Below are 57,671 nucleotides of genomic sequence, written 5' to 3' on the forward strand. Positions count from 1 at the left end.
AACTGGTAAATAGGCTTGCTTTAAAAGAAGTTATAGGAACTTTAGATATAAAATCCAGGCAAATAATAATGCTTAGATACTTTAAAGATAAAACTCAAGTAGAGGTAGCGAAGATGCTTGGAATAAGCCAAGTTCAAGTTTCAAGAATAGAAAAAAAGGTACTTAAAGTAATGAAAGAAAAATTGAAGTAATAGGATAAGAGAATTATCCTATTACTTCTTTTTTGAATTAAAAATCTTTTTATGCACAAAATAAGTATCGGAGGGGATTTTATGAAAAAAACTGAGAAAGAAGTTAAACAGAAATTTGATGAGATTTCTGTTCAAGCTGAACCAAAGCATAATTTAGTTAAAAATTGTGTGTATGCTTTTATAATAGGTGGACTTATATGTGATGTGGGACAGTTTTTTAATAATTTCTTTATAAATATGGGAGTACCCAGCGAAGAAGTAGGTACTTATGTAGCAATAGTTATGGTGTTTATAGGAGCTTTTCTGACTGGACTCGGAATATACGATAAAATAGCAAGCTATGCAGGAGCAGGTACAGTAGTACCTATAACTGGTTTTGCCAATTCTATTGTTTCTCCTGCTATGGAATTTAAAAGAGAAGGTTATGTATTTGGAGTAGGAGCTAAGATGTTTACTATTGCTGGACCAGTGCTTGTATATGGAATAAGTAGTTCAGTAGTTATAGGAATTATATATTACTTTTTTAAAATGTTATAGATAAAAGAGGGTGGTGTTAGCCTTGGATAAATTAAAGTTGATAGGAAAGCAGACATTGAAAATAGAAAGCAAACCTAGAATAATTTCAACTTTTAGTGTAGTTGGACCTAAAGAAGGAGATGGACCACTTAAAGATTATTTTGATTTAATTTTAGATGATGATCTAAATGGTGAAGATAGTTATGAAAAGGCAGAAAGTACTTTATTATATACATCTATAACAGAAAGTATAAAGAAAGCCAAATTAAAACCTCAGGACATCAACTTTTTATTTGCAGGAGATTTATTAAATCAGATTATATCATCCACTTTTGCGGCTAGAGATTTAGAAATTCCCTTTATAGGATTATATGGTGCTTGTTCTACAATGACAGAATCATTATGTATGGCATCTATTACAATGGACGGAGGATTTGCAAAGAATGTTATAGCAGCTACATCATCCCATTTCTCCGCAGCAGAAAGACAGTTTAGATATCCGTTAGAATTTGGAAATCAGAGGCCGCCTACAGCCCAATGGACAGTGACTGGGTCTGGATCAATGGTGCTTGCTAGAGAAGGTAATTATCCATATATTACTTACGTAACTATTGGCAAAGTCAAAGATTATGGTATAAAGGATGCAAATAATATGGGAGCAGCTATGGCACCAGCAGCAGTTTCAACTATATATCGGCATTTTAAGGACACAGGGAGAACTCCGCAAGACTATGATTTAATAGCTACAGGAGATTTAGGGAAAATAGGTAGAGAAATTACCCAAAAGCTTTTAAAAGAATATGGGTATGATATGTATTCTAATTATATAGATTGCGGAGAAGAGATATTTGATAATGAAAGACAAAAGACTGATTCTGGTGGAAGTGGATGTGGATGCTCAGCAGTAGTAGCTAGTGGATATATATATAAAAACATGCGTAAAGGAAAATTTAAGAGGGTGCTATTGGTTTCAACAGGAGCTCTGTTAAGCACGACGTCTTCACTTCAAGGTGAGAGTATACCAGGTATTGCTCATGCCGTATCTATAGAATATGGTACTGGAGGAGATAAAGCATGAATATGGATTATGTAAATGCATTTGTAGTTGGAGGGATAATATGCGTAATTGCACAAATACTTATGGATACTACAAAACTTACTCCAGCGAGAATACTTGTTAGCTTTGTAACTATAGGAGTAATACTTGGAGCTTTAAATGTTTATGATATTATAGTTAAATACGGCAAAGCAGGTGCAACAGTGCCTCTGCCTGGATTTGGGTATTCGTTAGCTAAGGCTACAATAAAAGAAGTTAATGAAAAAGGATTGATAGGGGCATTCACGGGAGGAATAAAAGGAGCAGCAGGAGGGATAAGTGCAGCTATAATATTTGGATATATAATGGCACTATTATTTAATCCAAAAACAAAGAAATAAAAGATTAAGATGCTATTTAGCATCTTAATCTTTTATTTCTTGCCCTTAGGTTTAATGAAGTTATTAATAATCTTATTAGAATCAGTGTTGTCTGATGGAGTACTATTATCATTGGTACTGCCTTCATTTGTATCAGTGTTAGTATCATCACCAGAATTATTATTTGAATCTGAAGAATTTTCATTTTTATCTATGTTATCTGTATCTGTGTTTTTATCTTTGTCATCTTTTGAATCCGTATCAGTTTCATCAGGTTTTTCGTCAGGAACTCTAATATGATAATCGCATATTTCAGTAGGTACAGTACCTTCTATAAATAGTTCATTACGAATAGTAGTAGAAGGACATGCATCTGTAGGAATTTTTCCTGTAACTGTGCATATAGGAACTTGAACAATTCCAGAAGGCATAGGTATTTCTTTATATGCTAAGTTTTTATGTGCATCTTGCATAATAATTCCCCAAAGCCTTGCAGCATCATTACTGCCTATATATTTTCCAAAAGTATAATTTTCATTAAAACTTCCATGATCATCCTTACCAATCCATACAGCAGCAGAGTAGTAAGGGGTTAAGCCTGTGAACCATAAATCTATGGACATATTAGTTGTACCTGTTTTACCATGTGCCATAGGACTAAAGTTTGCAGCAGTACCTGTACCGCCTACTCCAGAAACAGGGCCTCTTAAAAGATCATACATAATATAGGCTGCTTGTGGAGATAAAACTTTAGTAGAATTAAATTTGCTTTCTAATATAGATTTACCTGTTCTATCTAGCACTTTTGTATATATAATAGGATCTACTTTCATACCACCATTTCCAAACACTCCATAAGCTGCAGCCATAGCTAGGGTATTAGTACCACTAACTCCAGGATTACCCCCAAGCTGTCCAAGTGACATAGCTGCCATACTTGCTTCATCTGTATTTTTATCTATTTTAAGTCCAAATTTTCTAGCGTAATCAGCACCAGTACTAAGGCTTAATTCATGCTCAATTCGAACAGAAATAACATTCTTAGATTTAGTTAATGCTTCTCTTAATGTCATAGGTCCCTCATAAATAGCAGGACTATTACTAGGATTATAAGGCTTACCATTATCAGGATAAAATCTTCCTATTTCTGCAGGAACTGGAGCATCGTCATATATCTTAGCAGCGGTTGCAAGTTTTGAGTCTATAGCGGGGCCATATACACTTATTGGCTTTATACTTGATCCTGCAGCTCTATAAAATTGTGTAGCTCTATTAAAGGAAAGAGGAGGCTGATTGCCGCGACCGCCAATAATAGATTTAACTTCACCAGTACGATAATTCATAATAACTGCAGAAGCCTGAGGTTGAGCTATTTTATCTATATATTTAGACTTCATGCCAAGTATAGAATCCATATTATCTAGAGTGGTTTGGGTATGTTCTTGCATATCCTTATTCATGGTTGAATATATTTTAAGTCCACCATACATTATCATTCTATTTGCATCATCTTCATCTATATGATATTGAGCCATAAGATCTTGTTTTACTCTTCTTATTACTTCTCTAGAAAACCATTCATACTTAAGACTATTACTTTGTCTAGTAAAGTTAAAAGTTAGTTTTTTATTATTTAAATCTGATAATGCTGTACTATATTCAGTTTGAGATATATATCCATTTTCAAGAAGTTTACTTAAAACTGATTTAGTTCTATTTGTATATGAAGAAGTATTTTTTTGTGTTACAACTGCGTTATAAAATACAGATGGACTTTGAGTAAGACCTGCTACGAATGCACACTCTAATAAACTTAATTTGGAAACGCTTTTATTAAAATATTGGAGTGATGCAGCTTCTACACCATAAGCAGGGCCTCCTAGTGGAATAGTATTCATGTAAGCTTCCAAAATTTGATCTTTACTTAATTGCTTTTCTAGCTGTAAAGATAAATAAGCTTCTTGTACTTTTCTTTTTATCTTAACTTCATTACTAAGCATAGTATTTCTTACAAGCTGTTGAGTGATAGTCGAAGCACCATGAAGGCCTCGTTTTCCTGTAAGTTTATTACTTATATTAGTAAGGGTGGAGCCAAATATTCTTCTAATATCTATTCCGCTATGCGTCTTAAATCTCTCATCTTCAATAGCAATAAAGGCATCTTTTAAATCTTGGGGCATATCTTTAAAAGATACTACTTTTCTATTTATATCAGAAATAACAGTATCCATAAATTGTCCACTATCATTATATATTACTGATGGTTCATTTAAACTTAATACTTTATTTACATCAAGTGGCGGGGCTGTCTTTACCATGGCAAGTACTACACCCATAGTTGCTACAGCGCCAAATACAAAAAGTAAAATGAGAGTAACAATGGTAATTTTAAAAACTTTAAAACGGGTGTTCTTTGTTTTCTTCCCCATTTTTGTGTTGCTCATAATTTTCCTCCTGAAATTTTATATTATTAATTCTAACCAACTTTAAAATATTATAACACATAAAAGGATTTTAATAAAATATATATGTTTAGCCATGGTGATATATATACTTAGGATAAAAAATATAATAATAAGGATTATTTAGTAATAAAATTAAAAAACTCGTAATAAGTAAATATAAAGAATGTGTTAATAATACGAGGAAGTGAGAATTATTAAGAGAAGAAAAATTAGTTTTAAGATTAAAGTGTGGATAATTATAATGCTTATAGGTATTATAATAAATGTTTTTATATATGCTTTTGATAAGATAGTTGCTTCTAGGGTGTTAGATGTTGCAAATGTTGAAATGAAAAGAAAAGCAATAGAAACTTTAAACCAGTCTATCATGAATAAATATTTAGAAAGCTTTCAGTATGATGACATAATTAAGATAGAAAAAGATAATTCAGGAAATATAACATTAGTTAAGTCTGATACTTTAAAGTTAAATAAATTGGCTTGCGATGTAGCATTAGAATCTCAACAAAAGCTAAAGGATATGGGTGATGTTGGAATGAAAATTCCTATAGGATATATTACTCAAAATAATGTGATTGCTTATTTTGGGCCAAGTATTACAGTGAAAATGAATCCTATTGGATATATTGAAACTAAATATATATCTGACTTTGAATCTGTAGGGTTTAATCAAACAAGGCATAAAATTTATATCCAAGTAAAGAGTAATATAAGGGTTATAATACCTACCAAAAGTGAGGATGTACAAATTTTAAGTGAAATACCGGTTTGTGAAACCATAATAGTAGGAAAGATACCGGAAAATTTCCTAGGAGGAAGTCTAGAAAATTCAGGATTTAGAATCAGGGGGAATTAAAAAGTTTAATTTATAAATAAAGATATGAGAGTATGATAAAAGGTTCTTAATAAAAGATTGTATTACTAATATTTTTCGACCTATCGGTCTTCGGGCTTATCAACCCTTTGATAAATATTAATTTAAAGGAATTTCGTCAAAACGAAATTCCTTCCTTCAGCAGTGTGGATGAAGACGTTTTTAATGTTAAATTTAGTATAGGTTCTGCATTGTAGAAAGTATTGAACAAGCAATTAGAAGCTCTTTATCTATCAATTTAAAGCACCGTAAAGAACTTTCTAATGTCTGAGCTACAGCCAGTTTAGAAAGGTTAGGTGATTTTAATTAATAGATATTAGAGCTTCTTTGCGCAGTGAACGCTTTCTTAAATGCAGAACCCATACCCAAGATGGAACATTAAAAACGTCGTAATATTTGTATAATATGTATTAGTTCTCTTCCCAATTAAATATGTATGGAACATTTCTGTAGTAATCTCCATAATTAAGTCCATATCCTACAACAAATACGTCTGGGATTTGGAAACAACAATAATTAGGAGTAATATCTACTTTTCTTCTCTCTGGTTTATCTAAAAGTACGCAACAGTTAACAGAAGAGGCACCTAAGGATTTAACATGATTAACTACAAAATCCATAGTAATTCCTGTATCAACTATATCGTCTACAATTAAAACATCAAAGCCTTCGATATTGTCTGGAATATCGTTAACAATTCGTACACTTCCTGTAGAAACTTCAGAATGACCATAGCTTGAAGTAGTCATAAATCCTATTTTTGTAGGAACAGTAATATGTCTTACTAAATCCGCAGCAAAGATAAAGCTTCCTCTTAATAGAGATAAAACATATAAATTTTTGCCTTCATATTCTTTAGAAATTCTAGAACCTAATTCTGCAACTTTTTTTTCGATTTCTTCTTTAGATATTAATATATTTTCTTTTTTTCCTTCCATAAGTGCCCTCCAAATATACATAATTATATGTTATTTACAATATTGCTATTATAGTATAAAATAATATGAAAGTTGTCAAGGTATAGTAATTTTTATGGGAGTGATTTAAATGATAAATGGGAATATAGAAGGTATAAAAGACAGTACATTAAAAAGGTTAGAAGCTATATATGATTTGAAGATTCCGAAAGATGAAGTGTTTACGGAAGAATTAATTAATATAATTGTAGGTGTCACATTAGATGTTAATAGAGAGGTAAGTGTGGCTATAAGCAGGAAAGGAATGATTGAGGGAGTTGCAATTGGTGACAGTACTTCTGTAGAAATGCCTATGATAGATATAAAGGAAAGAAAACTATCAGGAGTAAGAATTATTCATACTCACCCAAATGGTAATTCTCATTTATCTGCTTTAGATATATCAGCCTTAATAAAGTTGAAATTAGACTGTATTGCAGCAGTTGGAGTGGATGAAAATGATATTACAGATATAACACTTGGATTTTGCAATGTAAAGGATAACATGCTTGTAGCAGAAACTACGAAGAAACTTATCTTAGAAGAAGCTATAAATTATCCTATATTGGATAAAGTTAGATATATTGAAGAGTTAATTAAAACCACTTCTGTAGAAGAAGAAACTGGTGAAAAGGCAATACTTGTAGGAGTAGAAAGTGAAGAAAGTTTAGATGAATTAGAGGAACTAGCAAGAGCTTGTGAGGTAGAAGTAGTAGATAAAATGCTTCAAAATAGATATAAAATAGATACGGCTTATTATGTCGGAAGTGGTAAGGTAGAAGAAATTGCTCTCTTAAGGCAAGCTAAAAGGGCGAATGTAGTTATATTTGATGATGAACTTACAGCATCTCAAGTAAGGAATTTAGAGGATATAATAGGAGTTAAAGTTATTGATAGAACTACATTAATACTTGAAATATTTGCAAAACGAGCTAAGAGTAGAGAAGGGAAAATACAAGTAGAGCTAGCTCAGCTTAAATACAGACTTCCAAGACTTTCAGGGCTTGGAACGGTGCTTTCAAGAACAGGCGGAGGAATAGGAACAAAAGGACCTGGGGAAAAGAAACTTGAAACAGATAAAAGGCATATAAAAGAAAGAATATATGACTTGAAAAGTGAATTAGAAAAGACAAAACAAACAAGAATGACTCAAAGAGAAAGTAGAAGTGAAATTCCTAAAGTATCCTTAGTTGGATATACAAATGCAGGAAAGTCAACTTTAAGGAATACTTTATGCACTATAGCTGCAAAGGAAACTATTAAAAAAGAAAGCGTTTTGGAAGCAGATATGCTTTTTGCTACATTGGATACTACAACTCGTGCAATAGTTCTCCCGGATAACAGAACTATCACACTAACAGATACAGTAGGCTTTATAAGAAAGCTGCCTCATGATTTGGTAGAGGCATTTAAGTCAACATTAGAAGAGGTTATATATTCAGATTTATTACTTCATGTAGTAGATGTATCTCAAGAAAATTATTTAGAGCAAATTGAAGCGGTAAATAAGGTTTTAGAAGAATTGGCAGCTATTGATAAGCCTTATGTTTATGTTTTAAATAAAATTGATAAACTTAGTGAAGAAAAGCTTGAGGAAATAAATGAATTATTTAAGGATAAAATGAATATTAAAATTTCAGCAAGGCATAATATAAATCTAGAGGAACTTTTAAATCTTATAGGCTCAAAACTTCCAAATAAGCTTAGAAAAGCAGAATATTTAATTCCTTATGATAAACAATCTATGGTAGCTTATTTGCATAGAAATTCTAATGTTATATCTGAGGAATATAGGGAAGATGGAACTTATATATGTGCAGAAGTAAGTGAAATGGTATATAACACTTGTGAAGAGTATATGACTAAATAACATATTATTTATTAAAAGTACGAAAATAAATAATTGGTGTTCGTAAAAGAAAATAAGTTATTAACAAATAATAAATATCATATGATAAATATTGATAATTAAAGTTTTGTGTAGTAAAATAAAGGAAAGAAAATTTTACATGAAGCCTTAAGGAGGATTTAATTATGGATAAATACGTTTGTGTGGTATGTGGATATGTTTATGACCCAGCAGAAGGAGACCCAGATAATGGGGTAGCTCCAGGAACATCATTTGCTCAAATCCCAGATAGTTGGGTATGCCCACTTTGTGGAGTAGGTAAAGATCAATTTGAAAAAGAAGCTTAATAAATAAAAATTAAAAGGTCACATCAAAATGAATTGATGTGACCTTTTAATTTTAATCAGCAGTAACTAATCTTTAATATAGATAATAATTATAATTTCATAAACTAGAGAATGGAAATTAGAGATTATAAAAGAAGTATGTTCTATCTTTTTTAGTATTGATTATTATGCAACTTTGAGATATTATATTTGCAAGAGGGTTTCATTATAAATTTCAATTTTGTAAAATAAAATAATGTAAATGTATTCATAAATCGGATTAAACATTAGCTTTTTTGATTTAAAGGTTAATTATAAGTGAAGTTTTTATATAATTATTAATTCATATACATAACAAAATGGGAAAAATATGAAGTTGATATTCACGAAAATTTATAATTATACATAAAGTATTAATGCAAAAGGAGTTGTTTAAGGGTGGTAAAAAAGTTTAAAAGAGTTTTAGTTGCTAACAGAGGAGAAATTGCCATAAGAATATTTAGAGCATGCCATGAATTAGGCATTAGAACAGTGGCTATATATTCAAATGAAGATAAATGTGCTTTGTTTAGAACAAAGGCAGATGAATCTTATTTAATAGGTAAAAATAAGGGACCAGTAGAAGCGTATTTGAATATAGATGAAATAGTTGAATTGGCGCTTAAAAAAGGTGTAGATGCAATTCATCCTGGATATGGATTTTTATCTGAAAATCCTGAATTTGCACGTAAATGTATTGAAGCGGGAATAGAATTTATAGGACCTACTCCAGATATAATGGAGAGATTAGGAGATAAAATAAATTCTAAGATAGTTGCAAAAGAGGTAAAAGTTCCTACAATTCCAGGAGTAGAGAGAGCTATCGCATCAGAAGAAGAAGCTTTAAATATAGCAGAGGAATGTGGCTATCCTGTCATGATTAAAGCTGCGGCTGGCGGCGGCGGCAGAGGTATGAGAATAGCTAAAAGCAAAGAAGAGCTTGTAAAAACTTTTAAAAATGCTAAGGATGAAGCAAAAAAAGCATTTGGAATTGATGATTTATTTATAGAAAAATATATAGAAGGACCTAAGCATATTGAAGTTCAAATACTTGGAGATAAATATGGAAATATAGTTCACTTATATGAAAGGGACTGCTCTGTTCAAAGAAGGCATCAAAAGGTAGTAGAGTTTGCACCAGCTTTCTCATTAAGTAAAGAAAAAAGAGAAGAAATATGTAATGATGCACTTAAAATTGCTAAGCATGTGGGTTATAGAAATGCAGGAACAGTAGAATTTTTGGTGGACATTCATGGAAATCATTATTTTATTGAGGTGAATCCTAGAGTACAGGTTGAGCATACAGTTACTGAAATGATCACAGGGATAGATATTGTGCAAAGTCAAATACTTGTGGCCCAAGGATATAAATTGGATTCTAAAGAAATTAATATAAAATCTCAAAGTGACGTAGAAGCAAGAGGATATGCTATACAATGTAGAATTACCACAGAAGATCCTGCTAACAATTTTGCTCCAGACACAGGAAGAATAGACATATATAGAAGTGGTTCTGGTTTCGGCATTAGACTAGATGGAGGAAATGGATTTACAGGTTCCGTAATAAGCCCTTATTATGACAGTTTACTTGTAAAAACAACTGCTTGGTCAAGGGATTTTAAAGATGCAGCAAGAAAAGCCATAAGATCTATAAGAGAGCTTACAGTTTCAGGAGTAAAAACTAACGTAGGATTTTTAATAAATGTGCTTAATCATGATACATTTCTTGATGGAAAATGTACTACTAGTTTTATAGCTGATAATCAGGAACTTTTAGAAATAAAACCTAAAGCAGATAAAGAATTAAGAGTGCTAACATATATAGGTGAAAAAGTAGTAAATGAAACTCATGGAAATAAACCAAGTTTTGATGTACCTCATGTACCTAAGTATAATCATGAAGATAAATTAAGAGGAACAAAACAAATACTAGATGAAAAGGGTGCTAAAGGAGTAGTTGATTTTATTAAGTCCCAGAAGAAGCTTCTTATAACAGATTCTACAATGAGAGATGCGCATCAATCTTTAATGGCTACAAGAATGAGAAGTAAGGACATGATAAAAATTGCTAAGGCGGAAGCAAATTTAGCAAGTGACCTTTTCTCTATAGAAATGTGGGGAGGAGCAACCTTCGATGTAGCGTATAGATATTTAAAGGAAAATCCTTGGGAAAGACTTGAAGAACTAAGAAAAAGAATTCCCAATGTATTGCTTCAAATGCTTATAAGAGGATCAAATGCAGTAGGATATAAAAACTATCCTGATAATGTAATAAGAAAATTTATAAAGGAATCTGCTGATAGAGGAATAGATGTATTTAGAATATTTGACTCATTAAATTGGCTTAAAGGCATGGAAGTTGCAATAGATGAAGTACTTAAAACTGGTAAAATAGCAGAAGCTTGTATATGCTATACAGGAGATATATTAGATGAAAAAAGAGATAAATATTCACTAAAATATTATGTTGATATGGCAAAGGAAATAGAAAAATCAGGAGCACATATCTTAGGAATTAAAGATATGTCAGCTTTATTAAAGCCTTATGCAGCATCAAAGCTTATAAAAGCATTAAAGAATGAAATTTCGATTCCTATACATCTTCATACTCATGATACGACAGGGAACGGAGTAGCTACAATACTTATGGCTGCTGAAGCAGGAGTTGATATTGTAGATAGTGCTTTTAGCAGTATGTCAGGACTTACTAGTCAACCTTCTATGAACTCTATAGTAGCTGCACTTAAGAATACAGAAAGAGATACACTACTTAATATAGACAATCTACAAAAGGTATCTGATTACTGGAGTGCTGTAAGACCTGTATACGCAGGATTTGAGACAGGATTAAAGGTGGCTTCTGCGGAAATTTATAAATATGAAATTCCAGGAGGACAATATTCAAATTTAAAGCCTCAAATTGAAAGTTTTGGATTAGGTCATAGATTTAATGAAGTAAAAGAGATGTATAAAAAGGTAAATGATATGGTAGGAGACATAGTTAAAGTAACTCCTTCATCTAAAATGGTAGGAGATTTGGCTATATTCATGGTTAAAAATGATTTGAATCCAGAAAACATATATGAAAAGGGTCATAATATGGCATTTCCAGATTCTACAGTTTCATATTTCAAAGGGATGATGGGGCAGCCTAGCGGCGGATTTCCTGAAAAATTACAAAAGCTTGTATTGAAGGGAGAAGAACCTATAACAGTTCGTCCAGGTGAATTACTTCCTCCAGAAGATTTTGATAGTATAAAAAATCACTTAGAAACTACGTACAATATAAAAGTTGATGATAAGGATGCTTTAAGTTATGCTCTTTATCCAGATGTATTTGATGAATATATTAAATATAAAAAGGAATATGGTGATTTAAGCCACATGGGAAGTGATGTGTTCTTCCATGGATTGTATGAAGGGGAAACTAGTGAAATAGAGATTGCAGAGGGTAAGACATTAATAGTAAAATTACTTCAAATCGGAAAACTTAACAAAGGAAAGAGAAGTTTAGTATTCGAAGTAAATGGAAATAGAAGAGAAATAGAAATAGTAGATAAAGCAAACCATATGAAAAATTTAACTGAAGATACAGAAATACTCATGGCAGACGCAGAGGATTTATATGAAATTGGAGCAAGTATACCTGGAAATATGTATAAGATATTAGTTAAAGAAGGAGATATAGTACAAGAAGGGGATAGTATAGCAATAATTGAAGCTATGAAGATGGAAACCAATGTAGTATCTTCTGTAGATGGAAAAGTAGAAAAGATATATGTAAAAGAAGGAGAGCAGGTCAAAACTGGCCAGCTGGTTGTTAAGTTAAACAATCAATAAGAAAGTATTAGGTAAAATAAAGGGAAGTTTGAGAAAACAAACTTCCTTTTTAATATACTAAAGATAGCTTTGGGTGAATTTTTATTTAAAATATAGAAGCAATTAACTAAAGTATAAATTTTACGTATAAATATAAGCTAAAAAAGGTAAAGTAATATATGGTAAAAAGTCTCAAGGAGGAATTTTAAATGAGTAAGGTTTGTCCAGTGTGCAATGAAATAAGAGATATAAGGACTATATGTGGTAACTGTGGGGGAAGCTGCGTAGATAAGGGGAGAGTACAGGACTATTTTGATGATTATAGTGCAGATATGCCAATACAAGATACAGAAAATTATTGCTTTCATGTATTCCAGTGTGAAAGTTGTAATGAATTAATGCGTAAAAGTGTATTAAAAGTTGATATATAGTATTTTAATTTACTTAATAATATTATATAATTAAGAATAATTTAATTTTTAGTTGTGGATATACCAAAAAGGGGGAAGACGGGTGGAAAAGACAATTTCTCAATACCAAAAGGCATTCAATTGTATGGTAGAAAGATTAAAAAGTAATGAACAAATTCTTGCAGCTATGGTTTTTGGGAGTATGGTTACAGGAGACTTATGGGATAAGTCTGACATAGACATGTTTGTTGTAACTAGCGAAAGAATTAGTGATATAAAAAATATATACATGGAAGAAATGGAAATACCAGTACATGTAAAATTCATGAGCAAAAGTAAATTCTTAAAGCTTCATACAATGGATCTAAAGGGAGGCTTTATGCATAGAATTTTTGCTTCGTCTAGATTAATATTTTCAAAAGATCAAGATATAACGGGCTATTATGACAAAGGTAGATTTTATCCGGATCTAGATAGAGAAAGATGGAATATGGTTTATTTTGGAAAGTTATTAAAATGCATTGATGTTTGTAGGAAGTATTTACATAATGATGGTGTATATACTGCGTATACATCAGCTATGAAATGCTCTGAAGAATTTGCAAAACTATATGTAAATTTATTAGGATATATGATAAGTAAAGATGCTACTATAATGGCTATGGATTTAAATGATGCTTTTAAAGAAAGAGTAGATGAGCTTTTCTTTAATAAGGGAGATACAATAAAAGCAATTGAAAATATGTTAGCTTTTATAGAAAAATATGTAGAGGCTAATCTGAAGGATATAAATTCAATATTATTAGAGTATATGCAAAGTAAGGATTCATTTTTAAGCGCAGAAGATATAAAAAAGGATGCCCTTTTTTCAGATTTTGATATAGCTATAGAGGCTGTTTTGGAGAAACTTTCAGAAAAGGAAGTTATAAAGAAAGAAACAAGACCATTTAAAACTAATAATGGCAAAGTGCTGTTTAATGAAATAGTATTCTTTGTATAACATTTAAATTAAAAGCGAACTTGATTTTAAAATTAAGTTCGCTTTTAAAATAAGTAATTGGGGTAAATCTATGAAAAAATATAAAATAAGTTTTAAAGATAATGATACTCCTAAGTATGTTCAAGTAGTTCAGCATATAAAAAAGTTAATAGAGGGAAATATTATAAGAGATGGTGAAAAACTTCCTCCCATTAGAGATATGGCAAGTATGCTTAATGTAAATAGAATTACTGTAGTAAATGCTTATAAGAAGCTAGAAGGTGAAGGATACGCCATTCAAAAAATAGGTAGCGGAACCTATGCCAAAAGGAAAGAAATTGTTTTGAATTTTAGAAGAAAATATGGCGAGGTAATAAGAAAAAGCTTGGATGATAAGTCGCTTAAGTATATAGATTTTACTGGAGAAAGCATATCAAGTGAATTATTTCATATAGATATTTTTAAAAATATAATAGATGAAGTTTTGGAAAGAGATGGAGTAAAAGCTTTAGTGAATCAAGAGGCGCTAGGATATGAAGGACTTAGAAAGATCATTGATGATTTTTTTTGGAATGGAAATGTGGGCAGTGATAATGTTTTAATAGTTTCAGGGGCCCAGCAAGGAATAGATATAGTTTCTAAAGCATTGATTAACGTAAATGATAATATAGTTGTTGAAAAGCCAACTTATGGAGGAGCACTTACGGTATTTAAGTGGCGTAGGGCAAATATATTTGAAGTGCCGATTGAAGAGGATGGAATGAACCTTGACCTGTTAGAAAAACTAGTAAAGAAAAATAAGATAAAATGTGTATATATTATGAGTTATTTTCAAAATCCAACGGGTATAAGCTACAGTTTAGAAAAGAAAAAGAGACTTCTAAATATGGCAGAAATATATGACTTTTATATTATAGAAGATGATTATTTATCAGAACTTATATATAATGATATGGAGTATAAAAGCTTTAAAAGTATGGATATAAATGATAGAGTTATATATATAAAAAGTTTTTCTAAGGTGTTTTTACCAGGTATAAGACTTGGGTATTTAATAAGCCCTAAAGTCTTTAGAGAGAATATACAAAATTCAAAGGTGAGCACAGACATAGCTACATCCAGTTTGATGCAGAGAGTATTGGAGTTATATGTGTGTAATGGCCTTTGGAAAGGATATATAAGTGATCTTAATAAATTTTATAAAGAAAAGTATGAGATTATTGCTAATCAATTAAAAATAAAGCTTTGTAACAAAGCAGAAATTATATATCCAAATGGAGGACTTTATTTTTATATTAAAATCTTAAATGATGATATAGATTGTATAAAGTTATTTTATAAATGTAGAGAAAATGCACTACTTATAACTCCTGGGGTATTATTTTATTTAAATCCTGAAGAAGGAAAAAAATATTTTCGAATGGGATTTTCTCAAGTTAAAGATGAAGATATAGAAAAGGGAATTGATATATTAAATACACTATTATAAAAAGAATAGGGGAATTTTAATTGAGTTTAGGATTTGTAAAGGTAAATTGGGATGATATAGACTCATATTCTAATGAAGAAATAACTTATTTTTTATTTCTAGAAGGAAAGTCTATAAATGCTATATGTAAAATAAGAAACTTAGATAAAAGCATAGTTCAAAAGCATATCGTAGAAGGCAAGATAAAATATAGGCTTCTTGCTAGAAGTAGTAACGAAAAAGAGCTTATCCATAACATAAGCAAGGCAGGAAAGATGGATAAATTGGATATTATAAATTCGTTAGATGAAGATACTAAAAATAGATTAATTCAATATATAAAAAATAATTATGTGGATATGTATTCAAGAGATAAAGAAACTGCTATATGGATTATAGGTGAGCTTAAAGAAACAGGATGCAATGAAATACTTACAAAAGCTTCTGTTCATAAATTTGTAAACGTAAGAAGAATGGCAATATCAGCCATGAGAAAAATAAATGATAAAAGCTTTGAAAGGGCTTTAATCAGGGCACTTGAAGATGAAAATCCCCAGGTACTATTATATGCTATAAAGGGACTTGCAGAAATTAAAAGTGATTTTGCAAAGGGAAAAATCTTAGATATTTTACAAAAGACTGACAAGGAATATTTAAAAAAGGCTTGTGAAGTTTTCTTAAGTGAAAAAGATAATTCTGAGCAAGAATAAAGAGCATAAGAGGTGATTATATGGGTTACTTTACCATAAAAAATGAAGTTAGTAGTGAATTTGAAGAAAAGAAATCTATATTTATAGGACATGCCAAAAGGGTGTATACTGATGAAGAAGCAAGAGCCTTTGTGGATAAAATAAAAGAAGAATATAAAGATGCAACTCACAATGTTTATGCCTATATTATAGGAGAAAATATGGGCATTCAAAGATACAGCGATGATGGGGAACCTCAAGGTACTGCAGGCGTACCTGTACTTGATGTTATAAAAAAGAATAATGTTACAGATGTAGCGGTAGTTGTTACAAGATACTTTGGAGGAATATTACTTGGCAAGGGAGGCTTAGTAAGAGCCTACAGTAAAGGTGCTGCAGAGGCTTTAAAAGAAGGAGAAATAGTAGAAAAGGTTATAGGGTGCGCTCTACATATAACAATAGAATATGAGCTTTCGGGGAAAGTTCAATATACCTGTGCACAAAACATGTGGCACATAGAAGATACTGAGTATACAGATAAGGTAAAGATCATTATTTTATGTACCTTAGAAGATGCAGAAGTTATAAAAAAAGAAATAACACAAATTACATCTGGAAAATGCGAATTTAGTGAAGTAAATAAAAAGTATTATTTTAGATTAAACAATAGACTTATTGAAGAAGTTTAAGTAAGTTATTAATGTGAGCTTTGAATCATAAAATTCATCTAAATTTGAGTTTATATTATAAAATATGATATAATATTTGAGGTGTTTTTATAAAGATTAGTGATGGTTTAGCAGAATATTGATTTATTATTATGTTGTCCTAAACTATTACTTAGGAATTTTTAAATTTTTTAATTTTATGAGGAGGAAGGTACTATGTCAGGACATTCTAAGTGGCATAATATACAAGCTAAAAAAGGTAAAACAGATGCAAAAAGAGGTAAAATATTTACAAAGATAGGAAAGGAACTTGCGATAGCTTCTAAAAATGGCGGTTCTAATCCTGACACTAACTCTAAATTAAGAGATGTTATAGCAAAAGCTAAGTCAAATAACATGCCTCAAGATACTATTACAAGAGCAATTAAAAAAGGTGCAGGGGAAATGGAAGGAGTAAACTATGAAGAAATAGTTTATGAAGGATATGGCCCTTCAGGAGTTGCTGTAATAGTAAAGGCTTTAACTGATAATAAAAATAGAACTGCAGGGAATGTAAGACCAGCATTTTCAAAATATGGCGGAAACCTTGGAGCAACTGGCTGTGTAGGTTGGATGTTCCAAAGTAAAGGACAGATAGTTATAGAGAAGAAAGAAGATATGGATGAAGATGAAATGATGATGGTAGCCCTAGAAGCTGGAGCTCAAGATGTAGAAATTTCAGATGAAGTATTTGAAGTTATCACAACTCCAGAAGACTTCTCAGCTGTAAGGGAAGAACTTGAAAGAGCAGGATTTGAATTCTTATCAGCAGATATAACTATGATTCCTGACACAACAGTTAGTCTTTCAATGGAAGACTCAGAACTGTTCCAAAAGCTTGTAGATAAACTTGAAGATGATGACGATGTTCAAGATGTTTACCACAATGCTGAGTTCCCTGAAGAATTTGAGGGGTAATTAAGTATTTGAGATGATATACATAAAATCACTCTTTGAGTTGTATGAAAACAACTAAAGGAGTGGTTTTTTATTTGCAAATTATTTTAATGACTTTAATAATTTATAAATATTATCTATATCTTCATTACTAAGATTATCAAAATCATCAAGACTTCTTTTTATACTTTCTATGGTATTTTCTTTTAAGGATTTACTATTAGCTTTTTTATTTATGAAAAATGTTGAAATTGTACCAGTTAACATACCAATGACGCTTATTCCAATTAACATAATTATAGAAGCAAGAACTTTTCCACTACCTGTTTTAGGGGACATATCTCCATATCCCACAGTTGTTACAGTAACGAAACTCCACCAAAGTCCATCTAAAAATGATTTATTCTCTATTATTGAAAAACCTAAAGCTCCAATTATCACTGTAAAAATAGAAATCCAAAGTACATAATTAAAGTTATTAGTTTGCAAAAACTTGTCTGTATTCTTTTTAAATTTTCTCATCAAAATAAGTATTCGGAGCAAACTTGTGAGCTTTGATAGTTTTGTAAGTTTAATCAATTTTATTATTTTAAAGGTTCTTGCAGTTTGAAACAAGTAATTAAAAGGAATTATTGAAATAAGATCTATTATATTGTTTTTAAAAAAATGAAGTTTATTTCTAGATAAAATAAGTCTTGTAAGGTAATCTAATGCAAATACTACTAATATAACAGTATCAATCATATTAAAAACATAAATTTCATAAGACGTTTGTTGTGTGAAGTAACTTAATGCAACAATAATAACTGCCATTATAGTTAAAATTGTCATAGTCACTTCGTAAAGTAAGATAGTGCTTTTATTTTTCAGTTTATTAATTATTTTCATAGAATAATTCATGTTCTTTCACCCTTTTAAGCATAAAATAAATTATAAGTTAAAATTGCTTGTTTTCATAATAATATTATATATTGTAGTAAAGAGTATAGAAATAAATTTTTTCTAATATTGAATAAAATATTAATGTATGGTCCATAATAATCCCTAGGAGGGATAATATGGAAAAAAAGTATTCGAAAAGTATGTATGTAATTTTAGCAATTATGCTGGGTATAGCAATTTTTAGTATAAGCTATTATATAACTTCAGAAAGATTTAAGAGTAATAAAGACAACTATGGTAATGGAACTGAGGTAAAAAATAATACCTATCAAGAAGATAAGATGGCTTTAAGTAGCGGAGAAAATTATGTGCTTGATTCTAAATGTGAAATTTTATTTTATACTAAGTATAAGAAAAGTGGAGATTTAATTCTTGTAAAAAAAGAAGCTGCAAGTACTTTAGGATTAAAGGATAAGAAGCAAGTTGAAGAAAAATATAAACCGGAAGGATACAAAATCCAAGATGGTTCTAAAACTCAAATTAAGCTTCAAAATGAAGTGGAGAAATATGTCCCTAATAAATATGTGTTAGGTATATATGGAGAATATCTTGCTATTTTTAAAACAGATAAAAATGGTGACATGCATATTGAAAATGAAAAGGAAGATATTACAGAAAAAAAAATAGAGAACTTGAAGGAACAGGATATATATTTACTTACTACAGGAAGTAAATATTTTCAATGTGACACTAGAGACGAAGTACTAGCACGCCTTGAGGATTATGAATAATCCTTAAGGTTTTTTTGTTGAATTAAACTTCTTTAAATGATAAAGTATTAAGAGGAAAACTTTGATAAATGAAAGGACGAATACTGTGTACGAGTATATAAAAGGTATTTATAAGGGATTTAATAAAGAATATATAGTAGTAGAAAATAACGGAATGGGATATAAAGTACATACATCTGGAAATACCCTAGCAGATATGCCTAAAGTAAATGAGGACGTAGAAGTTTATATTCAGCAAATTGTAAGAGAAGATTTTATAGGATTATATGGATTTTCAACTCAAGATGAAAGAGATATGTTTAATTTACTTTTAAGCATAAATGGAGTGGGTGCAAAGGCTTCATTATCTATATTATCTATAAGTAATATAAATAGTTTAAAGTATGCAATATTTACTGGAGACGAAAAGATTCTTATAAAGGCTCCAGGTGTTGGTAAAAAAACTGCTCAAAGAATTATATTAGAATTAAAGGATAAGATAAAGTTGAATGAGTTTATAGAAAATGAAGATGAAGAAAATATTCAAGGAATATCTAATAGCTTAGATGAAGCATTGGAAGCTTTAGTTTCATTAGGATATTCCGACAAGGAAGCAGCTAAGGCATTAAAAATGGTAAATGAGAAAGATTCCATAGAAAATATAATAAAGCAGTGTTTAAAGTTTTTAATGAATTAAAGGGGGTAATGGTTTATGGAAAACAGATTTGTTACCGCTGAAACTCTCAATGAAGATAATGATACAGAATATAGTTTAAGACCTCAAAGACTTAAAGAATATATAGGTCAACGTAAGGTAAAAGAGAAACTAGATATTTTTATAAAAGCTGCAAGGATGAGAGAAGAGGCATTGGACCATGTATTGTTATATGGGCCTCCTGGACTTGGTAAGACAACACTTGCTAATATAATAGCTAAAGAAATGACTGGAAATCTGAAGGTGACTTCAGGTCCGGCAATTGAAAGAGCAGGAGATTTAGCAGCAATTCTTACAAGTCTTAATGATTATGATGTGCTTTTTATAGATGAAATTCATAGGCTAAATAGGTCTGTAGAGGAGATACTTTATCCTGCTATGGAAGACTATGCTTTAGATATAGTAATAGGAAAGGGAGCGGCAGCTAAATCAATAAGACTGGACCTTCCTAAGTTCACATTAATAGGTGCTACAACTAGAATAGGACTTTTAACAGCTCCTTTAAGAGATAGGTTTGGAGTGTTATGTCCTATGGAATTTTATGAAGAAGAAGAATTGAAAGAAATAATAGTAAGATCTTCTAGTATATTAAATGCTGAAATAGAAGAGGATGCTGCTTGTGAATTAGCTCGCTCATCTAGGGGAACTCCGAGAATTGCAAATAGGATACTAAAAAGAGTAAGAGATTACTCAGAGGTAAAGGGAAATGGAATTATAAATGCTCAAATAGCAAGAGATGCTCTTGATTTATTAGAAATAGATAGAGAAGGATTTGATAGTGTAGATAAAAGAATACTTTTGTCTATAATTGATAATTTTGGCGGAGGACCTGTAGGAATAGAAACACTAGCGTACTTTATAGGAGAGGAATTGGGTACTATAGAAGATGTATATGAGCCATATTTATTGCAAAAAGGATTCATATTAAGGACTCCAAGAGGAAGAGTTGCAACTGATAAGGCATATGCACATTTAAAAAGAAGAAGAGGAAAAAGTAAGAAGATAGAGCAGGTTGGCATTGATTTAAAAGATTGATAATTTTACTAAAGGAGAGGTAACATGCAAGTAAAGGATTTTGATTATTATTTACCAGAGGAGCTTATTGCACAGCATCCTACAGCAAAAAGAGATGAAGCAAGGCTTATGATTTTAGATAAAGCTACAGGAGAATTGGAACATAAAGTTTTTAAAGATATAATAGATTACTTGAAACCAGGAGATTGTTTGGTTTTAAATGATACAAGAGTTTTACCTGCAAGACTTATAGGAGAAAAGGAAGAGACTCATGGAAAGATTGAGTTTTTACTTTTAAAAAGGACTGATAAGGATACTTGGGAAACTTTAGTTAAACCAGGTAAAAGAGCAAAAATAGGAAGTAAATTTGTGTTTGGTAATGGAGAACTTAACGCTGAAGTAATAGGGCTTGGAGAAGAGGGAAGTAGAATTGTAAGGTTTCAATATGAAGGTATTTTTGAAGAAGTTTTAGATAGACTAGGACAAATGCCACTTCCTCCATACATAACGGAAACATTAGAAGATAAGGAAATGTATCAAACAGTTTATTCAAAAGAGCAAGGCTCAGCGGCAGCGCCTACAGCAGGACTTCATTTTACAGAAGAGCTTTTAGAAGATATAAAAAATAAAGGGATAAAACTTGCTTTCTTAACTCTTCATGTAGGACTTGGAACTTTTAGACCTGTAAAGGTAGATGAGATCGAAAATCATACTATGCATTCAGAATACTATAGTATGACTAAAGAAACTGCAGAGATAATAAATTCTACAAAAGAAGCAGGTGGAAGAGTTATAGCAGTAGGTACAACATCTAATAGAACATTAGAAACCATAGCAGATGCATATGGCAGAGTTAAAGAACAATCAGGATGGACAGATATATTTATCTATCCAGGATATAAGTTTAAAGTGGTAGATGCATTAATAACTAATTTTCACTTACCGCAGTCGACTCTTTTAATGCTCATAAGTGCTTTAGCAGGAAGAGATAAGATTATGAATGCATATGAAACTGCAGTAAAGGAAAAATATAGATTTTTTAGCTTTGGAGATGCAATGTTTATCAAGTGATTCTTATAAAATAGTTAGTAGAAAGATTAGAAATTTTATATTTATTGTTTTAAAATTGATGACTAAGAAGGAGTGTACATATGTATAAACTTTTAAAAAAAGACGGCAATGCAAGAAGAGGAGAGTTTACGACACCTCATGGAGTGGTTCAAACTCCAGTATTTATGAATGTTGGAACCTTAGGGGTTATAAAGGGAGCAGTCTCTTCTATGGACTTGAAGGAAATAGGATGTCAAGTAGAGCTTTCAAATACTTATCATTTACATTTAAGACCAGGAGATAATGTTATAAAAAAATTAGGTGGTTTACATAAATTTATGAATTGGGATAGACCAATTCTTACAGATTCAGGTGGATTTCAAGTGTTTTCTCTTGCTGGTATAAGAAAAATACAAGAAGAAGGAGTTTACTTTAACTCTCATATAGATGGAAGAAGAATCTTTATGGGTCCTGAAGAGAGTATGCAAATACAGAGTAACATTGCATCAACTATTGCTATGGCTTTTGATGAGTGTATACCAAATCCTTCTACAAGGGAATATGTAGAGAACTCTGTAGCCAGAACAACAAGATGGTTAGAGAGATGTGTAAAGGAAATGGATAGATTAAATACACTTCCTGATACAATAAATAAAGAACAAATGCTCTTTGGTATAAATCAAGGAGGAACTTATGAGGATATTAGAATAGCACATGCTAAAGAAATTGTTAAGATGGATTTAGATGGGTATGCAATAGGAGGCCTTGCTGTAGGAGAAACACATGAGGAAATGTATAGAGTTATAGATGCTGTAGCGCCTCACCTTCCAGAGGATAAACCAATATATCTTATGGGAGTTGGGCTTCCAAGCAATATTTTAGAAGCTGTTGATAGAGGGGTAGATTTCTTTGACTGTGTACTTCCAGCTAGAAATGGAAGACACGGTCATGTATTTACTAAGGAAGGTAAAATAAATTTAATTAATGCTAAATTTGAATTAGATGATAGACCTATTGATGAGGGATGTCAGTGCCCAGCTTGCAGAGATTATTCAAGAGCTTATATAAGGCACTTATTTAAAGCTAAGGAAATGCTTGCTATGAGATTATGTGTACTCCATAATTTGCATTTTTATAATAATCTTATGCAAGAAATTAGAGATGCTATTGATGCAGGTAATTTTAAAGAGTATAAAGAAAGAAAATTAGCTGAGTGGGGCGGAAGAGCTTAAAATCAAAAGAAAACTACTTTACAAATTTTTCTAAAAATTATAAACTATACTTAGGGGGAGGTGAGTATATGGCAGCGGTACAACAAGGGGGAAGCTTAGTAGGATTATTACTACCTTTTATTTTAATGTTAGTATTCTTTTATATAATAGTATACATACCAGAAAATAAGAGGAAGAAAAAGTATAAGTCAATGCTTGATACTTTAAAAGTAAATGATGAAATCATCACTAAGGGCGGTATTTTAGGAAAAGTTATAAGCATACATGACACGTCAATAGTGTTAGAAACAGGACCTAGTAGAGCACGTATTAAGCTCGACAAAAATGGAATATTATCAGTTTTAAACAATTCAACTGTTTCTGACAAAGAAGCTAAAAAGGAAGATAAGAAAATAGAAGCTAGCAAAGAAGAAATAGCCAATGATTCAATAAATGAAAATACAGTTGAGTTTAAAGAAAATTAAAAATTAATCATAAAACACCTCCATTTAACATAGATAGTATTAAGTGGGAGGTGTTTTTATATGGGGAAAAGTACTTTTTTACCAATAGGGGATGGACTTCTTAGAAGTACAATACTTACAGTGGCTTTGATGGTTGTGTATGCTGTAATTATGACATTTTCAGAATTAAGCCCTCAGGCCAATTCATTGTTTTTTTTAGCAACAACTATTCTTAGCATAATGTATGGCACAATTTATTCTGTAAGAAAAATAAATAAAAAGGGATGGCTAATTGGAATTATAGTAGCTGCACTATATATGCTTATAATTTATGTATTATCCATTGTAGCAGGTAATTCACCTATCATAGAAGTTACCAGATTAATTAGATTTTTACTTGCTTTGGGCGTTGGGGCTTTATCTGGTATGCTTGGAATAAATCTATCCTAGTTACTTTATTTTCTTATTATTATATGATATAATCAAACAGAAATATTTTTGGAAATGGAGGATTACGTAATGAAACACATAAAAACTATAAACAAGACAAATATAAAAAATAGCTTGGCAAAGCCAGGTTGCAAAGAATGTGCAAATTCATGCCAATCAGCATGTAAAACTTCTTGTACAGTTGCAAATTTAGCATGCGAAAATTAATATAAAAGCAGTAACGTAAGGTTACTGCTTTAAGTTTAGTTAGGAGGAAAATAAATTGGCTGATATTCATAAGTTTATCCAAGATGGTGAGTATTATATTGTAGACGTTAATTCAGGTGCAGTACACATTGTAGACGAGCTTGTATATGATTTACTGGATGAAGATGGAATAAAAGAAAAAGAAGAACTTTTAGCAGAGTATGCAGAAAAGCACAATAAAGAAGATATAGAGGAAGCTTATGAAGAGTTAAAAGAATTAGTAGAAGAAGGAGTTCTTTACTCAAAGGACTTGTATGAAGATATAGGACTAAAGGCTTATGAAGGAACTTCTTATATAAAAGCTTTATGTTTAAATATAGTACATGATTGCAATTTAAGATGCAAATATTGTTTTGCAGATGAAGGAGAATATAGAGGACATAAGGGTATAATGACCCCAGAAGTTGGAAGAAAAGCAATAGACTTTGTTATTAAAAATGCAGGACCCAGAAAGCATATAGAAGTTGATTTGTTTGGTGGAGAACCTTTAATGGCCTTTGATGCTATAAAAGAAATTGTTGAGTACGCAAAAGCACAGGAAAAAATACATAATAAAACTATAAGATTCACTATGACTACAAATGCTACTTTACTTAATGATGAAATAATGAATTACTTAGATGAAAATATGGGTAACATTGTTTTAAGTATTGACGGAAGAAAAGAAATAAATGATAAAGTAAGAATGAGAGCAGATAAAAGCGGAAGCTATGATGCAATACTGCCAAAAATAAAAGAAATGGTAAATAGAAGATCAAAGGACAAGCAGTACTATGTAAGAGGTACTTTTACACATGAAAATCCAGACTTCTTTGAAGATGTTATGCATCTTGCAAAAGAAGGCTTTGATGAAATATCTATAGAACCTGTGGTACTGCCAGACGACCATGAACTTGCTCTAAAGGCCGAAGATTTGCCTAAAATATTTGAGCAATACGACAAGCTTTATGATGAAATGTTAAAAAGACATAGAGAAGGCAATGCTTTTAAGTTTTATCATTTTAACATAGATCTTCAAGGGGGACCTTGTGTATATAAGAGAATTTCAGGTTGTGGAGCAGGACATGAATATGTAGCTATTACTCCAACGGGAGATATATACCCTTGCCATCAATTTGTAGGAAATGAAGATTTTAAAATGGGAAATATTTTTGACAATACTTTAGACCCAAAAATATCAGATGACTTTAAAAAGGCAAACATTTACTACAAGCCAAAGTGTTTAGAGTGCTGGGCAAGATTTTATTGCAGTGGCGGATGCCAAGCTAATAACTACAACTTTAATAAAGATATGAATGTTCCTTATGAACTAGGCTGTGAAATGCAGAAGAAGAGAATAGAATGTGCAATTGCGTTGAAAGCTAAGATTATGGAACAACAATAGAAATGGTACGACACTTTTAATGCTGGGGGTCGTATAGAATTCTTATCTAGGAATGCGTTCATTTCGCTAAAAAGGGCTAATATTTATAAAATTAAAGTATCTAGGACTCTTAAACTCACTGTAGCTCACACATCAAGAGTCTCTTAACGGTATTTTAAATTCATAAATAAGGCCCTTTTAAAGCTTATTCAATGGCTTCTAGGATGAAAATTCTATACTCTCCAGCATTAAAAATGTCGTAATATCCTTTTTAGTTGACTATTATTTACATTAGCTATATAATTTTTGTATGTGTCGAACGTAAAAAAATAGTATTTAATATAAAATAAACTAAGATTTAGATGAAATTTTAATAACAAAATTAAGCCATAGCAAACTAATTAACAATTGATAAGGCAGTAAAGCAAAGGGGGAGAAAGATGAAAAAGAACAATACAGGAAAAAGTGCACTAATCTTTATTATTTTTGTTCTACTTATAGGTTTTATAGCATATGCAGGATCTTATGGAGTGGAAAATATATTTGGTTCAGGATATAGAATAAAACCTTTTTCACAAGCTATTAAAAGGGGTTTGGATCTTCAAGGTGGTGTATCCCTAGTAGAAGAAATACAGGATGAAAATGTTGATAATGATACTATTGAAAGAACCATAGAACTTTTATCTATGAGAATAAATAAACTTGGAGTAAGCGAAACTGTAGTAGCACGTGAAGGACAAAAGAGAATAAGAATTGAAATTCCAGGGGTATATAATGCTAAAGAAGTTATAGATACCGTTGGAAAAACTGGTGAACTTAAATTTGTAGGACCAGATAAAAAGGTAATACTTACAGGAAAAGATGTAAAAAATGCAGTAGCACAACTTAATCCAGATACTAATCAGCCTATAATTAGTTTTGAGTTAAATGATGAAGGAACTAAAAAGTTTGCAGAGGCTACAAAAAAGTTCATAGGTCAGCCTATAGCAATTTATATGGATGAAGAAATGCTTACCAATCCTACGGTAAATAGTATAATTCCAAATGGAAAAGGTATGATTGAAGGAAGTAAGTCTTTAGAAGAAGCAAAAAGACAGGCTAGTATTATTAAGTCAGGTGCTCTTCCTGTTGTAGTAAAACCTGTTGAGGTTAAAACTGTAGGTGCAACACTTGGAACTAATGCATTACCATTAAGTATTAAGGCTGGTGCAATAGGAATAGGGTTAATATTACTATTTATGCTTTTATATTATAGAATACCTGGACTTATCGCAGATATAGCATTAGTGTTTTATATAGTATTACTTTTAGGTACTTTTGTATCTATAAATGCTACTTTGACACTATCAGGTATAGCAGGCTTCTTATTAACTATAGGTATGGCAGTAGATGCAAATGTACTTATATTTGAGAGAATAAGAGAAGAATTAAGAAATGGTAAGTCAGTGAGATCTGCTGTGCAAGTGGGCTCACATAATGCCCTTTCTTCAATATTAGATTCAAATATAACAACTATTATATCAGGATTAGTTTTATATAATTTAGGTTCAGGTGCAGTAAAAGGCTTTGCTCTCACTTTAATGATAGGTGTAGTTCTTAGTATGTTTACAGCTATTATAGTAACTAACTATCTTTTAAAACTTGCTGTAGATATGGGACTCTTAAAGAATTTATCAGCTTTTGGTGTGAAAAGGAGGGTGGAATAGCATGAAATCTTTTAAAATTATGGAGAAAACTAAAATATGGTTTGCAATTTCTTTGGTGATAATTATAACAGGTTTAGTATTCTTTATAAAAGATGGACTAAATTATGGTATTGATTTCCGAGGTGGAACATTAGTTCAAATAAATATGAAGCAAGATTTTAATAAACAAGATGTAGAGAAAATAATTGCTAAGTATGCAAATGATTATACAACCAATACTGCTGTAAATGAAAAGAATGAGGTCCAATTAGAAATAAGAAGTAATTCTTTAGAAGAAGGCGAAATACAACCTTTATTTAAAGAAGTAAAGGATAAATATAAGTTAGCAGATAAAGACTTGATTTCTCAGCAGACAATAGGACCTGCTGTAGGGCAGGAGTTAAGACAAAAGGCAATACTTGCCTTTGTGTTAGCGAACGTAGCAATACTTATTTATGTAGCAATAAGATTTGAATTTAAATTTGGAGCAGCTGCAATACTTGCTATAATACATGATATATTAATAACAGTATCTGTTTATTCAATATTTCAGATTCCGATAAATTCAAGTTTTATAGCTGCAATACTTACTATAGCAGGGTATTCAATCAATGATACAATTGTTATTTTTGATAGAATAAGAGAAAATGTTAAGAAAATGAGAAGAATTGATAGTAAAGAAATTGCTAATATAAGCATAACTCAAACTATGTCAAGATCTGTAAATACAACATTGACAACATTAATTACTATAGTGGCAGTATATATATTCGTTCCATCGATAAGAGAATTTACATTCCCGTTAACAATAGGAATTGCTTGTGGAGCATATTCTTCGATATTTATTGCAAGTCCAATATGGGTTCTACTTAAGAATAGAAAGATAAAAGAAGCTTAAAATAGGTACTAAGGATTAGGTGCTAGGTAAGAGGTACTAGGATAAAAGAAATTTTGCGATAGTAGAGTTTTCTTTTACTCTAGTTTCTTAACCCTAGCACCTATTTTAATGGCTAATAAAAGTTATTTGTAAAAAATCCTCGAAAATGTTTGTAAAATCTCATATTTTAAATTATAATATATATTGCTTTTTACTTTTTTGGAGGATATTATTATGGAGAAAAAGATTTGCAATATTGGACTACAGAACCTTTCCTCCTTACATAACCCATTTTTATTAAAGGGCATGGGGGAGGCCTTAAGAAGAATAGTTAAAGCTGTTAACGAAAGAGAAAAAATAGTTATATATGGTTGTTATGATTTGGATGGTGTAACAGCTGTGTCTGTGCTTTTTTTGGTATTAAAATACCTAAATGCTGATGTAGAGTACTTTATATCAGAGGGTAGTGATGGAAGTTTTGATATAGATACAAATACCATTGGAAATCATATAAAATTTTTAGGAGCAAATCTTCTTATAACTGCTGGATGTGGTATAAACTCTTATAATCAAGTAGAGTTATGTAAAAGCCTGGGTATAGATGTAATAATTACTGATAGTCACCATGTTAGCAATATTATTCCTAAAACCATAGTAATAAATCCAAATCAGATAGATTGTAATTATCCTTTTAAGGAGCTTTCAAGTGCAGCAGTAGCATATAAATTGGTACAGGCAATTTCATCGTATTATCAAATGAAGAGTGTAAGTAAATATTTAGATTTAGTTATGCTTGGATCTATAGCTCGTAATGTTCCTTATGTAGGTGAAAATAAAATTATTATAGATGAGGGAATTTATCACATGAATTATACAAATAATTATGGATTAAAAGCTCTCATGAATTTGAATAAAATGAAATATGTAAATATAAATAATTCCTATAGTCTTGCAAATAGTCTTATGCCATTTTGGAATAGTTCAAGGGGACTTGACAATGCACGGATAGCAGTAGAATTATTTACTACAAGCAATAGTGATCGTGCTTTGCAAATTGCTAAGTACTTAAAAAATGAAACATCTCAGTAGCCCGAGATGTGCTGATTTATGACGAAATTATAAACTTCTATAAATTTGGAAGTTATGCGTAAAACGTTTTAGTAAAATATTTTTAAGATTATGTTATTATATTGAATATCTATCATAGTTTAATATATAATAATAAATGCTAAAAAGGATTATATATTTAAGTAGTAGGGGGAAGAAGTAAATGGAATTAAAGGAAAAGATTCGTATTATAGAAGGATTTCCAAAGGAAGGTATTAGTTTTAAGGATGTAACAACAATACTTGATGATAAAGAAGCTTTTAAATATACTGTAGATACTATTGCTGAACATCTTAAAAATAAAAATGTAGATGTGGTAGTAGGACCAGAAGCTAGAGGTTTTTTATTTGGAGCGCCTATAGCATATGCTTTAGGAGTTGGGTTTGTTCCTGTTAGAAAGAAGGGTAAGCTGCCTTGCGAAACTGTAAGTGTTAGTTATGATTTAGAATATGGAACAGATATATTAGAGGCTCATAAGGGTTCCATAAAGCCAGGTCAAAGAGTAGCTATTGTTGATGACTTACTTGCAACAGGAGGAACTATACAGTCTGTAGCAAAGCTTGTAGAAGCATTAGGTGGAGAAGTAGTAGCTATGGATTTTGTTATTGAACTTACTGAATTACATGGAAGAGATAAACTTGAAAAATATGATGTAATGTCTCTTGTGGAGTATGATATATAAAGAAATATACACCAAATAAATTTGCACATTTTAATTTATAATGAGTAAAAAATCTCTATAAATTATGCAAAAAATAAAAGTTTGAAAGTCTATACTAAATAGTATATAATGGTAAGTAAAATATGATGGCTGGTTAGTTAAACCAGCCTTTGATTTTAGGGGAGTAAAATATGCTTGAAAAACTGTTAAATAAAGTAGAAAAAAATTGTATAAATTATGATATAGAACTTATAAAAAAGGCATATAATTTTGCTTTCAATGCACATCAGGATCAAAAAAGAGAATCTGGAGAGCCTTATATTATTCATCCTATAGAAGTGGCAGGAATACTTGCTGAAATGGGCTTAGATACCAGTACTATTGTTGCAGGTCTTCTTCATGATGTAATTGAAGATACTGAGTATGGATATGCGTATTTGGAAAGAGAATTTAGTAAAGAAGTAGCAGATTTGGTAGAAGGCGTAACAAAACTTGGAAAAATTCAATATAAAACAAAAGAAGAGCAGCAGGCAGATAATGTAAGAAAGATGCTCTTAGCTATGGCTCGTGATGTAAGAGTTATACTTATAAAATTAGCAGATAGATTACATAATATGCGAACTCTAAGATATATGACCATAGAAAAGCAAAAGGAAAAGGCTAAAGAAACATTTGACATATACGCACCACTTGCACATCGACTAGGTATTTCCAAGATAAAATGGGAATTAGAAGACCTAGCTTTTAGATATATAAACCCTAATGAATATTATGACTTAGTGAAAAAAATTGCAGAAAAAAGAGCTGAAAGAGAAGCATACATAGAAATGATAACAAAATCGCTTAAGGAAAATCTCAAAAAAACAGGTATTGAATCTGATATAGAGGGACGCCCTAAGCATTTTTATAGTATTTATAGAAAAATGGTAAATAAAAATAAAACTTTGGAACAAATTTTTGATTTAACAGCAGTAAGAATATTAGTAGATAGTGTGAGGGATTGCTATGCAGCACTTGGAATCGTACATACTATGTATAAGCCAATTCCAGGTAGATTTAAAGATTATATTGCCATGCCAAAACCTAATCTTTATCAATCTTTACATTCCACAGTAATAGGTCCACAAGGAAAGCCATTTGAAATACAGATAAGAACTTTTGAAATGCATAAAACGGCTGAATATGGTATTGCTGCTCACTGGAAGTATAAGGAGAATAAGAACCCTAGTACTAATATGGATTTAAAGTTATCTTGGTTACGAGATATGCTAGAGTGGCAAAGAGAAACTTCTGATGCAGCAGAATTTATGGAAGGTTTTAAAATAGATTTGTTTTCCGATGAAGTGTTTGTATTTACTCCAAAGGGAGCAGTTATAGATTTGCCAAGTCATGCAACACCTATTGATTTTGCTTATAAGATACATACTGATATAGGAAACAAGTGCATAGGAGCTAAGGTTAATGGTAAGATGGTACCTTTGGATTATAAGCTTAAAACTGGTGAAATCATAGAAATCGTAACAGCATCAAATTCAAAAGGACCTAATATAGCTTGGCTTAATATTGTAAAAAGCAATCAAGCAAAGAGTAAAATAAGGGCTTGGTTTAAGAAGGCAAAAAGAGAAGAAAATATTAGTAAGGGAAAAGAACTATCAGAGAGAGAAGCTAAAAAGCACGGATATAATTTTGGGGAAATAGCTAAAGGAGAAATATTATCTGCCATTCTAAAAAGATATAATTTTAATAGCATAGATGATATATATGCAGGAGTAGGAGTAGGAGATATTAGTTCGTCTTCGTTGGTATCTAAGATAAAGGAACAATATGAAAAGGGTCATAAGGCATCTATTAGTAATGAAGAAGTGATAAATACTTCTTTAGGCAAAAACTTAAAGCAGTATGATGAAAGAATAATGAAGAAAAAGTCAGCAGATATGGGAATCATAGTAAAAGGAGTAAGCAATCTTTTAGTTAGGTTTTCTAAATGCTGCAACCCAGTACCTGGAGATGAAATAGTAGGTTATATTACCAAGGGAAGAGGAGTATCTATACATAGAAAAGATTGCAAAAACGTTGAAAATCTTATGAGTGATTTGGAAGGAAAGCTAGTAGATGTAAGTTGGGGGAATGCTAAGGCTTTATCATATATTGCAGAAATTCATGTAAAGGCTGAAGATAGGGATGGAGTTTTATCTGAGATAATGGATATAATTTCCCAATCAAAGGCACATTTATATGCTATAAATGCTAAAACCACCAAAGACAAATTAGCTTTTGTAAATATAAAACTTAAGATTTTTGATATAGAGCAATTGAAAGAATTAATAAAAAAGGTTAAAAAATTAAGTGGTGTGATGGAAGTTTACAGAACAAAAAACTAGAGGGTGATGATTTGAGAGCAGTAGTTCAAAGAGTTAATTTTTCCAAGGTGGAAGTGGATGGGAAAGTAATAGGAAGTATTAATAAAGGACTTAATGTTTTACTAGGTGTGTCAAAAGAAGATTCTATAGATGACATAAAATACTTAAAAGATAAGATATTAAATTTAAGAATATTCGAAGACAAAGAAGGTAAAATGAATAAATCTCTTATAGATGTAGCAGGAGAACTTTTAGTTATTTCTCAGTTTACGTTATATGGCGACTGCAGAAAGGGAAAAAGACCAAGTTTTATAGAAGCGCTAGGTGGAGAGGAAGCCAAAAAGTTTTATGAGGAATTTGTAAAAGAATGTAAAGAAGTGCTAGGAAATGTGGAAACAGGAGAATTTGGAGCCGATATGAAGGTTACAATTGAAAACGATGGACCTGTAACTATAATTTTAGATAGTAAAAAAACATTTTAATATGGGAGTGTATGGATATGAAGATTTCAAGAATACCAGTGGGTGCATATGCAGCTAACTCATACATTGTAATGGATGAAAACACAAAAGATGCCTTAATAATAGATCCTGGTGATGATTATTTAAGTATAAAGCATGCTATAAGCAAGCTTGAAGTAAATCCAAAGTACATATTTATCACCCATGGACATATTGATCATACGGGAGCAGTGGCAGAACTTAGAAATCTATATGAAATACCTGTATGTATTAATGAAAAGGATGAGTATTTAATTATGAATGGAGGATACATGTTTGGAAATCCTCAAAATTGTGGAGCAGCAGACATTAAAATAAAAGAAAATGATACTTTTGATATAGGAAACATGAAGCTTAAATGTATTGAGACACCAGGCCACTCTGAAGGAGGAATGTGTTTTCTTATAGACAATGTAGTATTTACAGGAGATACTCTGTTCCAAAGCTCTATAGGAAGAACAGATTTTACAGGTGGAGATTTTGAGACAATAATTGATAGCATAAAAACTAAGCTTTTAACCTTACCAGATGAAACGATAGTTTTACCAGGACATGGTCCTGAAACTACCGTAAAAAATGAAAAGGTGTATAATCCATTTTTATAGGAAGGAAGCATCTCAGTAAAATGAAAATAAATATAAATTTAAATGAATTAGCTTATAGGTATGAAATATATCAAATAGTAAATATATTTTATCCTTTTAGCGAGATAAATTTTAATACTAGTGATTCCTGTGATTTAAGCATAGATGTAAACGTTAGTGACGATTTGGCAATTATATGGGATGGACTTAATAAGGATGAATTTAACCTTAAAAGTGAGTTTACTAAAAAAGAAGTAATAAAAAATCATCTTTACCTGTTTTTAAGTTTAAAGACAGGTAAAAGTTTTCCATGGGGGACGCTCATTGGAATAAGACCAAGCAAAATAGCACTTGCACTTATGAATGAAGGTAAAGATTATAATGAAATAATTAAATATTATGAGAAGCGTTATTTAGCTAGTAAAGAAAAAGCAGAGCTATGTATAAAGATAGCTAAGCGAGAAAAAGACATAGTCAACAAATCAAGTAGAAATATATCAGTTTATATAGGAATGCCGTTTTGCCCTACAAGATGTTTATATTGCTCCTTTGCATCTAATCCAATTAAAGGGTGCAGTAAACTTGTAGAGCCATATTTACAGGCGTTAACATATGAAATTGAGAGAATAAGTGAATTTATAAATAAAAAGCGGTTAGTAATAGAAAATGTGTACTTTGGAGGGGGAACCCCCACATCTGTAAGTAATGATCAGTTTGAACAAATAATGAAAGATATATATAATAAGTTCATATACAAAAATAATATAAAAGAATTTACAGTAGAATGTGGAAGACCTGATAGTATAAGTTTTGAAAAGTTGGATACTATGAGAAGATATAAGGCTACGCGTATAAGTATCAATCCACAGACTATGAATGATGAAACTTTAAAGCTTATAGGTAGAAATCATAATTCCCAAGATGTCGTTGAAAAGTTCAACTTGGCGAGAAGCATGGGATTTGATAATATAAACATGGATTTAATAGTTGGGCTTCCAGGTGAGAGATTAGTACATATGAAAAAAACTTGTAGTGAGATACTGAAATTAAAGCCTGATAGCTTAACAGTGCATGGTATGTCTGTTAAAAAAGGATCAAAGCTTCTAGATAACCTAAAGCAAAATCTTAATCTTGTAGATTTGGATGAGCTAATTGGAATGCACGATGAAACCGTTAAATTAGCAGAAGCTCTAGAAATGGAACCATACTATATGTATAGGCAAAAGAACATGCTTGGCAATATGGAAAATGTAGGTTACTCATTGCCTGATAAAGAAAGTCCTTATAATATACAAATGATAGAAGAACGTCAAACTATAATTGCAATGGGTGCAGATGCCATTACGAAAATTGTATTTTTAGAAGAAAATAGAATTGAAAGAGCCCCAAATTTAAAGGATGTAAGAGAATACAATAATCGAATAGAAGAGCTAATTGAAAAAAAGATAACCATGCTAGAAGAATTATATTAATTTACAAACTATTTGATATAGGAGACATAATTGTCCCTGATATTTTAATATAAATTTTAATTACTAACTTCGGATTAATATGAGGAGGAAAACAAATGGGAGAAGCATTAAAAGGATTAAAAAGAACCATAATGTGTGGCGAATTGAGAGAATCCCATGTAGGTAATAAATTTACTGTAATGGGTTGGGTACAAAGAAAAAGAAACTTAGGAGGATTAATATTTGTTGATTTAAGAGACAGAACAGGAATCCTTCAAGTAGTTTTTGGAGAAGAAATAAATAAGGAAGCTTTTGAAAAGGCTGATACTGTTAGATCAGAGTATTGCATAGCAATAACTGGAAGCTTAGTAAAAAGAGAATCTGCAAATGAAACATTACCAACTGGTATGGTAGAGCTAAAGGGAGAGAGTATAAAGATCTTATCAGAATCAGAAACTCCGCCAATATACATAAAGGAAAATCTAGATGCAGGTGAAAATATAAGATTAAAACATAGATATTTAGACTTAAGAAGACCAGATATGCAGAAAATCTTAATGATCAGACATAAGGCATCTAAGGCAGTAAGAGATTTTATGGATGGAGAAGGTTTCCTTGAAATGGAGACACCAATACTTACTAAGAGCACACCAGAAGGTGCAAGAGATTACTTAGTGCCAAGTAGAAATTACCCAGGAATGTTTTATGCACTGCCACAGTCACCACAGATATTTAAGCAGCTTTTAATGGTGTCTGGTTATGATAAGTATTTCCAAATAGCAAAATGCTTTAGAGATGAAGATTTAAGAGCAAATAGACAGCCAGAATTTACTCAGGTTGACCTAGAAATGTCTTTTGTAGAAGCAGATGATGTTATGGGATTAACTGAAAGATTAATTCAACATGTATTTAAAACTGTAAAGGGAATAGATGTTAAGCTTCCAATGGAAAGAATACCTTATAAAGTGGCTATGGAAAAGTATGGTAGTGACAAACCGGATTTAAGATTTGGAATGGAAATTAATAATTTAACTGATGTTGTTAAAACGTCTGAATTTAAAGTGTTTAAGGATGCTATAGAAAATGGTGGTTCTGTTAGAGCTATTAGAGTGGAAAACTCAGCAGATATGGGTAGAAAGCAGTTAGATAAGTTAACTGAGTTTGTTAAAGGATTTAAAGCTAAGGGATTAGCTTGGGTTGCTTATAAACAAGATGAAATAAAATCTCCGATATCCAAGTTTTTATCTGAAGATGAATTAAAGGCTATTTTAGACACAATGAATGCTAAGGTAGGAGATCTTATATTAATAGTTTCAGATGCTAAAGATAAGGTGGTTTTCCAAAGTCTTGGACAATTAAGATTACATGTTGCCAAAGAGCTTGAGATTTTAAAGGATAATAAAGAATATAGATTTGCATGGGTTACAGAATTCCCACTAGTTTCATACAATGATGAAGAAGATAGATGGGAAGCAGAACATCATCCATTCACAGCACCAATGGATGAAGATATTCAGTATTTAGATACTGATCCGGGTAAAGTAAGGGCCAAGGCTTATGACATGGTGTTAAATGGAGAGGAACTAGGCGGAGGAAGTATAAGAATACATGACTCAAATCTGCAAGAAAGAATGTTTGGTGCTATTGGATTGACTAAAGAAAAAGCTTGGGAAAGATTTGGATTCTTACTTGAAGCATTTAAATATGGTCCACCACCACATGGCGGATTAGCATTTGGATTTGATAGAATGACAATGTTCCTTGCTGAGACTGAAAACATAAAGGATGTAATTGCATTCCCTAAGAATCAAAATGCATATTGCCCAATGTCAGAAGCTCCTAATGTAGTGGATGAAGATCAGATAAAGGAACTTGGAATAGAAATAATAAAAAATTCATAAAAAGTTTTTGATAAATTTTAATAAAAAACGTTTAAATTGAGTATAATAATATTATAAAAATAGATAACTAAATAAAGATCCTGCTGTGTGCGTGAAGTGAGTTAATATTGAGCCAACATATTTTTGAACGGGAATCTAACTCTTTTAGTGGAATGATGCTTAGGTTAAACTTAGTCATTAATAAATATATTAAGGTTAAGTTTATATACTTGAGAACAAGAAGCAAAAAGGTGATGCCCACCTGCTTAGTCAGGTTCAACAATAACTCACATAACGGCATGGCGGGATTTTTTAGTTTTTAAAAATCAAGTTTACGAAGATAGAAAATTTGTATATCAAAGAGTTTCAAAGAGTTCTAGCATTATCATAAATCACCCTAAATATAGTTATAAAAATAGAGTTTCGGTTTAATGTTAAACCGAAACTCTATTTTTTGTAACTAGGCTTGATATAGTAAATGCTATTAAAGCAGGGATAACCCAGCTAAATCCTTGTTTAGAAAGCGGAATATATGAAATGAAATTTACTATAGGAGATATAGTAAACCCTATGGTCTTAAGATTATCTAATATACTTATTAGCAAAGTAGTATAAACAGTAGCTTTTAATACAGAATTATTTTTTACTAGTTTGCCCATTAATGTAAGTATAACAAGTACCATTACTATAGGGTATAATATTTGTAAAATAGGTACAGCTAAAGCTACGATTGTATCAACTCCAAGCATTGCTATTAAAATACTTACAACAGATATAATTATAGCGTTAAAGGTATAAGAGATTTTATTATTAAAAAGATCACTAAAGTATTTTGCAGCAGATGAGGTTAAACCTATAGAAGTAGTTAAGCAAGCTAGAGCTACAACAATACTTAAAAATATAATTCCTGTATTACCGAGTACCTTTTGTACTATATCTGTAACTAATTGAGTTTTTGTAATATCTCCTGGAAATATAGAAGCAGTTTGACTTCCAAGATATAAAAGACCACCATAAATTACTCCCAGTCCTATTACCGCTATTATTCCGGATAGTGAGGTTATTTTTATTATATCAGAAACCTTAGAATATCCTTTAGCTCGTACAGAAGATAATATTATAGATGAAAATATAACTGAGGCTATAGCATCCATAGTTTGATAACCTTCTATTAATGAAGTTGAAAATACATTTTTTACGTTTGTGCTTACAATAGGTCCAATAGGTGATAATACTCCTTTGGCTATTATTATAAGTAAAATTAAAAGTAACAAAGGGGTAAGTAACTTTCCTATATTGTCTATTAGTGATGAAGGTCTTAAAACAAACACTAATGTTATTAAAAAATATATAATAATAACAGGAAGTATTTTTACATTTGGAAATAGTGGTAGAACACTTAACTCATAGGTAGTAGCTGCAGTTCTAGGAATAGCAAGCATAGGCCCTATGGCAAGTATTATACTTGTAGTCACTATAATAGAAAATGCTTTACCAATAGGATGAGACATTTCTTTAAACGTACCATTTATTTTAGCACAAGCAAGAATGCCTATTAACGGAAGTCCTACTCCTGTAATAACAAAGCCTAAAATGGCTGTAAAAAAATCACTACCAACAGTTTTGCCTAAATACGGAGGAAATATTAAGTTTCCAGAACCAAAAAACATAGCAAAAAGGGCAAGTCCGATTATTAATGAATCTTTAATAGATTTACTCATATAATTCTCCTTTTCTAAATGATATTAATTATCATAAATCATAAGCATAATTATAGCATATAAATAGTTTAACGAGCATTTTTAGTATTATATGAAAATTGAAGAAAATAAATCTGTAAATATAAACTAAGACGGCAAAAATGGATTTATAGTTACAAAAAACAACTATATGTACTTAAATTATACATTAAAAACATATATAAAGATACATGTAAATAATATCAGAAAACTTAAGAAAGGTAATTGAAGATACTTCTTAATATGTTATATGTAAAAAATGCCCAAATGGAAAATGAATTAAAATCAGGTGCGTAAACATATTTATAAAATAATAGGGATTTGATGAAAAATTGTGAAAAATCAAAAAAAACTGAGTATATGCTTCCATTTTTTTATAAAACTGACTTAGAAATATTTAACATTTCCATAAATTGTTGTATAATATATATACAACAATTTTAAGAAACGGGGAGATTATATGGAACGTACTTTAGCTTTAATTAAACCAGATGGATTTCAAAGAGGACTTATAGGGGAAATTATATCTTTATATGAAAAAAAAGGCTTAAAGGTTACTGCTTTAAAAATGACAAAACCTGAAATAAATATGGTAGAAGAACATTATATAGAACATAAAGGAAGGCCATATTATAAAAGTTTAATAAGATATATTACAGAAGATAATATTATCGCTATGATATTAGAAGGAGAAAATGCAGTAGAAGTTGTAAGAAAAATAAATGGGGTTACTAATCCTTTGGAAGCAGATCTTGGCAGCATAAGAGGAAGATTTGGATTAAGTAAAGAAAGAAATTTAGTACATGGTTCGGATTCTACAGAAAATGCTTTAAGAGAAATAAATATATGGTTTCCAGAAATAACATCAGAAAGCTATCAATAATTAAGATTTAACGCAAATTTTCGAATTATTTTGAAATATAAGTGGTGTATAAATCAGATTAAGAGAGCAAGGAAAGGCGTGTGGTTTATGTTTCGAGTTGAAGAGGAAGTAAAAAAGATAGCAGAAGAAATATTATGTATGCTTGTGGTTGATGGATATAATATAGATATAATGACCAAGGAGGAAGTGGGACAGCTTGTGGATAGATATCTTCAAGAAATATATGATGATTATTTGAATGATGATAATTATAATGAGGCTTGTGTTGAAGAAGAAGCCTACGATGGATTTGAAAGCTTTTATAAAAATTTTACAACAAAAGTAAAAGAAAAAAATATACATATGGAAGAATATTTAAATTAAAAATTACATATTTAGCTTAAAATTGATTGAACAAAAATATAAGGTAAACAAAATATGCTTATTTATAAAGAGGTTAAAACATATGAAGGCATTAATAAGTTACAAAACAAATGAACATATAATTTGTTTGAGAGAAGACGGAATAATAATAGAAATACTTAAAAAATTCTTGGACAAATTCTATGAAGGGGAAATTATAAATTTGCCAGATAACAAAACAACTAATATAAATTAAAATTAATTTAAGTACATGTTGACTTATTGAGATGTTTAATCTAAAACATGAATTAATAGCCAGGTATAAAACTCCTTTTTGTACAAAAAATATGGGTACAGAAAGGAGTTGTTTTTATGTCTAATAATAAAATGAGATATACTAAAAATAACAAAAAACAAGATGGTCATTTTAAGAAAAAGAATATAAAACATGATCCTCAAGCAGAAAGTGCTAGAGCAGTTTTTGAAGATCCTAAAGCATATCCAGAAAATGATTTTTAAAATATATACTTTGAAAATATTAGGATGAAATTCAATGTTAAATTTGCTGAAAAAATATGTTTATATTGAAATTTAAGGAGTGATTACAAATGAATGAAAATAAGGAACAATTAAAAGAAAGGGCAAGGCAAATGCTTATAGATGGAAAAACCCATAAAGAAATAAGGACAGAAACTCATTTAAGAGAAAAAGATATAGGAAGAATACAAAGAGAAATCACTAATAGATTCTAATAACTAAAGTTAGTAGCTGGTAACCAGTAGAGTAAATATACTCTACTGGTTGCCTTTATATTAATTATTAAAAAAGTCAGTGTATAACTTTTGTGAACACTTTTAATAAATGTTTCATACTTTATTAAGGTGAGATATTTTAAGAAAGGTGTTAATGTATGCTTTATTGTCCGTATGAAATGTGTGATCCTTATTTTTATAGACAAGAACAATTACAACCTAATTCTTTTGTAAGGGTGCTTCATGCTTCTCCTAATGCTCCAATGGTAGACATATATGCTAATGATAATTTAATTATAAAGAGAATTAGCTATCAACAGTTTACTCCCTATTTTCAATTACCAGTAGGTAGATATAACATTAAAATTTATCCAAGTGGTACAAAAACAAATCCTGTAGTAGATACCAATGTGAATATACCAGCAAATAAAATTTTAACAGTAGCAGCAATTGGGCAATTGCCTAATATAGAATTATATGCTGTATCGGATATGGCGACTATTAATCCTAGTAAAACTCTGATAAGATTTGTTCATTTGTCTCCTAATGCTCCTAATGTTGATATTATATTGCCAAATGGAACTAAGTTATTTGAAAATGTAGGATATAAGGATACAACAAATTATATTGCTATAAATCCAGGTATTTATACTGTACAGGTAAGACCAACAGGAACTGAAAGTATAGTTTTAACTGTTCCCAACATTAGATTAAAGCCTAATAGAGCATATACTATTTATGCAGTAGGCTTAGTAGGAGCGGAACCACCTCTTCAAGTGCTCATACCACTAGATGGATGCTCTTACATTGGAAGATAACTGCTGATTTAGTATCTAAATAGGCTAGTAAGGTTGCGAAGTAATTTACTTATAGTTAATAGATAAAGAATTCGCTATTAACTATAAATTAAAAGTTGCTTCGTAATTTTTTTTTTATATTAAATATTAATTACTTTTATTAATAGTGATAAAGTACCTCGATTTTTAAAAATGAAAAGTTAAGTATAGAACTAAAGATTAGGTATAAACAATAAAATTTAGAGAAAAATAAATTAGTAGTTTATGATAAATATATAAGAATTGAGGGAGTGAGATTATGCTAGGGCCAAGGGAAAAACTTCCATTGTTTGTTTATGGAAGTTTATCAGAAGGATTTTATAATCACGATATATATTTGAAGGGAAAGGTTTTAACAAAGCATGAAGCTAAAACAAAAGGAAAGTTATTTCATTTGGCGAATAAAGGATATCCAGCAATGATTGATGGTGATGAATGGGTTTATGGGGAATTAGTTACTATAGAAGATTATGAAAAAACAGTAGAAGAAATGGATGAAATGGAACATTATTATGGAGAGGATAATAATGAAAATGAGTATAATCGTGTTATACTAGAAGTAGAACTTATAGGTACAAGCGGAAAAGTTAAAGCATATACCTATAAGTATAATGAAGAAAGTGAATATGAACTTAAAAATCGACATGAAGAAGTACCACATGGAGATTGGAGAAAGTTTATGAAAGAGGAATGAAGATAAAAAGCAAACATATAGGTATTTATAATTAAATTAACAGTGTGTTAAGAAATTTATGTGATTTTTTGTTTAAGCATAGATATATGTTTGTTAATGAGAGGATAAATTTTTAGATTTATCCTCCTTAGCATTTGTGTCATAAATTAGTTTTTTTCAGGACGCGTAAATAAGATATAAACTATATAAGAAATGTTATTTTCTAAAAGTCATCTATACTTTGTAAATACAAAAGGATAGAGCTAGAAAGGGGTCTAGTCTATCCTTTATATATTATAGGGGGTCGGGGACAATTTATTTTATACCTTAATTATGTCCATATTTTGAAGCTTTAAACATTATGTATGAAGAAATATTATTGGAATATTTCTTCATACATCGAGAGCAAGAATTAAATCTTAACTCTAGGCAAAACTATTTTTAACAAGTATTTTTATATAAATTAAATTTGATTATAGAAGGGAGTAACTATAATGGTTAACAAACGCAGTTTTACTCAAAAGCAAATGGCTTCACTGGGAATTAGAAAAAATGAAAGGGGAGATTACGAATATATAAATCCTGAAGATAAGAATAAGTCAAAATATAAAGAAATAAGGAAAGAAAATAAATAATAAATATAAATAAATACGAAATATAAATAGCAAGAAAATATAATGAAATTGAATAATTAAGGAGGGCATAAATATGATTCCCGAAAAAATGAAAGAAGTATTAAAATATGAGGGGGTAGTTGCCATTGCAACACAAGGAGAGGGTAAGGTACATTTAGTAAATACTTGGAACAGTTACATACAAGTTATTATTTCCTGTTGGCTTTATGAATGAAACTGAAGCTAATATAGAAAAAAATAATAAAGTTGAAGTTACAATGGGAAGCAGAGAAGTTCAAGGATTTCAAGGCCAAGGCACAGGGGTTTTAATCAATGGAACCATGTGCTTTATAAAGGAAGGGAAAGTGTTTGATTTAATTAAACAAAAGTATCCATGGGCAAGGGCAGCTGGAGAAATAAAGATTAACTCTGTAAAACAAACATTATAGTATCCCTAATTAGTAATATAACAGAAAATATAGTTGTTAAAAATGATAAAAGTATTGCTTATGTAAAAGAAAAACGCACTTTAGATTAAATCTAAAGTGCGTTTTATGGTGCCGAAGGCGGGAATCGAACCCGCACGGTATTGCTACCTCCGGATTTTGAGTCCGGCGCGTCTGCCAGTTCCACCACTTCGGCATATCGTATATCAATAATACCATATATAGGGTTATAAGTCAACAATATTTAGAGATAAGTCTATATAAAGTTTTATTTATATAATTAGATAACTATTTTTTAGCTTTAGTTGTTTAATATATAGACGATAATATTTAGCAAATGGATAATTAGTTATATTTTTGTGCGGAGTTAGTCATTAAGATAATATTTAAAGTTTGGGGTGATATTGGATTGGGATATACAGCATTAGATTTATTAGATAAAATAATCTATGTAATAGAGAAAAAGAAAAATATATGTGATGTTGAATTAGAAAAGATGAAAAATAATGCAGGAATATATGTTCTTATAAAGGTATTCATGAAAAATTTAGATAAGAGTATAACATTTATTAATGCTTTAAAGAAAGAAATAAAGAAAACAGATATGGAGGAAATTGATTTTAACATATATGACAAAATATCTTTTTCAATACATGAATTTAGTAACAAAATGGGATCGCTAAATACTTTTAATACTAAAAGCATATCTAAATATTTTCTGGACTTTCAAAAGGATGTTTTATCACTATATATATATATTCAGGGTAAAATTGTTCAAAAACAAGAAGATATTAATACAAGTACATATATGGTATTAAATACAATGATTGTTCAAAAGAAGGAACAAATAAAGGGATTGGAACGACTTAATGAAAAATATTATCAATTTAAATGAGAAGGTGATACTCTCACTTTTTTACAAGGGAACCTGATTTAAGTATATTTTAATAAATTGCCTAAGGGCAATTTTTTTTGTGGGTGATTTTTTGGCTAAAAATGTGTAAACTATATATAGTTACCAAAGTAAATTTTAGGAGAGATAATTATGTTGAGATTTTTAGATGCTGGGGAATCCCACGGAAAGATGATTTTAGCTATAATAGATGGAATTCCATCTAATTTTGATGTTGATATAGATTTTATAAATAGTGAACTTAAAAGAAGGCAACAGGGATATGGACGTGGAGAAAGAATGGAGCTTGAGGATGATAAAATAGAAATTATCACAGGACTTAGGGGAGATAAAACTACGGGAAATCCAATAACTTTAGCAGTATACAATAAAGACTATGAAAATTGGAAACATATATTAGAGGTTAAAGCGGGGCCTGAGGATAGAATAACTGTGCCAAGGCCTGGGCATGGAGATATGGTTGGGTATTTTAAATATGGCACAGGAGATATAAGAGATGTTATTGAAAGAACCTCAGCTAGAGAAACCACTATAAGAACTGCTGTTGGAGCAATGTGTAAACTTATATTAAAGAGTATTGGCATAGAAGTTAGAAGTGTTGTACATAGCATAGGAAACTTTCATGAAGAAGAAATTGATTTGTTTGACGATAATATATATGAGAAAATAGAAAAAAGTCCAGTTAGATGTTACAATGAAGAAATGTCAAAAAACTTTATGAAAAAGATAGACATATGCAAAGAGCAAGGAGAAACTATAGGAGGAAGTGTGAAGATTTCTGTAAAAGGAGTACCGCTAGGGATAGGAAGCTATACTCAATGGGACAGAAAACTAGATGCGATATTAAGCTATGCGATTATGTCTCTCCAAGGGGTAAAGGCAATAGAATTTGGAAATGGACTAGATTTAAATCGCAGAGGAAGTAATTTTAATGATGAAATATATTATGATGGCAATAATATAAAAAGATATTCAAATAACTCAGGAGGAATAGAAGCAGGAGTTTCCAATGGTGAAAATATAGAGGCCAAGGTCTTTATAAAACCTATTTCTTCTGTAAAAAAGGATTTAAGAACCATAGACCTTAGAAAAAGAAAAAATACTGAAACTAGATATGAGAGATCAGATGTGTGCGCAGTAGTGCCAGCTTCAATAGTACTTGAAAATATAGTTGCCTTTGAAATTCTAAAGGAAATTTTAAATAAGTTTCCGGCAGATGAATTTTATGATCTTAAAAGAAGTATAAATTTTTATAGAGAAACCGTATATTTAAGGTAGATAGATAATAATTACAATCATAAATGTTATTAGGATAGTGAGTAGAGATTAGGATTTTAAAATAAGGGAGATGAACTAATTGAATAAAGAGAAACTGATAATTTTAGATGGGAATAGTCTTATGAATAGAGCCTTTTATGCATTACCACTACTTACAAATAGAGAAGGCATTCATACAAATGCTGTATATGGATTTACAAATATGCTTTTAAAAATGAAAGAGGAAATAGAGCCAGATTACATAGTATGTACCTTTGATAAAGCTGCACCCACCTTTAGACATAATGAATATAAAGAGTACAAAGCAGGAAGAAAAAAGATGCCATCAGAGCTTGCAGAGCAATTTCCTATAGTCAAAGAACTTTTAAGTAAATTTGACATAAATATATTTGAAATAGAAGGATTTGAAGCGGATGATTTGATAGGAACGTTATCTTGTAAGGCAGAAGAACAAGGGATTGAAGTTTATATTGTTACAGGAGATAGGGATGCACTTCAGTTAGCAAGTAATAACATAAAAATAGTTTTGACTAAAAAGGGAATTACAGAAAAAGAGATATATGATGCAAATAGAATGATTGAGGAGTATGGTGTTACACCTAAGCAATTTATAGATGTAAAAGGGCTTATGGGAGATGCCTCTGATAATATCCCTGGAGTTCCTGGTGTTGGAGAAAAAACTGCTTATAAACTTATTAAGGAATATGGCAGCATAGAAAATGTACTAAATAATACTGAAAATATAAGCGGGAAAAAGATTAAGGAATCCCTTATAGAAAATAGTGAGCAGGCTATATTTAGTAAAAAACTTGCTACAATAATGTGCAATGTTCCGATTGAAATAGACTTAGATTCTATAAAATCCAATGAAAATTATGATGCAGAAGCTATAAGAAAGATGTTTTTGGATTTGGAGTTTAAATCATTGCTAGATAAAATATATTATGAACAAAAGGAAGAAAATAAAATACTTGAAGAAGAAACAATTGAATTTAACGTAATACATAACAATGATCAATTAAAAAGTCTTATAAATAATATAGACGATAATAAGGAGAAGGAAATATTATTTCTGTTATTTAATACAGAAAATGAAAGTACTTATTCCTTAGTAAATATAAAAGATATATACATAAACTTTTTAGATAAAAATTATGCTATAAATATAGAAAATTTACAGGGTAAAGAAGAGTTTTTAAAAGATTTTAAATATATTTTAGAATCAGAGGATATTAAAAAAGTATCTTATGATGTAAAGGCTCCTTATGTGGTTTTAAATAAATGGGGAGTAGATTTTAAAAATGTAATATTTGATATCAAGATAGCAGCTTATTTAATTGAGCCTTCAAGAAGTGACTATAATTTAAATGTTTTAATTCCTCACTACTTAAAGCGTGAAATAAGAGCAGATGGTGAAGAAAAATTTATAAGACAAGTTTCAGCTTTAAAGGATTTATACGAAGAAATAAGAGATGAAATAAAGTCACTAGATATGGATATGCTTTATTATGAGGTAGAGTTACCGCTAGTCAAAGTACTTTCTTTTATGGAACAAGAAGGATTTAAAGTTGACAGAGAAATGCTTCAACAAATAGGAGAAAAGTTTCAGATAGAAATAGATAAAATGCAAAAGGAAATTTATGCTGTGGCTGATGAAGAATTCAATATAAATTCACCAAAACAGCTTGGGAAAATACTATTTGAAAAACTTGATTTACCTGTAATAAAGAAAACAAAAACGGGCTATTCTACTAATGCAGAAGTTTTAGAAGCGCTTAACGATAAACACCCTATTATAGAAAAGATAACATATTATAGACAGCTTACAAAGCTTTATTCAACTTATGTAGAAGGACTTAAAAATGTGATTGATACGGATGAGAAAATACATTCAACATTTAATCAAACAGTAACTACTACAGGAAGGCTTTCAAGTACAGAGCCAAACCTTCAAAATATACCTATTAAATATGAAATGGGTAAGGAGATAAGAAAGGTATTTGTAGCAGAAGATGAAAGTTCACTATTATTATCTGCGGATTACTCTCAAATAGAGCTAAGAGTACTTGCTCATATTTCTGAAGATGAAAATTTAATTGATGCTTTTAAACATCATGACGATATCCACACAAAAACTGCTTCAGAAGTATTTAAGGTACCTTTAGGTGAAGTAACATCAACCATGAGGAGTAATGCTAAGGCTGTAAACTTTGGAATAGTATATGGCATAGGGGACTTTAGCCTAGCTCAAGATTTAAAGATTTCCAGAAAAGAAGCAAAAGCATATATAGATGCCTATTTTGATAGATATCCTAAGGTAAAAGAGTATATGGATAAAACTATACAGCAGGCTCATAGGGAAATGTATGTAACAACTATATTAAATCGAAGAAGACATATTCCTGAAATAGCAGACTCTAAAAAGATGGTAAAGGCATTAGGCGAAAGGTTAGCCATGAACACTCCAATACAGGGAAGTGCTGCAGACATTATAAAAATGGCTATGGTTAAGGTATACAATAGCCTTAAAGAAAGTAAATTAAAGAGTAAGCTGATTTTACAGGTACATGATGAACTTATATTAAATGTGGAAAAAAGTGAACTAGAACAGGTAAGAGAAATTGTGAAAAATTCCATGGAAAATGTAATGCCTCTTAATGTACCGTTAGAAGTAGATATGCATGAAGGAGAAAGCTGGTATGATGCAAAGTAGAGAACTAAATGAAGATGGGAAAAATATCAGATTATATAGTTTTTACCAGTTGAAAACAGAGTGCTTAAGAAGGTATAATGGCAATATGCTAAGAATTGGATTAACTGGAGGGATTGGTAGTGGAAAAACTACCATATCTTCCTTATTAAAAGAAAAGGGTATACCTATAGTTGATGCAGATATTATAGCACGAGAGGTTTTAAAGGAATATCCCGTAATTATTGAAACTATTAAAGAAAAATTTGGAGTGGAATTTATAGATGGAAATGGAGAGCTAATTAGAAGAAAGTTTGGGAACTTTATATTTAAAAACCCACTAAAAAGGGTAGAGTATGAAGAAATTATAATTCCGTATATAAAAAAAGAAATATTTGATCAAATGAATCAATATGAAAAGCTGGGAGAAATGGCATGTGTAGTAGATGCACCAACTCTTATAGAGCAAGGGCTTAATGAATGTATGGATTTTAATATATTAGTTTGGGTAGATAGAGAGACTCAAATTGAAAGAGTGAAGGAAAGAGATAAATTAAAATATGAAGAAATTTTGGATAGAATTAACTCACAAATGTCATTAAACAAAAAAAGAAAGATAGTAGATTTTATAATAGATAATACCTTTACTATAGAAGAAACTAAAAAACAAGTTGAAAGACTTGTGAGAGTGATAAAATCGGGGGTGTAAGTTTTTTGAAAAAAGTCATAAAAATAATCTTAGTAATAGTTGTAGCATTTTATTTGTTTAAAGTTCCATCTATAGTGAGAAAATTTTATCCATTAAAGTACTCTGAAAGTATATATAAATATGCAGATAAATATGAAGTGGATCCATACTTAATAGCTGCAATTATAAGGACAGAAAGCAGTTTTAATCCAGGCGCTGTTTCTTCAAAGGGTGCAAAAGGATTGATGCAAATCATGCCTGAAACTGGAGAATGGATTTCTATGAAAATGGATATAAAGGGCCATGGTGAAGAAAAACTTTTTATACCAGATTATAATATAAATATGGGATGTTGGTATATAAGTGATCTTATTAAGCAGTTTGATAATTTTGATTTAGCATTAGCTTCGTATAATGGTGGTAAGGGGAATGTACAAAAGTGGCTAAAGGACACTAGATATTCAAAGGATGGAGAAACTTTAAGTTATATTCCATTTAAAGAAACGGATAAGTACGTGAAAAAGGTTAAGGTAAGTTATAATATTTATAAGTTTTTATATGGAAGATAAAATTTAATCTATGCCACTTGACTGTTAACATTGATGTTGATATAATAAAAATGCATAAGTAATAATGATTTGCAGATGTGGTGGAACGGCAGACACGCTATCTTGAGGGGGTAGTGTCCACAGGGCGTGCGGGTTCAAATCCCGCCATCTGCACCAGATGGGATTTAAAACTACCTACTAGTTAGGTAGTTTTTTTGCATTTACTATTTTAATTTATTGTACTGAGTAGTATAATAAGTTGGGTGAGTTTATAATATTAATTTTATCAAAGAAGGGTTGCAAAATTATGAAAAAATTGAAAGACAGTTTAAGAGGGATTTTTAAAATTTACAAAAGAGATATAAAAAATATAATCACAAATTATGTAGCAATAATTATAATAATTGGCATAACTGTACTACCTTCTCTTTATGCGTGGTTTAATATTGAAGCTTCTTGGGATCCATATTCAAATACAAAAAATCTTTCTGTAGCAGTGGTGAATTTGGACAAGGGTACTGAATTTAGAAACGTAAAAATTAATGTTGGGAATGAAGTGATAAGTAAATTAAAAAGTAATCAGGATATAGGATGGAAATTTGTAAATGCAAGTGAAGCTGAAAATGGTGTAAAAAAGGGAAAGTATTATGCCACTATAACAATTACAAAGGATTTTTCAAAGAACTTGCTTTCTATTGTAACTGAAAAAAGTCCTAAAAAATCGGAACTAATTTATACAGTTAATGAAAAAGTAAATGCTATAGCTCCTAAAATTACTGGAAAAGGAGCAAGTAGTTTACAAGAAGAAGTTACAAAAACATTTATTAAAACAGCTAGTGATACAATTTTATCTATGAGTAACCAACTTGGAGTTACATTGGAAAATAATAAGCCTCAACTAAAGAAACTTGCAGATAGTATTATTGAAATAGATAATAGAATGCCTGAAATTGCAAAACATATAGATGATGCTTATTCAGGATCATTAGTTTTTAAAGAGTATATGGAAAAGGTACAGGGCAATACAAAAAATATATCTGATACATTGAATAAAACTATTAATATTGCTAAAACAGGAGATGAAGCTTTAGGAAAATCAATAAATGTTATGGATAATATATCTCCAGCTATTAAGTCAGATTTAACTCTTTTAAAAGACACAACAAATACGGCTAAAACGCTTTTAAATTCAGCATATAACTTTCAAAATAATAGTGGAGGGTTAAGAAGAATTTTAGATAATGTAAGTGATATATATTCAGATGGAATAAAAAAAATTAATTCACAAATAAATCTTCTAAATTCACTAGATAAAAAACTTAATAGTGTTGATACAACTATAACAAAAAATGGTAGTAAAATTATAAGAAAATTTATTAGTAATCTTTCAGCTATTAAAAGTGAAATGTCAGGCCAAAGGAGAGTTATTAACTCTATAATTACAACAATGGACGAAGGAAATGAGGTTTTACCTGAGAGCATACGCGCAGCAATTCAAGGTGCTGATGATATTATGGATTTTACAGATGAAATTATTAACACCTTTGATACTGAAACTGAACCTGCAATTAATGATTCTCTAAAGGATCTTCAAGGTATATCTAGTAACGGCATTGTCATGCTTGAAAATTTTCAAGATAATATTCCTTTAATTGATAGTTTACTTCAACTAGCTAGTGATGGAGTAGGTATGGGAAGTGATCGATTGAAGGAAATAAAAGAGGAGTTTCCTGGAATTCAAAATGATATGCATGAAAGAGCTGAAAAATTACGAGGATTAAGTGATGATGAAAAAATTAATGAGATCATAAATATATTAAAGAGAGATGCAAAGGCTGAAAGTGAGTTTTTAGCAAATCCTATAGAAATGAAAGAAAATAAGCTTTTCGCAATACCTAATTATGGCTCAGCTATGGCTCCATTTTATACAGTACTTGCTTTATGGGTAGGGGGGCTTATTGCACTTGCTTTACTGTCGGTGGAGGTAAAAAGTTTTGAGGATGGATTAGAAATATCTCCAACCCAAGAGTTTTTAGGACGGTATCTTACATTTGTAACAATTGGAATTATGCAAGCGCTAGTAGTGACTCTAGGTAATTTATACTTGCTTAAAACTTATGTTATAGCGCCACTTCCATATGTAGTATTTGGAGTATATACAAGTATTATATTTATGATGATTATATACACATTGGTTTCGGTATTTGGGAATGTGGGTAAAGCTATAGCAATGGTAGTTATGGTATTACAAGTTGCAGCATCAGGAGGCACATTTCCAATACAGCTAACCTCCCCATTCTTTCAGAGTATAAACCCTATGTTACCTTTTACATATGCTATAGGAGGTATGAGGGAAACTGTAGGAGGAATTTTGAAGGACTTATTAATTTTCAATATATATAAATTATCTGTATATTTTGTTATATCTTTAGTGATTGGAATATTCTTAAAGGAAAAGGTAAATAAAATAATGAAAAAGTTTATCTTACAATTCAAAGAAAGTGGACTTGCAGAGCATTAAAAACCGCCGCAATATTTCTAAAAGTTGTAACTAAATTTTAAACTTTTGCATATATATATAATGGTGAGAAATTTATTTTAGGGGGAAATATGCAGTATAAATGTCCTTACTTATGCTATTGTGGAATGCCTATGTCTAACATGCCAGAAGAAAATGATAGGGATGAAGATGATGAAAAGTTAAAGGGAATGTATCCTGAGCTTTATAATCAAGTTATACCTATGATAAAGTATCATTGTAATGTTATGGAATATAAATATGGTAAGGAATATTGTCCATCTAAGGACTGGGTTAAAAAAGTTTGTGATGACATAATGGACAAATGCCATATAAAAGATGATGAAAATGATGTAAATGATGTAAATGATGTAAATGATTATAGAAGCCCTAATGGAATATGGTGGGGGCCAAGACCTTTACTTGAAATACTTTTACTTAGTGAACTACGTGGAAGAAGAAGACGTAGAAGAAGACGTAGAGGAAGAAGACGTAGAAGAGATCATGACTGGGGAGATTGGGATTAATAAGTTTAATGGCTGCTTTTTAGCAGCCATTTTAATTTTAATCGATTAAAAGTAAAGTAAATTTTATCAGTAATATACAAGGAGATTTAAATTATATGTAGAATAGTTTAATAATGAAATGCCTTGAATGAATTTAAACATGCTAATTTGTAATAAAATCATGTATGAAATGGGGTGAGGATAATGTTAGATATAAATTTAACTATAGATAATATGACTATTTTGAGTATACAAAAAGAGGATGTAATATATGTAGACGATTATTTGAAGAATCAATGTAGGTCACAGAAGGAAGAATTGGAAGTAGGAGATATTTATGAAAAATTTTTGGAGTATTATGTAAGTGAAAATGAGTTCTTTTTGAAGATAAATGATAAAGAAAATCATGAGATTTTAGGAATTATAAAAGGTAGAGTTGAATTTAAGAATCCTCATGAAGCATGGATATGGTCTATTTCTTTAAATAAGTCTATGAGAAGCAAGGGAATAGGAAGCATAATCTTAAAAAAATTGAGTATTTATTTAAAAGAAGAGTATGGGGTAAGAGATTTTTATACACGCATTATAAAAGAGAATGGTTCTAAGTTGAAATTTTGGACTAGAAATGGATACGAAGTTATAAGAGTTTCCGAAGAACTTTATAAGGCAAATAATAAAAGAAGCAATATGTTTATATTAAAAAAATCCTTAGGGAGGTATAATAATGGACAAATTTATGCAATGGAGAAATGAAAAGTTAATAGAAAGAACTATTGAAAATTTAAAAAGAAATAATATGGAAGCAGTTTTAGTGCAGGATGAAGTAGAACTAATTGGAAAGTTAAATGAGTTAATAAAAGAGGGGACTGTAGTATCTGTAGGAGGTTCTGAGACTTTATTGGAAACAGGAGTAATAGATTATCTAAGAAACGGTAATTTCACATTTTTAGATAGATATGATTCTAATTTAACAATTCAGGGAAGAAAAGAACTTAATAAAAAGGCCTTTTGTGCCGATACTTATTTATGTAGTTCTAACGCCATAACGGAAAATGGAGAATTATTTAATGTGGATGGAAATGGTAATAGGGTAGCAGCTATGCTTTTTGGACCAGATCAAGTTATTGTAGTATGTGGTGTAAATAAAATAGTAAAAGACTTAAAGGAAGCAGAACAGAGAGTAAAGAAAATTGCAGCTCCTGTAAATGCAAAAAAGTTAAATAAAAATACCCCATGCGCAAAAGTTGGATATTGTATGGATTGTAATAGCGATGATAGAATTTGTTGCGATTATGTAATAATGAAAAAACAAAGAAATGATAGAATAAAGGTTATTATATTAAACAAAGACTTAGGATTTTAAAAAAATAAACAAAATATACAGATAATTTAAAAAAAAGTGTTAACTTTTATTGACTAAGTATTAACAAATCATGTATAATAAAACAAGGAAATATATGAAATAGACTCAAACTAATCATTTCGATAAAATCATATATAATAATACTCATGAAAATCAAGAAAATATAAACTATATAAATAAGCTGAATCCCGGAAAATATCTGGGTACGGAGGAACCAATGTATTGGGGTTAATCTTAGTATACTATTAAATATATTAAGTAGGGGTACCTTTACCCGAACCCGTCAGCTAACTTCGGAGGCAAAGAAAGGCGGATAATAAATGAATAACAAAAGACAAAGTATAGTGGTAAGTGTAATTTTCTTTTTATCATTAACATTTCTAGGAGCGCTAAAAAATAATAGCGTACAAGCTGATTCAGTAAATTTAACTTCTAAAAATTTAGCTGTTCGTGCAGCAACAGTTAACAGGAATAAAGTCATAGTAGTACCTAAAAAAGAAACTGTAAATCCAACTGCTAAAGCAACTGCTAAGAAAGCTACTGTAAGCAGAGGCTCAAACGGAAGAGTAGATGTAGTGTCTTATGCATATAAGTTTATGGGAAAACCATATGTTTGGGGTGCAGCTGGCCCATCAGCTTTTGATTGTTCAGGATTCACTTTGTATGTATATAGAGCATTTGGAGTAAATTTAGGCCATTATACAGGAACTCAATTTGCAACAGGACAAGCTGTATCTAAAGAAAGTTTATTGCCTGGAGATTTGGTGTTTTTTAATACAGATTCCTCAATTTCACATGTTGGAATATATGTAGGTGGAGGACAATTCATTCATGCATCATCAGGAAGTGGGAAAGTTATCGTAAGCAGTCTTTCAGGAAGTTATTATGCTTCCAGATATGCAGGAGCTAGAAGGGTACTTCAATAAATAATAGATAATAAGTAATGATTAATATATAAAGTCAGTTTTTAACTGACTTTTATTTTATTTAGGACAAATATATTACAAATTAGTAGTAAGTTTAGTGCTAAATGATTAGGAAGTTAAATTTAAATATTTAATGATAGAATCTCTTAATCATAATTTTAAGTAAAGTATAATATTATTATATAGGTAACATATGAGCAAAATTTATATATGCTTTTTATAATAAGGTGGAGGATATCTTAGTAATGGTTTCAATGTATTGAATACTTAAGAGGGAGTGGTGAATATAAAGTATACAAGATATGATTTAAAGAGAAAAAGAAAAGATAATGTTATTTTTTTTATTATACTTATAATGATACTTATACTTTCATTCTTAATAGGAAGTATATTCTTCAAATTATTTATTAAGAATTCCTCTATAATTAAAACACAAGGAAAGGTTACAGAAACTAAAGTTAATGATAAAAATATAAATAATAAGGGTGAAACCCCTAAGCAATCAATAATAAGTAATAATAGCTTTATTTATGTGGCAATACAGGGTGGAATGTTTGGGAATGAAACTGGTGTAGAAAAGACTAGAAGTCAATTAAGCTCTTATGGGAACCCATTTGTTATAAGTGATGATAAATATAAGAGAGTTTTTCTAGGTATATATACAGAGGATGCTGCAAAAGTCATAATAAACACTTTAAATACTAATAAAGTATCAAATTCAACTATGAAGTTTGAAATAAAGGTAAATAATTTATGTGATATGGAAATAAGTGAAATATTAAATGGATATATACAAGTCCTTGGGAAACTATCTGAAAAGAATGTAAAGGCAATACAAACTCAAGACTTTAAGAATTGGTGCAAATCATTAGAGGCTGTAGATCAAGAAAGTCCAAATATTAAAATATTAAATGAATTAAAGGATAAAGTGGGAAAATTGCCAAATGAATTAAGCAATGATAAAACAGCAGAAAATTATATGTTTATCTATTCTATACTTCAAAAAATGAAATAAAAATGCGAAGCATTTTAAATTAATAATAATCTCTAATCTTCAACTGCTAGAACATAGATTTATATAGTCTTTTAGCAATTGTGATTAGAGATTAAAAATGCTCGCATTTTTTATTTTTCCTTTTTTAAGGACTTATCTGAAGGAGTTTTATTTTTTTTTTTAGATTCGGAGTTAGAATTATTGCTTTCATCAAAATTTTTCTTCGAGGTTGCATCTTTTGCATTCTTACTATTAGTGTTACCATTATTTTTATTATCATTGGTTTCTGTTTTAATATCATCTTTTTTGTTATAGGAGTCATTAGTAGATGTTTGAGAGCCTTTTGTGTTGGAATTTGAATTAGTGCTTTCTGAATTATTTTTTGTTCCATTTCTAGAGTTATTTTCATCATTTAATTTATTAGAATTTTTATTTGTATTTATTAAGTTAGTGTCTTTATTATTTGATTTTTTATTGTTTATAGAAGGCTTATTATTAATTTTTACTTCAAGTGAAATTCCATGTTCGTGAACGATAGTTTCGAAGGTTGATACATTTAAATTTTTACCTGTTACTTCTAAACTAATAGATTTACTTGCCTTATAATCTTCTGTGATAAATTTTTGATGCTCACTTTCTGTTACGATTAAGCATAGCGCATCATTAAAATTTTTGTTTTTAATATTTATACTATCTAATATAACTTTACCATCAGAGTTTAAGGCACTAGAATGAATAACCTTATTAAATAAATTAGTTTTTAATTGAACGGATGGGTTTATACTGAGATTTAAAGTAGCAACTGGAGTATAATAAGCACCCAATCCACCACCTAACACTGTAAACGTAATAAGTGCAGCAACTAATGCCTTAGGTATATTTCTAATAAAGCTAGTTTGGCTGATAGTTTTAATATACTCCTCCCCTACATTCATGTCCTTAGTAGCAAGCACTTCTATAAATTCGCCTGTAGAAGTTAAAAGTACTGCTTTGTTTTTTTGAATTTCAATTATTATACCTTTAATATTATTCATTTTTATCACCTACACCTATATTAAGATAAGATTTTAGATATAAATACTCATCATTTGACATTATTAAAAAAAGTACAATTATGTATTTTCTCCATCGTTCTAATAACTTTCTGTTACAACCAGTTAAAACAGTTAGTTGCTTTATAGGAAGAGCTTTATTTTTTCTTATATATGTACTTATATCATCATTCTTAGTGCAGCATAAGGCAATATTTAGCAGATGGCTCCTTGTATCTATGTGTTTAGGAGAATGATTTATCAAATCCGTAAATGTAAGCTTAAAATTAGCAAGCTCATTTTTAAGTGCATTAATTTCATCAATTCTTTGTTCGCTTTCCTTTTGAATTTCATATTGATTAATAGAGTTTTTGTAATCAATATATGTAAAAGATTCTTCATTATTATCAAATACTAGTAAAGAATTATTCTTATCTTTTCTAAAAAAATCGATTATTGAATTATTTATAAGTACCTTAGCGTAGCTATGAAAGTTTCCTTTAGTATGATTATAAGTATCCAAGGCTTTATTAAATGCAATCATTGCTATACTTAATTCATCATCATTTTCCCAATGAAGTATTCTTTTGCATATTTTATAAGTGCACCCATATATAAAATTTTTATTTTCTTCTATAAGTTTATTTTTATCTTTAACCTCAGAAGGATTTATATTATCCATAATCTCACCCCTTCTTATAAGTATATACGTTCATTATAATAAATTTTAGAGGGTTAGGTAAAACTTAAAATTTGGCAATACTCACCCCCTTAAAAAACATATGTCTTCCCGTATTGATAAGTGAAAATAATAAACAGTGAAATGTTTCAAGTACTTGAGATATGCCAATTTAAGGAGGATATTAAATTATGAAAAAATCTATAACATTATTAACAGCTTTAGCAATTGTTGCTACAATTAACACTAATACCTTTGCTGCAGGGGAGGTATCTCTAAAGGATAAGGCTGGTGTAACACCTGACAGTATTATGTATAAATTAGATTGCCTAGTTGATAGTTTTAAAATAAAATTATCAAAGAATGGGGAAGCGAAAATTAA

At 30.3% G+C, this 57,671-nt stretch carries 60 protein-coding genes, 2 tRNA genes, 1 other RNA gene and 1 riboswitch (2 of these 64 cut by a window edge); of the genes, 56 read left to right on the forward strand and 7 right to left on the reverse strand.

The annotated features are described in order from the left end of the window. The 4 genes from sigF to spoVAE form a co-directional block, all read left to right on the forward strand. Positions 1-191 carry the 3' portion of an RNA polymerase sporulation sigma factor SigF gene (sigF, locus tag DP68_RS08010; RefSeq protein WP_035308256.1) on the forward strand. The gene continues 562 nt to the left of window position 1, outside the view, so only the last 191 of its 753 coding nucleotides appear in the window; its start codon lies off the left edge, out of view; the stop codon is at positions 189-191. 81 nt (positions 192-272) lie between these two features. Further along, positions 273-728: a stage V sporulation protein AC gene (spoVAC, locus tag DP68_RS08015; RefSeq protein WP_035308257.1), complete on the forward strand. Its 456-nt coding sequence runs from the start codon at positions 273-275 to the stop codon at positions 726-728. A gap of 22 nt (positions 729-750) precedes the next feature. Beyond that, positions 751-1,785: a stage V sporulation protein AD gene (spoVAD, locus tag DP68_RS08020; RefSeq protein ID WP_035308259.1), complete on the forward strand. Its 1,035-nt coding sequence runs from the start codon at positions 751-753 to the stop codon at positions 1,783-1,785. Positions 1,786-1,787: 2 nt separating this feature from the next. After that, positions 1,788-2,144: a stage V sporulation protein AE gene (spoVAE, locus tag DP68_RS08025; protein ID WP_035308633.1), complete on the forward strand. Its 357-nt coding sequence runs from the start codon at positions 1,788-1,790 to the stop codon at positions 2,142-2,144. Between the two features lie 32 nt (positions 2,145-2,176). Here spoVAE and DP68_RS08030 read toward each other — a convergent pair whose 3' ends face one another. Further along, a complete protein-coding gene (locus tag DP68_RS08030) occupies positions 2,177-4,552 on the reverse strand; it encodes a PBP1A family penicillin-binding protein (RefSeq protein WP_035308634.1) in 2,376 nt (791 codons plus the stop codon). A gap of 262 nt (positions 4,553-4,814) precedes the next feature. Between DP68_RS08030 and yunB the strand changes: the two genes are divergently transcribed. Continuing rightward, positions 4,815-5,444, forward strand: a complete 630-nt coding sequence (gene yunB, locus DP68_RS08035) for a sporulation protein YunB (protein ID WP_291548146.1) — start codon at positions 4,815-4,817, stop codon at positions 5,442-5,444. A gap of 428 nt (positions 5,445-5,872) precedes the next feature. Here yunB and hpt read toward each other — a convergent pair whose 3' ends face one another. Then, a complete protein-coding gene (hpt, locus tag DP68_RS08040) occupies positions 5,873-6,400 on the reverse strand; it encodes a hypoxanthine phosphoribosyltransferase (protein ID WP_035308260.1) in 528 nt (175 codons plus the stop codon). A 109-nt stretch (positions 6,401-6,509) separates the two neighbouring features. On the opposite strand from hpt, the gene hflX reads away from it, so the two are divergent. From hflX to DP68_RS08080, 9 genes are all read left to right on the forward strand, one after another. Beyond that, positions 6,510-8,288, forward strand: a complete 1,779-nt coding sequence (gene hflX / locus DP68_RS08045) for a GTPase HflX (RefSeq protein WP_035308263.1) — start codon at positions 6,510-6,512, stop codon at positions 8,286-8,288. A gap of 164 nt (positions 8,289-8,452) precedes the next feature. Then, positions 8,453-8,614: a rubredoxin gene (rd, locus tag DP68_RS19205; protein ID WP_081957132.1), complete on the forward strand. Its 162-nt coding sequence runs from the start codon at positions 8,453-8,455 to the stop codon at positions 8,612-8,614. Between the two features lie 417 nt (positions 8,615-9,031). After that, positions 9,032-12,472, forward strand: coding sequence for a pyruvate carboxylase (locus DP68_RS08050; protein WP_035308265.1), 3,441 nt, complete (start codon positions 9,032-9,034; stop codon positions 12,470-12,472). A gap of 188 nt (positions 12,473-12,660) precedes the next feature. Next, positions 12,661-12,882 (forward strand): hypothetical protein, encoded by a 222-nt coding sequence (locus tag DP68_RS08055; RefSeq protein WP_035308267.1) that lies wholly within the window; start codon positions 12,661-12,663, stop codon positions 12,880-12,882. Positions 12,883-12,964: 82 nt separating this feature from the next. Beyond that, the gene (locus DP68_RS08060) at positions 12,965-13,861 is read left to right on the forward strand and encodes a nucleotidyltransferase domain-containing protein (RefSeq protein WP_035308270.1); all 897 of its coding nucleotides are present in this window, start codon (positions 12,965-12,967) and stop codon (positions 13,859-13,861) included. A 70-nt stretch (positions 13,862-13,931) separates the two neighbouring features. Next, the gene (locus tag DP68_RS08065; protein WP_035308272.1) at positions 13,932-15,329 is read left to right on the forward strand and encodes a PLP-dependent aminotransferase family protein; all 1,398 of its coding nucleotides are present in this window, start codon (positions 13,932-13,934) and stop codon (positions 15,327-15,329) included. Between the two features lie 20 nt (positions 15,330-15,349). Next, entirely contained in the window at positions 15,350-16,018 is a 669-nt protein-coding gene (locus DP68_RS08070) for a HEAT repeat domain-containing protein (protein ID WP_035308274.1), read from the forward strand. 20 nt (positions 16,019-16,038) lie between these two features. Continuing rightward, the gene (locus DP68_RS08075) at positions 16,039-16,686 is read left to right on the forward strand and encodes a YigZ family protein (RefSeq protein WP_035308276.1); all 648 of its coding nucleotides are present in this window, start codon (positions 16,039-16,041) and stop codon (positions 16,684-16,686) included. A gap of 195 nt (positions 16,687-16,881) precedes the next feature. Beyond that, complete coding sequence (locus DP68_RS08080; protein ID WP_035308277.1) at positions 16,882-17,622, forward strand: YebC/PmpR family DNA-binding transcriptional regulator; 741 nt, start codon at positions 16,882-16,884, stop codon at positions 17,620-17,622. An 81-nt stretch (positions 17,623-17,703) separates the two neighbouring features. Here DP68_RS08080 and DP68_RS08085 read toward each other — a convergent pair whose 3' ends face one another. Further along, positions 17,704-18,501 carry a potassium channel family protein gene (locus DP68_RS08085; RefSeq protein WP_081957135.1) on the reverse strand — a complete coding sequence of 266 codons (798 nt, stop codon included), beginning with the start codon at positions 18,499-18,501 and terminating at the stop codon, positions 17,704-17,706. Between the two features lie 158 nt (positions 18,502-18,659). On the opposite strand from DP68_RS08085, the gene DP68_RS08090 reads away from it, so the two are divergent. The 19 genes from DP68_RS08090 to ssrS all read left to right on the forward strand — a co-directional run bounded on the left by DP68_RS08090 (position 18,660) and on the right by ssrS (position 37,184). Next, positions 18,660-19,274 carry a hypothetical protein gene (locus DP68_RS08090; protein ID WP_035308279.1) on the forward strand — a complete coding sequence of 205 codons (615 nt, stop codon included), beginning with the start codon at positions 18,660-18,662 and terminating at the stop codon, positions 19,272-19,274. An 85-nt stretch (positions 19,275-19,359) separates the two neighbouring features. After that, positions 19,360-19,950 (forward strand): Holliday junction branch migration protein RuvA, encoded by a 591-nt coding sequence (ruvA, locus tag DP68_RS08095; protein ID WP_035308643.1) that lies wholly within the window; start codon positions 19,360-19,362, stop codon positions 19,948-19,950. Between the two features lie 15 nt (positions 19,951-19,965). Then, entirely contained in the window at positions 19,966-21,003 is a 1,038-nt protein-coding gene (ruvB, locus tag DP68_RS08100) for a Holliday junction branch migration DNA helicase RuvB (RefSeq protein WP_035308282.1), read from the forward strand. A gap of 24 nt (positions 21,004-21,027) precedes the next feature. Continuing rightward, the gene (gene queA, locus DP68_RS08105; protein ID WP_035308283.1) at positions 21,028-22,053 is read left to right on the forward strand and encodes a tRNA preQ1(34) S-adenosylmethionine ribosyltransferase-isomerase QueA; all 1,026 of its coding nucleotides are present in this window, start codon (positions 21,028-21,030) and stop codon (positions 22,051-22,053) included. An 80-nt stretch (positions 22,054-22,133) separates the two neighbouring features. Then, positions 22,134-23,264 (forward strand): tRNA guanosine(34) transglycosylase Tgt, encoded by a 1,131-nt coding sequence (gene tgt / locus DP68_RS08110; protein WP_035308285.1) that lies wholly within the window; start codon positions 22,134-22,136, stop codon positions 23,262-23,264. A gap of 68 nt (positions 23,265-23,332) precedes the next feature. Next, positions 23,333-23,728: a preprotein translocase subunit YajC gene (yajC, locus tag DP68_RS08115; RefSeq protein ID WP_052085713.1), complete on the forward strand. Its 396-nt coding sequence runs from the start codon at positions 23,333-23,335 to the stop codon at positions 23,726-23,728. A gap of 60 nt (positions 23,729-23,788) precedes the next feature. Then, positions 23,789-24,157 carry a TIGR04086 family membrane protein gene (locus tag DP68_RS08120; protein WP_035308287.1) on the forward strand — a complete coding sequence of 123 codons (369 nt, stop codon included), beginning with the start codon at positions 23,789-23,791 and terminating at the stop codon, positions 24,155-24,157. A 69-nt stretch (positions 24,158-24,226) separates the two neighbouring features. Beyond that, positions 24,227-24,364, forward strand: coding sequence for a six-cysteine ranthipeptide SCIFF (gene scfA / locus DP68_RS08125; protein WP_035308289.1), 138 nt, complete (start codon positions 24,227-24,229; stop codon positions 24,362-24,364). Positions 24,365-24,419: 55 nt separating this feature from the next. Beyond that, positions 24,420-25,787: a thioether cross-link-forming SCIFF peptide maturase gene (gene scfB, locus DP68_RS08130; protein ID WP_035308292.1), complete on the forward strand. Its 1,368-nt coding sequence runs from the start codon at positions 24,420-24,422 to the stop codon at positions 25,785-25,787. Between the two features lie 419 nt (positions 25,788-26,206). Then, entirely contained in the window at positions 26,207-27,472 is a 1,266-nt protein-coding gene (secD, locus tag DP68_RS08135) for a protein translocase subunit SecD (RefSeq protein ID WP_035308293.1), read from the forward strand. Between the two features lies 1 nt (position 27,473). After that, positions 27,474-28,349: a protein translocase subunit SecF gene (gene secF / locus DP68_RS08140; protein ID WP_035308295.1), complete on the forward strand. Its 876-nt coding sequence runs from the start codon at positions 27,474-27,476 to the stop codon at positions 28,347-28,349. A 213-nt stretch (positions 28,350-28,562) separates the two neighbouring features. Further along, positions 28,563-29,417: a DHH family phosphoesterase gene (locus DP68_RS08145; protein ID WP_035308297.1), complete on the forward strand. Its 855-nt coding sequence runs from the start codon at positions 28,563-28,565 to the stop codon at positions 29,415-29,417. Positions 29,418-29,598: 181 nt separating this feature from the next. Continuing rightward, complete coding sequence (locus DP68_RS08150; protein WP_035308300.1) at positions 29,599-30,117, forward strand: adenine phosphoribosyltransferase; 519 nt, start codon at positions 29,599-29,601, stop codon at positions 30,115-30,117. A gap of 170 nt (positions 30,118-30,287) precedes the next feature. Further along, positions 30,288-32,477, forward strand: a complete 2,190-nt coding sequence (locus tag DP68_RS08155) for a bifunctional (p)ppGpp synthetase/guanosine-3',5'-bis(diphosphate) 3'-pyrophosphohydrolase (RefSeq protein WP_035308301.1) — start codon at positions 30,288-30,290, stop codon at positions 32,475-32,477. A gap of 11 nt (positions 32,478-32,488) precedes the next feature. Then, positions 32,489-32,938 carry a D-aminoacyl-tRNA deacylase gene (gene dtd / locus DP68_RS08160; RefSeq protein ID WP_035308302.1) on the forward strand — a complete coding sequence of 150 codons (450 nt, stop codon included), beginning with the start codon at positions 32,489-32,491 and terminating at the stop codon, positions 32,936-32,938. Positions 32,939-32,955: 17 nt separating this feature from the next. After that, positions 32,956-33,561 carry an MBL fold metallo-hydrolase gene (locus DP68_RS08165; RefSeq protein WP_035308303.1) on the forward strand — a complete coding sequence of 202 codons (606 nt, stop codon included), beginning with the start codon at positions 32,956-32,958 and terminating at the stop codon, positions 33,559-33,561. A gap of 20 nt (positions 33,562-33,581) precedes the next feature. Further along, the gene (locus DP68_RS08170; protein WP_035308305.1) at positions 33,582-35,012 is read left to right on the forward strand and encodes a coproporphyrinogen III oxidase; all 1,431 of its coding nucleotides are present in this window, start codon (positions 33,582-33,584) and stop codon (positions 35,010-35,012) included. A 95-nt stretch (positions 35,013-35,107) separates the two neighbouring features. Further along, entirely contained in the window at positions 35,108-36,892 is a 1,785-nt protein-coding gene (aspS, locus tag DP68_RS08175; RefSeq protein WP_035308306.1) for an aspartate--tRNA ligase, read from the forward strand. A 74-nt stretch (positions 36,893-36,966) separates the two neighbouring features. Continuing rightward, positions 36,967-37,184, forward strand: a non-coding RNA gene (gene ssrS, locus DP68_RS19210) — 6S RNA. Positions 37,185-37,305: 121 nt separating this feature from the next. On the opposite strand, the gene brnQ is transcribed toward ssrS, so the two are convergent. Next, entirely contained in the window at positions 37,306-38,592 is a 1,287-nt protein-coding gene (brnQ, locus tag DP68_RS08180) for a branched-chain amino acid transport system II carrier protein (protein WP_035308308.1), read from the reverse strand. A 478-nt stretch (positions 38,593-39,070) separates the two neighbouring features. On the opposite strand from brnQ, the gene ndk reads away from it, so the two are divergent. The 10 genes from ndk to DP68_RS19875 all read left to right on the forward strand — a co-directional run bounded on the left by ndk (position 39,071) and on the right by DP68_RS19875 (position 43,159). Next, positions 39,071-39,493 (forward strand): nucleoside-diphosphate kinase, encoded by a 423-nt coding sequence (gene ndk, locus DP68_RS08185; protein ID WP_035308309.1) that lies wholly within the window; start codon positions 39,071-39,073, stop codon positions 39,491-39,493. Positions 39,494-39,580: 87 nt separating this feature from the next. Continuing rightward, positions 39,581-39,856, forward strand: coding sequence for a hypothetical protein (locus DP68_RS08190; RefSeq protein WP_035308311.1), 276 nt, complete (start codon positions 39,581-39,583; stop codon positions 39,854-39,856). Between the two features lie 82 nt (positions 39,857-39,938). Further along, positions 39,939-40,091, forward strand: coding sequence for a hypothetical protein (locus tag DP68_RS19505; RefSeq protein ID WP_291547951.1), 153 nt, complete (start codon positions 39,939-39,941; stop codon positions 40,089-40,091). A 116-nt stretch (positions 40,092-40,207) separates the two neighbouring features. Continuing rightward, positions 40,208-40,354 carry a CPC_1213 family protein gene (locus DP68_RS19510; RefSeq protein WP_291547953.1) on the forward strand — a complete coding sequence of 49 codons (147 nt, stop codon included), beginning with the start codon at positions 40,208-40,210 and terminating at the stop codon, positions 40,352-40,354. Positions 40,355-40,443: 89 nt separating this feature from the next. Further along, positions 40,444-40,587 (forward strand): hypothetical protein, encoded by a 144-nt coding sequence (locus tag DP68_RS19515; protein WP_291547955.1) that lies wholly within the window; start codon positions 40,444-40,446, stop codon positions 40,585-40,587. A 158-nt stretch (positions 40,588-40,745) separates the two neighbouring features. Continuing rightward, on the forward strand, positions 40,746-41,405 hold the full coding sequence (locus DP68_RS08195) for a DUF4397 domain-containing protein (protein ID WP_035308313.1): 660 nt from the start codon (positions 40,746-40,748) through the stop codon (positions 41,403-41,405). Positions 41,406-41,682: 277 nt separating this feature from the next. Further along, positions 41,683-42,117: a gamma-glutamylcyclotransferase family protein gene (locus DP68_RS08200; RefSeq protein ID WP_035308315.1), complete on the forward strand. Its 435-nt coding sequence runs from the start codon at positions 41,683-41,685 to the stop codon at positions 42,115-42,117. Between the two features lie 473 nt (positions 42,118-42,590). Beyond that, the gene (locus tag DP68_RS19520; RefSeq protein ID WP_186430917.1) at positions 42,591-42,731 is read left to right on the forward strand and encodes a hypothetical protein; all 141 of its coding nucleotides are present in this window, start codon (positions 42,591-42,593) and stop codon (positions 42,729-42,731) included. Positions 42,732-42,804: 73 nt separating this feature from the next. Beyond that, complete coding sequence (locus DP68_RS19870; RefSeq protein WP_363330948.1) at positions 42,805-42,945, forward strand: hypothetical protein; 141 nt, start codon at positions 42,805-42,807, stop codon at positions 42,943-42,945. Then, positions 42,938-43,159, forward strand: coding sequence for a hypothetical protein (locus DP68_RS19875; RefSeq protein WP_363330949.1), 222 nt, complete (start codon positions 42,938-42,940; stop codon positions 43,157-43,159). The genes DP68_RS19870 and DP68_RS19875 overlap by 8 nt, the downstream gene beginning before the upstream one ends. 106 nt (positions 43,160-43,265) lie before the next feature. On the opposite strand, the gene DP68_RS08210 is transcribed toward DP68_RS19875, so the two are convergent. Next, positions 43,266-43,352, reverse strand: a tRNA-Leu gene (locus DP68_RS08210). A gap of 213 nt (positions 43,353-43,565) precedes the next feature. Between DP68_RS08210 and DP68_RS08215 the strand changes: the two genes are divergently transcribed. The 12 genes from DP68_RS08215 to DP68_RS08270 all read left to right on the forward strand — a co-directional run bounded on the left by DP68_RS08215 (position 43,566) and on the right by DP68_RS08270 (position 55,600). Beyond that, complete coding sequence (locus DP68_RS08215; protein ID WP_035308317.1) at positions 43,566-44,051, forward strand: hypothetical protein; 486 nt, start codon at positions 43,566-43,568, stop codon at positions 44,049-44,051. A gap of 150 nt (positions 44,052-44,201) precedes the next feature. Then, positions 44,202-45,347, forward strand: coding sequence for a chorismate synthase (aroC, locus tag DP68_RS08220; protein ID WP_035308318.1), 1,146 nt, complete (start codon positions 44,202-44,204; stop codon positions 45,345-45,347). Positions 45,348-45,426: 79 nt separating this feature from the next. Next, complete coding sequence (gene polA / locus DP68_RS08225) at positions 45,427-48,060, forward strand: DNA polymerase I (RefSeq protein WP_035308320.1); 2,634 nt, start codon at positions 45,427-45,429, stop codon at positions 48,058-48,060. A gap of 85 nt (positions 48,061-48,145) precedes the next feature. Next, positions 48,146-48,745, forward strand: a complete 600-nt coding sequence (coaE, locus tag DP68_RS08230) for a dephospho-CoA kinase (protein WP_035308647.1) — start codon at positions 48,146-48,148, stop codon at positions 48,743-48,745. 5 nt (positions 48,746-48,750) lie between these two features. Next, complete coding sequence (locus DP68_RS08235; RefSeq protein WP_291547959.1) at positions 48,751-49,293, forward strand: lytic transglycosylase domain-containing protein; 543 nt, start codon at positions 48,751-48,753, stop codon at positions 49,291-49,293. 71 nt (positions 49,294-49,364) lie between these two features. Further along, positions 49,365-49,449 (forward strand) — tRNA-Leu (locus DP68_RS08240). Between the two features lie 130 nt (positions 49,450-49,579). After that, positions 49,580-51,793, forward strand: coding sequence for a YhgE/Pip domain-containing protein (locus DP68_RS08245; RefSeq protein WP_035308324.1), 2,214 nt, complete (start codon positions 49,580-49,582; stop codon positions 51,791-51,793). A gap of 89 nt (positions 51,794-51,882) precedes the next feature. Then, positions 51,883-52,317: a hypothetical protein gene (locus tag DP68_RS08250; RefSeq protein WP_035308327.1), complete on the forward strand. Its 435-nt coding sequence runs from the start codon at positions 51,883-51,885 to the stop codon at positions 52,315-52,317. 183 nt (positions 52,318-52,500) lie between these two features. Beyond that, a complete protein-coding gene (locus DP68_RS08255) occupies positions 52,501-53,049 on the forward strand; it encodes a GNAT family N-acetyltransferase (protein WP_052085714.1) in 549 nt (182 codons plus the stop codon). Next, the gene (locus DP68_RS08260) at positions 53,021-53,659 is read left to right on the forward strand and encodes a lactate utilization protein (RefSeq protein WP_035308328.1); all 639 of its coding nucleotides are present in this window, start codon (positions 53,021-53,023) and stop codon (positions 53,657-53,659) included. The genes DP68_RS08255 and DP68_RS08260 overlap by 29 nt, the downstream gene beginning before the upstream one ends. A gap of 169 nt (positions 53,660-53,828) precedes the next feature. Then, positions 53,829-53,976: riboswitch (cyclic di-AMP (ydaO/yuaA leader) on the forward strand. Positions 53,977-53,979: 3 nt separating this feature from the next. Next, positions 53,980-54,585 carry a C40 family peptidase gene (locus tag DP68_RS08265; RefSeq protein ID WP_035308331.1) on the forward strand — a complete coding sequence of 202 codons (606 nt, stop codon included), beginning with the start codon at positions 53,980-53,982 and terminating at the stop codon, positions 54,583-54,585. Between the two features lie 280 nt (positions 54,586-54,865). Then, positions 54,866-55,600: a hypothetical protein gene (locus tag DP68_RS08270; RefSeq protein WP_052085715.1), complete on the forward strand. Its 735-nt coding sequence runs from the start codon at positions 54,866-54,868 to the stop codon at positions 55,598-55,600. A gap of 110 nt (positions 55,601-55,710) precedes the next feature. Here DP68_RS08270 and DP68_RS08275 read toward each other — a convergent pair whose 3' ends face one another. Together DP68_RS08275 and sigI are read right to left on the reverse strand one after the other, a co-directional pair. Further along, a complete protein-coding gene (locus DP68_RS08275) occupies positions 55,711-56,613 on the reverse strand; it encodes an anti-sigma factor domain-containing protein (protein WP_035308332.1) in 903 nt (300 codons plus the stop codon). Beyond that, positions 56,606-57,292 (reverse strand): RNA polymerase sigma-I factor, encoded by a 687-nt coding sequence (gene sigI, locus DP68_RS08280; RefSeq protein WP_035308335.1) that lies wholly within the window; start codon positions 57,290-57,292, stop codon positions 56,606-56,608. Before sigI ends, DP68_RS08275 begins: the two co-directional genes overlap by 8 nt. 188 nt (positions 57,293-57,480) lie before the next feature. On the opposite strand from sigI, the gene DP68_RS08285 reads away from it, so the two are divergent. Beyond that, a protein-coding gene (locus tag DP68_RS08285; RefSeq protein ID WP_035308337.1) for a DUF5667 domain-containing protein crosses the window boundary here: on the forward strand, positions 57,481-57,671 show its 5' end (the start). 895 nt of this gene lie beyond the right edge of the window; the window shows 191 of its 1,086 coding nt (coding positions 1-191); it begins with the start codon at positions 57,481-57,483; its stop codon lies off the right edge, out of view.

It is taken from the genome of Clostridium sp. HMP27, assembly GCF_000765165.1.
In the GTDB taxonomy this organism is placed as follows: domain Bacteria; phylum Bacillota; class Clostridia; order Clostridiales; family Clostridiaceae; genus Clostridium_AK.

Bases quoted from the DNA above. Each gene is read 5' to 3' on its own strand.
- ndk (WP_035308309.1), top strand. From the start codon at position 39,071: ATGGAACGTACTTTAGCTTTAATTAAACCAGATGGATTTCAAAGAGGA.
- DP68_RS19505 (WP_291547951.1), top strand. From the start codon at position 39,939: ATGAAGGCATTAATAAGTTACAAAACAAATGAACATATAATTTGTTTG.
- DP68_RS19515 (WP_291547955.1), top strand. From the start codon at position 40,444: ATGAATGAAAATAAGGAACAATTAAAAGAAAGGGCAAGGCAAATGCTT.
- DP68_RS08120 (WP_035308287.1), top strand. From the start codon at position 23,789: ATGGGGAAAAGTACTTTTTTACCAATAGGGGATGGACTTCTTAGAAGT.
- DP68_RS19875 (WP_363330949.1), top strand. From the start codon at position 42,938: ATGAATGAAACTGAAGCTAATATAGAAAAAAATAATAAAGTTGAAGTT.
- DP68_RS08030 (WP_035308634.1), bottom strand. From the start codon at position 4,552: ATGGGGAAGAAAACAAAGAACACCCGTTTTAAAGTTTTTAAAATTACC.
- DP68_RS19510 (WP_291547953.1), top strand. From the start codon at position 40,208: ATGTCTAATAATAAAATGAGATATACTAAAAATAACAAAAAACAAGAT.
- DP68_RS08165 (WP_035308303.1), top strand. From the start codon at position 32,956: ATGAAGATTTCAAGAATACCAGTGGGTGCATATGCAGCTAACTCATAC.
- DP68_RS08265 (WP_035308331.1), top strand. From the start codon at position 53,980: ATGAATAACAAAAGACAAAGTATAGTGGTAAGTGTAATTTTCTTTTTA.
- DP68_RS08065 (WP_035308272.1), top strand. From the start codon at position 13,932: ATGAAAAAATATAAAATAAGTTTTAAAGATAATGATACTCCTAAGTAT.
- DP68_RS08150 (WP_035308300.1), top strand. From the start codon at position 29,599: ATGGAATTAAAGGAAAAGATTCGTATTATAGAAGGATTTCCAAAGGAA.
- DP68_RS08195 (WP_035308313.1), top strand. From the start codon at position 40,746: ATGCTTTATTGTCCGTATGAAATGTGTGATCCTTATTTTTATAGACAA.
- brnQ (WP_035308308.1), bottom strand. From the start codon at position 38,592: ATGAGTAAATCTATTAAAGATTCATTAATAATCGGACTTGCCCTTTTT.
- DP68_RS08080 (WP_035308277.1), top strand. From the start codon at position 16,882: ATGTCAGGACATTCTAAGTGGCATAATATACAAGCTAAAAAAGGTAAA.
- hpt (WP_035308260.1), bottom strand. From the start codon at position 6,400: ATGGAAGGAAAAAAAGAAAATATATTAATATCTAAAGAAGAAATCGAA.
- spoVAE (WP_035308633.1), top strand. From the start codon at position 1,788: ATGGATTATGTAAATGCATTTGTAGTTGGAGGGATAATATGCGTAATT.
- DP68_RS08145 (WP_035308297.1), top strand. From the start codon at position 28,563: ATGGAGAAAAAGATTTGCAATATTGGACTACAGAACCTTTCCTCCTTA.
- DP68_RS08075 (WP_035308276.1), top strand. From the start codon at position 16,039: ATGGGTTACTTTACCATAAAAAATGAAGTTAGTAGTGAATTTGAAGAA.
- DP68_RS08200 (WP_035308315.1), top strand. From the start codon at position 41,683: ATGCTAGGGCCAAGGGAAAAACTTCCATTGTTTGTTTATGGAAGTTTA.
- coaE (WP_035308647.1), top strand. From the start codon at position 48,146: ATGCTAAGAATTGGATTAACTGGAGGGATTGGTAGTGGAAAAACTACC.
- aspS (WP_035308306.1), top strand. From the start codon at position 35,108: ATGGGAGAAGCATTAAAAGGATTAAAAAGAACCATAATGTGTGGCGAA.
- secD (WP_035308293.1), top strand. From the start codon at position 26,207: ATGAAAAAGAACAATACAGGAAAAAGTGCACTAATCTTTATTATTTTT.
- queA (WP_035308283.1), top strand. From the start codon at position 21,028: ATGCAAGTAAAGGATTTTGATTATTATTTACCAGAGGAGCTTATTGCA.
- rd (WP_081957132.1), top strand. From the start codon at position 8,453: ATGGATAAATACGTTTGTGTGGTATGTGGATATGTTTATGACCCAGCA.
- DP68_RS08190 (WP_035308311.1), top strand. From the start codon at position 39,581: ATGTTTCGAGTTGAAGAGGAAGTAAAAAAGATAGCAGAAGAAATATTA.
- DP68_RS08260 (WP_035308328.1), top strand. From the start codon at position 53,021: ATGGACAAATTTATGCAATGGAGAAATGAAAAGTTAATAGAAAGAACT.
- DP68_RS08055 (WP_035308267.1), top strand. From the start codon at position 12,661: ATGAGTAAGGTTTGTCCAGTGTGCAATGAAATAAGAGATATAAGGACT.
- yajC (WP_052085713.1), top strand. From the start codon at position 23,333: ATGGCAGCGGTACAACAAGGGGGAAGCTTAGTAGGATTATTACTACCT.
- DP68_RS08090 (WP_035308279.1), top strand. From the start codon at position 18,660: ATGGAAAAAAAGTATTCGAAAAGTATGTATGTAATTTTAGCAATTATG.
- scfA (WP_035308289.1), top strand. From the start codon at position 24,227: ATGAAACACATAAAAACTATAAACAAGACAAATATAAAAAATAGCTTG.
- DP68_RS08085 (WP_081957135.1), bottom strand. From the start codon at position 18,501: ATGAATTATTCTATGAAAATAATTAATAAACTGAAAAATAAAAGCACT.
- ruvB (WP_035308282.1), top strand. From the start codon at position 19,966: ATGGAAAACAGATTTGTTACCGCTGAAACTCTCAATGAAGATAATGAT.
- tgt (WP_035308285.1), top strand. From the start codon at position 22,134: ATGTATAAACTTTTAAAAAAAGACGGCAATGCAAGAAGAGGAGAGTTT.
- DP68_RS08250 (WP_035308327.1), top strand. From the start codon at position 51,883: ATGCAGTATAAATGTCCTTACTTATGCTATTGTGGAATGCCTATGTCT.
- aroC (WP_035308318.1), top strand. From the start codon at position 44,202: ATGTTGAGATTTTTAGATGCTGGGGAATCCCACGGAAAGATGATTTTA.
- DP68_RS08170 (WP_035308305.1), top strand. From the start codon at position 33,582: ATGAAAATAAATATAAATTTAAATGAATTAGCTTATAGGTATGAAATA.
- DP68_RS08275 (WP_035308332.1), bottom strand. From the start codon at position 56,613: ATGAATAATATTAAAGGTATAATAATTGAAATTCAAAAAAACAAAGCA.
- sigI (WP_035308335.1), bottom strand. From the start codon at position 57,292: ATGGATAATATAAATCCTTCTGAGGTTAAAGATAAAAATAAACTTATA.
- DP68_RS19520 (WP_186430917.1), top strand. From the start codon at position 42,591: ATGGTTAACAAACGCAGTTTTACTCAAAAGCAAATGGCTTCACTGGGA.
- hflX (WP_035308263.1), top strand. From the start codon at position 6,510: ATGATAAATGGGAATATAGAAGGTATAAAAGACAGTACATTAAAAAGG.
- DP68_RS08155 (WP_035308301.1), top strand. From the start codon at position 30,288: ATGCTTGAAAAACTGTTAAATAAAGTAGAAAAAAATTGTATAAATTAT.
- spoVAC (WP_035308257.1), top strand. From the start codon at position 273: ATGAAAAAAACTGAGAAAGAAGTTAAACAGAAATTTGATGAGATTTCT.
- DP68_RS08245 (WP_035308324.1), top strand. From the start codon at position 49,580: ATGAAAAAATTGAAAGACAGTTTAAGAGGGATTTTTAAAATTTACAAA.
- DP68_RS08255 (WP_052085714.1), top strand. From the start codon at position 52,501: ATGTTAGATATAAATTTAACTATAGATAATATGACTATTTTGAGTATA.
- DP68_RS19870 (WP_363330948.1), top strand. From the start codon at position 42,805: ATGATTCCCGAAAAAATGAAAGAAGTATTAAAATATGAGGGGGTAGTT.
- secF (WP_035308295.1), top strand. From the start codon at position 27,474: ATGAAATCTTTTAAAATTATGGAGAAAACTAAAATATGGTTTGCAATT.